Consider the following 57,671-nt stretch of genomic DNA (forward strand, 5'->3'; position numbering starts at 1 on the left):
ATCTTAGCAATATTATTTGGTGGAGCTGGTGCTTTAATAAAAGGCCCCGTAACTATTGTCATGAGCTTTCTTGCGATGAGCTGTTATCAACTATTTCTATACAAGAAAGATAAAAAGTTCATTATCAAAGAATGCTTTTTCTACTTCTTGGCCATAACGATTCTTAGTTGCTCTTGGTATTTTGCAAGTTACCTAAGCTACAAGGAAGAATTCTTTAACTACTTCTTTGTAAGGGAGAACCTTGGAAAATTCGGAAAAGTTCCAATGCCAATGTATAAGGTATTTCAAGGGCTATTTCTTTATACTCTACCATGGGTATTAATTCTTCCTCTGACTTGGAATAAATTAAAGGAAAGCTTTAAAGGCCTTAATAAAGAAACATATTATTTCTTCTTTCACTTTGTGTGCTTCTTTGTCGTATGGCTTATACCTTCACAGAGATCTCATCACTATGCAATTCCAGCAGTGCCATTTTTTATGACATTTCTGTTATTACAAGTTGATCTAGATACTCTTCGAGAAAAATCAAAGTATGTTCTAGCTCTTGTAACACCATTGAATCTTTTATTTTTAGTGATCAGCTGTATTCTTGTATACTTTTCAAATGGTGTAATGATTGCTGTTAATCTTATCTTTTTACTTCTAATCGTTACCTCAATGATTGCTATTGCAAAGAAGAATGTCTTAATTGGATTCAATACAATTGGACTTTATTTAATCTTTCTTTGGTCTATTGTTATTTCACAATTCTATATTCCAGCAGTACCTGAAGGAGCAAAAAGTCTCTTCAAAGACAAGAAGGTTGCCCTTGTTGATCGCAGGTCTTATTTCTACGAACAATCTCTTGAGATGAATGTTGAACCAATTAAAAAGCATCAAGTACAAGACTTCCTAAATAAAGAAAACGCTGTTGTAATTGCTGCCATCTCAAGAATCACACCTGAGATAAGAGACTCTCACAGAGTTATTGCAAAGTGGAATAAATGGGTAAGACGAGCTAGATGGCGTCATATAAAAGCGGCCCTGACACAACGTTCATACGAGCCTCTAAAGGAAGATGTCTACTTACTTATGAAGTAATGCTTTCTCATCATTTCAATGATCCAGTCTGGATCATCAATTGGTAAATCGTGTCCTGCTTGTTCATGTAATTCAAGTGGGGCACCAAGTTTACGAGAAATTTCCTGACTACATTTATAATGAGCAAGCTTGTCTTCTTTACCGGCCAAGACTAATGTTTTTGCTTTAATACTTTGAGGAAGTTTGTAGTGAGAAGCTGCAAACACTTGTCTTAAAAAATTAATTCTTCTTAAAGGCTTATCTTCAAAGAACTCAGCGTAAGCATCAAGTAAATCTTCTGGTAGCTCTTTCATTTTTACAGTTAGAGATAAGGCTTTCTTCTCACGATCTCTTGTGTCTTTATTAAAGATTAACTTTGAAAATGTTCCAATTGCCTCAAAAGATAAGCGATGGAAGATACTTGCAGTGTCTCTAGTTGATGTATTAAGAAGGACAAGATTTTTAAAATCATCTTCATAGCGATCACACCAATCCAATGCCATCATTGCACCCATTGAAATACCGATGACACCCCACTCTCCAGGGTGCTCTTCTTTCAGTTTGAGCCAATCACTTCTTAAATCTTCAACATACGTTGAGATTTTAAGCGGTGAATTCTCTTCATTCTTACTTCCTACTCCAAGGTAATCTAGAGCAAAAACATTTTGTGTTTCATCCATCTCGTGAAGATAGTCAGGAAACTTATACCAATGGCGACTCTCTCTAGCGAGTCCTCTAAGTAATAACCAGTTCACAGTGAATTCTCCTTAACCCATGCTTTTGAACTTCCGACAGCGCGAAATAAGAATTTAATTAACATGATATGTCTTCTCATAGTTCGATCATAACGATGAGATTTTATCGGATTAAAAAGTCCTTCTCTTCTAAAGATTTGCAAAGGATTCTTCTTAACCCAAATCCAACTTCCCATCTCCAATGTTAAGGGTATATAAACTCCATCAGGATTTTCTTGTATATACTCATCGTATAGGTAATCCCATACGTCACCTTCAATAGTGTAACTTTCTGATGTTGGCTCAATCTGATAGATATGGTGTGGATGTGTCTCATTTAGAAGTTGTTCTAAATTCTCCATTTCCGTTATATTTTTAAATGGCGCCAATGTCTTAGAGTAGGGATACCATAAACGATCTTTGAGTCCGAAGCCAGAGTGGAAATCAACAGAGATGGCCCTCTTTGCTTGGAAGATATTCTTACGACAATAATTAACGAGGGCCTGTAGCTCCTCTTCCATTGCAGCATTTTCTTGCCCTTGATACCAAGGAAGCCTCGGCGTCAGCCTTTGCCCTGAAAGGAGAAATTTCTTTTTCTCTAATGCTTTTACAGGAGCATTTCTCATAAGATCAACATCATTAGCATTGGATCTTCTATGATGATACATCCCCCATGGGTTAATGAGCGGGATTGAAATAATTCGATATTTTTCTAAACTTCTTCTTAACTCTTCATCCCAAGATAGTTGCTTAAACAAAGATGTTAAGTAAGTTACCACAACTTGAGTCCCAACTTTTTCAAGTCCATGAACTCCTCCAAATAAAGCTAATACCGGAGCGCTTGGATCATCGCTTCCAATCTCAAAACTATGGATTGGAAAGCTATCACCGTTGTGGTTAATTCTCGTGATTTCTTGGTATCTAACAAGTGGGTCTTCGATTTTTGTTAATTCACCTATGGCATGTAACTCATCGAAGTCTTTCACGATGCTACCTTTGAAAAGTCTTTATATTATATGGGGATAAGAAGATAACAAAGAACATTGCACAACTTACTAGCTCAATAACTTCACCTTTCTTACCATGATCAATCGTTAAAAAAAGAAGATACATCGCAAGAAAGAAGAATGTATGAATTAGCTTTGGTACGGGTACTGCAAAGTCATCAATGATATATTGTACAAAACCAATTGTGCGATAAAGGACTGGTAAAATTAGAACGTAAACACCAGATATAATTCCAGCAATTAAACCAAAGATAACTTTATTGATTTTGAAATCACCAAATTTTAGATTGTGTAATGTAATATCATTTTGCGTATTGTATTGCTGAAAGAACTCTGGAGAACCTAAATCGAATATTCTCTGCCCCCAAGCTATCTCTTCTCCAAAACCGAAGAAGAATAAAGCGGCAAAGGCCAAGAGTGAAAACTTAAATAACTTAGACTTACTATCCTTTAATTTAAAGAATCGCCATAGGCATAGAATTGAAACAAGTAATAAATAAATAGCTTGCTGCATCTCCAAGAAACCATCTTCTACTGTATAAACTCCAGCAAACCAATTCGGGTTTGAAGCAGCAAAATACATCCCAAAGAAAACCATATGGGCAATTGATGTCATGATTATAATTTCTAATTTTCCAACTTGATCTTTAAATACGCTCATTTGGCCATTATAGTCAGCTCCTAGACTTATGGCAATATAGAGAAGATAACGCACTCGGCAATTTTTTTTTGGGTTAAGAGCACTTTGGTAACTGGGCCCAACCTGTCACATAACGCCTCGATAATTTTTCTCTTCTCATCTTCCATGAATCATTATCAACCCCGCAGGCCATTGAACGAATCATACCGCTCCCCTCACGACGGTTAATTTCATCAACAATTTTCATAAGCTTTGCGCTACGTGGATCATCTAACTCTTCAAAGAGACTTTGTTGAATTACCTCATCATCTGAAAAGTCTCCAAGCTTAACTCCGGCCTTTTTAAAACAAACACCCATTTTAAAAAGATCATCGAGTGCAGACCAGGCATACTTGATAATCTTTCTTGTATCAGATGTTGGCCCAAGAAGCTTAACTTTATCCTTACCGTAATAAGGTACTTCATTTAATTTATGTGGATCACTATGACAATAAACTTCAATTGTTGCACACAAGCTACGCTGTGCTCGCATCTTCTCACTTGCATTAGTTACATAATTTGCAACTGATTCTCGCAGGCTTTTAAGATCAACAACACTGCCACTAAAGGTACGAGAGCAGAGGATCTCTTTCTTCTTTGGCCGACATTCCTCTAATTCGTAACAGGTTATTCCCCTTAACTCATCTTGAGTCATACGACCAAGTTTAGTTAAAGTTCGCTGTATAACTTTTATATTCTTAAAGGCCTTAAAATCATAAGCCGTTTTTATTCCCAAGGTCCTAAGCTTTACACTATTCTTTCTTCCTATCCCCCAAACATCTTCAATAGAAACTCTTTTAAGGGCCACATCTTGTAATCTTTCATCGAGAAGACAGACAACGCCATTGGCCTTTTCTGATTTCTTGCCGATATGATTTGCAATCTTTGCAAGTGTTTTAGAAGGTGCAATCCCAATACTGACAGGAATTCCAGTCCACTGTAAAACCGTCTCTCTAATGCGATGGCCATAGGCCACAAGGTCTTCATCCATCCCCGTTAGATCAAGAAAGGCCTCATCAACAGAGTATATTTCTAAAGAAGGTGCAAAACGGGCCAAGACATTCATCACCCGATCACTGATATTTGTATACAGAGAAAAATTAGAAGAAAAAACATGAACATTGTGTGATTCACAAAGCCTCCTTACCTTGAAATAAGGGTCTCCCATTTTTACACCAAGGGCCTTTAGCTCTGGTGTACGAGAGACAAAACATCCGTCATTATTTGATAAAACCCCTACTGGTTTATTTCTAATTTCTGGCCGAAATAACCTTTCACAAGAACAGAAGAATGAATTGCAATCCACAAGAGCATAAACCTTCTGCTTATTATGACTTCCCATTTAAAGTTCCTTCATATCGCGTGCCACTGCTACAATTGGCCCCCACACCAAGAAGTCCATCTCATCAGTGATGGTGATATCTCGATGCAAGGGATTGTGTGAGCGCAAGATGACTCTCCCATCTTGCTTAATGAGACGCTTACATAGAAACTCTCCATCTAAGTAGACAATAGCAACTCTTCCACTTTTAACTTCTAAGGAGCGATCGATGACCAAAACGTCACCAGGAATAATCAATGGCTCCATCGAGTCTCCTTGAGCTTCAAAGAAGAAAGTCGCTGAACGATTTTGGACAAAGCGCTCATCTAAAGACTGATAATTTTCAATGTGGTCCTCACTGATTCCAAAGAGGCCACAATTTGCTACTGGAAGTTTCTTGTGCGTGTTCATAAGATTCATTATAACTTACGCATAACTTACGCACAAGATAAAAGAAAACCTTTCCAAGTCTATTAAAATTCAACAACTTATGATGCATCTGGGAACTTAATGATCTCATCAAGGGGAATAAAGTACGTAAGTCCTCTTAAGTCATCATTGTAACTGGCGATCACCTTAAGTTTTAAGTCATCCAATCGATGAAGAAAGTCTGATGATGTTTCATCAAAGCGAAAGGGCTCAATCTTACCACGTGTTGAAATCCTTCCTGCACAAAGACAATCACTTAAGTTCTGAATAGGAAGAACACCGGCCATGGACCAATAGAGAATAAGAAGTGGTAACTCAAGCCAGCGATAAAGTTCTTCTTTAGAACTAAGAGAGCCAAGAACCGTATTATCATCAATACAAAGTACATAGCGTTTAGGAGCAATTTTCAAATTATACTTCTTTGATAGAAAGATAAATTTTTCTTTAATGGCCTTTCCCTTTGAACCAAGCCCCACTATTTCAAGGCCAGGAATCCCCTTAGATGAATAGCCATACATCTCTGTTAAATGGGCCTTACTTCCCAATGGCAGTAACCCAAGCATTTGTTTGTGCATACTCTCCTCCGATTAGGATGAATATATGCAAGGAATGAAATTTAACGGAAGTTATAAATTAGTAGAATTAGGAATCTTTGACTTTGATTGAAAGAAACATTTTAAACGAGGTGGGTAAATTTCTAGAATCATAGAAGTGGAAAGATCAAGAGAGTGAGCAAACTCAGACTTTAACTCATTACAAGATTCATTAGTATTCTTACAAAACTTCGAATACTTCCCCTTACATACAAGTTCAAGGATGACAGTATCAGAGAAGTGACATGCAATTTTACCATCAACGAGATCAAAGCGCGCCTTAGTATAATTTAAATTACCTGTGTATTTCTTTTCACAAAAATTAGAGATTTCAAATGACTTGCCCATGCAGTCAATTTTAGAAGAAGATTCCTTACTAGCGAGTAAGGCATCTTTTACGCCAAAGAATTCACATACTTGCGTGTATGAGAAGAGCTTGCGGTCTGCCCCCGTAACAAGTTCACTTGTCACATTGGCAAAAGCGAAGAATGGAATAAGCAGTAAGATATATCGCATAAAAAAGGGCACCTTATAAGTGCCCTCTATCTTACAAGAAAAATATTAACCTGGGAAGAGCCCTCTAAATCTCATTGCTCTCTCTAATCTTTTAAGAGCAGCAACGAAAGCGGCCTTTTTCATATCGATATCATATTTCTGATGAGCTTCGTAAACGTTCTCAAAAGCATCTTTTAGAATATCGTGAAGTTTTCTATTGATCTCTGATAGATCCCAGAAGAAATTCTGAAGTCCCTGAACCCATTCAAAGTAAGAAACGATAACACCACCAGCGTTACAAAGAATATCTGGAACTAAGAAACAACCATTCTTAGTTACGATATCAATTGCAGCTTTATTAAGTGGACCGTTAGCACCTTCAGCAATAATCTTTGCCTTAACTTTATGTGCATTCTTTTCAGTGATTACACCATCAATTGCAGCTGGGATTAAGATATCAACATCAAGAGCGAAAAGTTCTTCGTTAGAAATTTTCTCTACTCCATCCATGTCTGCTAGTAGGCCACCTTTCTTAGTCCATTCAAGTGCAGCATTAATGTTTAAACCATTTGGGTTATAGATTGCGCCAGAAACATCTGAAACCGCAACAATCTTTGCACCTTGTGCTTCAAGATCATGGGCCGCAGGAACGGCAACTTTACCAAAACCGTGAATAGCAACAGTTGTGCTTGTATCGATTTTCATTCCTAATTTCTTAGCAGCAAAGTTTACACAAAAGGCAACACCTTTACCTGTAGCTTCACTACGACCAAGAGATCCACCAACTGTAATTGGCTTTCCTGTTACAACACCTGGAACAGTATAACCTTTTAGTTGTGAATAAGTATCAAGCATCCACGCCATAGTTTGTCCGTCTGTTCCAATATCTGGAGCAGGGATATCTACTTGTGGACCAATGAATGTATTAATTTCTGTTGTGTATCTTCTTGTTAAACCTTGAAGTTCTTGACGAGAAAGTTTTGTTGGATCAACACAGATTCCACCTTTTGCTCCACCTAGAGGTAGACCAACAAGTGCACATTTGAAAGTCATTAGCATTGCAAGACCAGCAGTTTCGGCCAGGTCAACGCCTGGATGATAACGTACCCCACCTTTTCCAGGTCCAAGAGTCATATTGTGTTGAACTCTGAATCCTTGAAAAGTTTTAACAGTACCATCGTCAAGACGAATTGGAACTGCAACTTGAAGTGCTCTTTTTGGGTGTTTAAGTCTGTCGGCAACGTTTGGATCGAGTCCCATAATTGCGGCAGATTCTTCTAATTGCGCGATGGCATCCTGATATAGTGGATTATCTAGAAGATTGCTCATTTTTTTTAACTCCGTTATACGTAAAATAATTCCTAATTTACTCCAATTATAACGGATGAGCTAGTAAATGCATGGGGCAATTACTGACTTTTTTTGCCAAATTCGGTTAATTAGAAATTGAATGGAGTTGAGTAATTTAAACGTAACTCGTGCGACGCATTACTTCCTCCAACAATATCTTTTGCCGATGCTCTAGCAGAGAGTCGGTCTGTTAAACCTTGTTCTACATAAAGCTCAATATTTGTTCCAGCAGTATAGTAATCAACTGAGGCAATCGTGCGAGTTTCATTAAAATTCTTTCTTACTTGCATCATTAGACCATCAGATAGAGATAGAAATGTATTAGCATCGACAAATGGATTTTCGATTTTAATAATAGCAAGACCCTTAAGTACCTTTGCTCTAAATTTAACTTTAAAGTTATCTGAAATTTGTGCTTCAGACTCTGGTGTTAACGTTTCTTTCATCTGACCAACTTGGGCCATTGTTGAACCTTTCTTTGCCCTTTTAATTGAGCCAGAAATTCTCTTATCAATATACTTTAAAAAATTCTTATTAAAGTAGCGCTTTCTCTCATCAATAGTTGAGAGCTTATGAAATGTTGTGGAAGTTAGATCCCAATTTCTAACATATTCATCTCTTGCCTGCATTTGATGATAATGATTCGACATCCTCTTTAGAACACCTGCGTGATCATATACAAAAACATAGTCGAGAAATGTTTTATAATCTTCTGGTTTTGGAGCAAAGTCCACATCAGCGTAAAAACTTTGTGGGGTACGCTCTTGAAGTTTGACTTCAACTCGAGGGTTAAAAGACTTAAAAAGAGTTAAATCTTTTTTCACTTCGCCTTTAGCAAGTGTATTACATGTGAACAGAAGCAGTGATAACTGTATAAATCTTGAACACTGTGTAGAAATTTTACTCTTGTTTTTCGCTGTGTTTAGCATGTTAAGTCCCTCAAATTACATTAATAAACTATTCAGTTACTAATATAAGTTGCAAGGGTCATGCCAAGGATGAATAGCTTCACCCTTGGCCATGCTTATGTCTTACATATCGACGATATTTTGTGTTTCTTTGAGGAGCTCATTAAGTAAGGACTGAGTTTTCTTATCCAGCTTCTTACCTTTAGCTTGTGACTTTAATGTCTTAATAAATGCATTTGCCGTAAGTCCTTTTGGAACAGTTGGCTTTTTCTTCTTTCTACCTGGCTTAATAACACCACCATCTTTGATGGCCTTCTTAAGTTCAGCTCTTTTTGTTAACTCACCTTTATAAAGCATTTTAGTTAGCTTTGTTTTAAGTGGGCTTTTCTCAAGAGCATCAAGTTCTAGAAGTACATACTTTTCAATATTATGAGCTTTGGCCGCTTCTTTAATTTTCTTACCCATTTTGGCAATCATTAAAGACCTGTGAACTTCAGACTTTGAAATACCAAGAGCAGCTTGAATTTTTCTCTCACTCGCCTTCGTTGCTTTTTGGTAATTTAAAATACCATCGGCCTTATCAATATAGTGAAGTGCTTCACGTGATGAGTTCTCAGAGAACTGAATTGCCATAAGCTCTTGTTCATTCTTCTTATCAAGAATAAAACAAGGACACTTCTCTTTTTCAATAAGAGACATGGCACGGTAACGTCTCTCACCACAAACTAATGTTAGTCGACCAAGCTTATCCTTATGAAGAACAAGTGGTTGAATTAGACCATTTTGTTTGATGTTTTCAGCAAGCTCTTTTAGAGAACTATCATTAAATTTAGTTCTTACCTGCTCTTTTACAACAATCTCTTTTAAGTAAACTTCATCTAGCTTCGCTCCTTGTAGAAGACGATCACCAGAAAGTCTCTCCATTACGGAGCTATCGAGATTATCTGTTAATTTTAAAGTTTTTCTTTCTTTCTTAGAAACTCTTGGAGCAAATTTTTTTGCCATAAATTCCTCTTCCCTATGTTGAGACTATTTTCTTTTAAAGAGGGCCAGTCACACACACATGGCCCCTTTAAAAGCGAAACACATCCGTGTGTCTCAAAATATTATAGATTTAATGATTCCCAAAGCTTTTGGTAATCTTGATGTCCGCGCGACTTCTTCCCCATTTTACAAATAGGTCTCTTTAATGAAATCGACTCTTGCATCTGAACAAGATTACGAATTGGTGGTGTAATGTTAAAAGACTGAGCAAGTTCTTCTAGTCTTTGCTTTTCAATCTTTCTTCTCGCATTAACCATTGATGGAATGATTGAGAATTCTAATGAAGAGTTCTCAGTCTCTTTGATAATTTCAAAAGTATCCATTAACTCTTCTAGACCATCAATAGAGTAATCTTGAGCCTGTGTTGGAATTAGAATCTTATTACTTGCAACAAGTGCCATAATAAGTTCATCACCAAGCATTGGAGGTGTATCGATTACAACGTAATCAAACATTCCCTCTGGAATTTGCTCAAGTCTTAGCCTCATCAGTCTCTCCTTACGGCCAGCTTCTTTTCTAATCTCACCTTCTGAAAGAATCAGAAGCTTTGATAGATTGGCCATATGACGACTTGATGGAATAACAGTAATATTCTTATGAAATTTACCCTTACCTTCTGAAGGCACCATAACGTCTTCAATAGTAACGTCACCGATTAACCACTCAGGAATAAGAGTTCTGTGAATTTGTAAATTAAATGTTGAACTTAAATTGGCCTGTGAATCTAGGTCAATAACAAGTACCTTGTGACCTTTATTGGCCAAGTGAGTCGCTAATTGGTAGCACTGCATTGTTTTACCAACGCCACCCTTGTTATTTGCAACCGTTATAACTTCCATGTAAGCTCCCCTGGTCATCCATTTGACCAATATAAAAAACTATCTATATAAAATGTTAAGAAAAGTATCACGCAACGTCAAATACCTGATTAAACAATTTGAGCCCCATCAAATCTATTTTTAGACGCACATGGTAAATTACTCATAAGGTGACAGCTTGTGAGGAATGTTCTAAATTCCCAAACGTCGTATTAATAAAAGGAGTAACGCATGATTAACTTTATGGAAGTTGGTGAATTAAAGGATTTAATGGATAAGAATACAGACCTTATTCTTGTGGATTGCCGAGAGCAAGATGAGTGGGATGCAGGTCATATTGAAGAAGCTATTTTTATTCCACTATCAGACTTCGCTAATCAATATGCGAATCACTTAAAAGATAAGAGTAAAAAAATTGTTGTTCAATGCCGTAGTGGAAAGAGAAGTTTAAATGCTTGCCAATTTCTACTGGAAGAAGGTTTTGAAGACTTATACAACCTAGAAGGTGGAATCCTTGCTTGGGGAGAAAGTGGTTACCCAATTAAGGCTTAATCAATAAATTAAAGGAATAAATATGTTAGATCTTTTCGGAAAAGAGGAAGTTCACCGTCCAATAATTTCTCAAGAAGAATTATCAGACGAAGAAGTGCTAGTTGAACTCAGAAAGATTAAAGAGGAGCTTAAGGACGAAGTTGTTGTTCTAGGCCACCACTATCAGCAAGATGACGTTATTGAGTTTGCTGATTATAAAGGTGACTCGCTAAAGCTTGCTCAAGATGCGGCCCTACTCAAGGATAAGCCATATATAATTTTCTGTGGCGTTCACTTCATGGCAGAAACTGCAGACATGCTTACAGGAGATGACCAGCACGTCATCCTTCCAGATATGCAAGCAGGTTGTTCAATGGCCGACATGGCAAACCGAGAAGAGATTGATAAAGCATGGGACTTCATGCGCAAATCAACTAACGATAAAATTATTCCTATTACTTATATTAATTGTGCTGCAACTTTAAAGTCATTTGTTGGTGAAAACGATGGAACAATCTGTACTTCATCAAATGCACAAAACATTATCAAGTGGGCCTTTGATCAAGGTCAAAAACTATTATTCTTTCCAGATCAACACTTAGGAAGAAATACTTGTCATGACCTAGGAATCTCACTTGATGAAATGGTTGTCTACAACCCTAATATGCTTAATGGTGGGCTAACGAGCGAACAAATCGATAAGGCCAAAGTTATTCTTTGGTACGGATTCTGCTCAGTTCACCAAGGCTTTACAGCAACACAAGTAGAACAAATAAAAAAAGAAAAACCAGATACAACTGTTATCGTACATCCTGAGTGTAACTTTGAGGTTGTACAAGCGGCACACGATAACGGCTCAACTGCTTACATCATCAATAAGATCAAAGAAGCACCAGCAGGCTCAAAGTTTGCAGTAGGAACAGAGATTAACCTTGTTAATCGTTTAGCAAATGATTTTCCAGATAAAGAAATCACTTCACTGTCACCTTACCAGTGTTTATGTACAACAATGTATCGAGTAAGACCGCGTTGGCTACTTGCCAGCTTTAGAGCGATTAAGGAAAATAAACCTATTAATATAATTAAAGTAGATGACAAGACTAAGGAATACTCATTGAAAGCATTAAATAAAATGCTTGAGTTAAGTAAATAGGTTTTACACACAAGAGAGAGAGGGATTTAAACATGCAAGAGATTTACGCTGACTACAATGGCAGTGCTCCAATTTGCAATGAAGTAAAGGAGTACATTATTAACCGCCTAAACAAGGGGCCATTTGCTAACCCAAATGCCACACACCATGTTGGAACACGCGTGAAGGTGGCCATGGAAAATGCACGCTCTGTATGTGCAAAGCTTCTCGGTGCTCAAATGAGTCAACTTGTATTTAACTCTGGCTCGACAGAAGGTATCTCAACTGTATTTCAATCTGTACTTTTAAATAATCCAAAAAAGAAAATAATCATCTCGGGAATCGAGCACTCAGCTGTTACAAACAATGCTCTTTTCTACCAAGAAAATCACGGCCATGAAGTCTATACATTACAAACTAAGCCAAATGGAATTGTTGATGTAGAAGATCTCATTAATCATATCGATGAAGACACTGCACTTGTTGCGGTGATGGCAGCAAATAATGAAACTGGTGTTATTCAACCTTACTTAGACGTTGCAAAAATATGCCAAGAAAAAGGTGTTCCTTTCCTATGTGATACAACTCAATTTGTAGGAAAGACTGAATTTAACTTTGCTGAATCGGGAATTGACTACGCTGTAGTAGCCGGACATAAAATTGGTGGCATGACAGGCTCAGGCTTAGTTCTTGCTAAAGATCCAGCAACTTTAAAACCTCTCATTATTGGTGGAGGACAAGAAAAAGGTCTTCGTGGTGGAACTCAAAACTACCTCGGAAATGAAACTCTTGCCGTTGCCCTAACATATGCAATGAATAATCTACCAAAATATGAGGCCATTAATACTAAACGCCAACAATTTGAAGAAAATATTAAAGCTAAGTTTCCACAAATTGTTATCATTGGTGAAGATGCCCCAAGGCTTTCTTCAACATCATACCTTTCAATGCCAGGAATCCATGGCCAGGCCGTGCAAATGGAGCTTGAATCTGAAGGAATTTATGTAACAACATCATCAGCTTGTTCTGACAATAACCCTCAAACTTCTAAAGTTCTTAAGGCCATGGGAGTAACTGACGATATTGGTCGAGGTGTTGTGAGAATTTCTTTAGGGCTTTGTAATGATCCTGCCCTCTATGATAGAATCGAAAGTGCATTAATAAACGCTTACGAAAAACTATCAAAGATAAAAAGTTATTAAGACAAAAAACCTTTTCATCATATTTTTAATTTTGGGAACTCTCATTTCTTGTAGTGAGAGTTCTCAAAAATATAATTCCTTAAAGCTTACTAAGAAGTTCTCTAAGAACACTAAAGATTCAATTATTATCGCTTATACTGGTAATTTAAAGTCGCAACTCACACCTCACAAAGACGAGCTAATAAATGGTTCAAAAATAGAATTTGGTGGTGCACAGCTGCAGAGAAAATACCTCAGTGCCATAAGAAGTGAACTTGGAAATATTCTATTAATCGATGGTGGGCAGATTCTAGCAGGTCAATCAAAAGAAGATGGTGACGAAGTTCTTGAGCATATAAATGAATTAGAATACGATGCCGTTCTCTTATCAGATCATGACCTCATTAGCTTAAAGAATCAGAAGAATAAAGAGATCAATATCCCATTTGTTAATTCAAATCTCTTATCACTCGATACAAATGAATCCCTTTCAAGCTTTAATAATAAAGAAGTAATCATTAAGGAGATAAATGGTGTAAAGGTTGGAATCTTTGGACTAACTCCATATAAACCGATACTTAAAGATGAGGATGGTTTAGAGGGAATCCTCTTTGATGATGTCGTTGCAAGAATCCTTAATATAAAAAGAAAGATCAAAGGTCAGACTGATATAAATATTGCTATCTTACATGCTCATGATGAGTGTAGTGATAAAATCGATTACCGATTTAAAGACTGTAAAATTGATCGTAGCTTCATTAAAAAAATCTTAACGCGCCTACCTCCAGATACCATTGATATCGTTTTTAGTGGAAGTAGTATTGAGCCTGTAACAAAGATCCTAGAGTATCCTGTTATCTCTAACCTTGGGCATGGGGAATTCATTACTCTTTTAAGATACTTTCCAAAAACGAAAGAGATAGAAGCGCAACAAGTAAGGATTTGCTCTGACTTCTATGATGTAACTAATAGTTGTTATATTTCTCCTGATGACATTAATGCCATTAAAGAAGTGAGAAAAAGTCGTCTAAAACTTAGGCCAGCTCAGGTACTTAAGACAAAAATCCTACAAACAAACTAGAATTCCATCATCATTACAAAATGTTTCAAGGCCAGGCTCACAAAAGCCAGCAGGAGATCCATTAAAGCAGAGGCTTGGAAGCTTTGTATCTAAAACTTTATAACCACGAGGACAAGCTGGTTGATTTTTTGTACCACACTTATTAACTCCACAGTACTTACTTCCACCTTGTTTACAATTGAAATCTACGACTTCATAACTTCCACTAGGACACATATCACAAATATTTGCCACTACATCCTTACACTCTATATTAACTCCGTGACAGAGTTGGCCATCTTTTAAGACTTTATCCTTTAAGGATTCAAGGCCACCACTAATGAAGACATTATCAAAGTAGGACTTTTTTAACTGATTTTGAAAGGCACTAAACTTTCTTGGCATTCGGTAGTTGAATAAATGATAACTTCTTCTTTCACCGCCAAGAAATAGATCGAGGCTGACTTTATCAACAGCTGATAGTGTGAATTTAAGAGAGGAGATATTCTCTTCAAACTTTATTTTTTCATCAAATTGGCACTTATTTCCACTTTTAGAAACGTAGCGAAGTATCCCCTCTTTTTTATTAAAAGGAGTTTTATAAAATGCACAAAAGTTATCGAATTCAAAAATCTTAATCCAAGTATTCTTTGGTTGTTCGATATTACCTTTATTTAAATATTGATTATTAAATTCAATCTTCTTTGCAAGAGACAATCTTTCTTCAAGATCAAACTTTTGTGACCAACATGAAATAAAAAGCAAAATAAATACTATATATTTCACTATAGACTCCTCATGCAACGAAATGCAATTCGATAATCATTAGTTAATTTATCAGCTCTTAGGGGATCAAAGGCTATATTATTTAAACCATATCCTTCACCATCCCAATATCCGCGCATACCATTTTGGTGTGCTTTAGAATGCCAGCTAAAATAGAACGAAGAGAGTTTTAAGTTCTCACTTGGGTGGATGATATTTCTTAAGTATTCAAAGGGCCCACCAAAGATCTGATAAACACCGGCCCATGAAACATTTCGACTATCTTTTTGTATATAATTTTGATCTAAACACTCACTTGAATAACTTTTTTCACAAAGAGATAATCGTTCTTCTTCCTTGATTTCTTCAACATGAAACTCTTTCATTCGTTGAATCTTATTAAGTAGTGTTTTTGTATTCTTTCTTGTCCAAGGATAGAGCGGTGCCCTTAAGTACTTAGTTGTATTATCAGTTAAATCTTCTGGATGAATTGAAATTGCATCAAAAACTCTTGCAGTGAGTAAACTCTTTCCTTGAAAACGGCAATAGGCTTCCATCTCTTCAACTGACAATCCATAAGTATACGAGTAGAGATTCTTATCCTTAATTTTTTTATAAGCAGACTTTGAGAGCTTATCATTTGCTAAGTTCTTCCAATTCTTTACTTCCCAATTTTGTACATGAAATTTATCCACAAAGAGATTGCGATTAAAGTTATCCCAAGAAATTGTAACTTCTCTTTTATTGGCCATAAAAGGATAGTAACGTTGTGGCACATAGGTTTCTTGGCAACTATCCACAAAGCTAAGTTGTAATTCTTCATCATAATCTTGAGCTTTTACAACAAAATCATAGTAACGAAAGCTTGGCATTTGGTGATACGAATAACCTTGAACGAGAGATAATGTCTTAACTTTTTTATCAAGATAAACATTCACCAGCTTTTTTTCTAATAGGCACTGAAGATACTCAGGAAAACATTGATAATATTGGTCATCTACATAACTAAGAGTTTTACACTGACCTTCCTTATCAAGACGTGCATTTTCCCACTCAAACTTCAAAGTAGACGCTATTTCTTCGATTTGATCCGGGCTTAAAGTCTTTTTTGTTTGCAGCTTTGTAAAGCCCCAATACCCGACACCAACACTCAGAATTAATATAGTAGTTAAAATTATTTTTTTAAACATTTCTCACTTATGTGTAACACCCAATCAATGGTAAAATTATATATAGAATTTCCTTATGTTAAAAGGATTCAAAGGATTATTATGGATTGGATAGATAGCTTAAATAATTTAGAAGTTAACGGCAATGAGATCATGTCATTTTTTGAGTATTATGAACTCTTTAAGAAGTCTCCTGAAAAGGAATTGAGGCCAACTTCTGCTTACCTTCAAGACATGGTTAATTACTTTGGCCGTGATGATCACAAACATTTAAATGTTTTCTCACATGATGACCAAGATGCTCCAGCAGTATTTGGCCAGTATAAGATTGAGGAAAAGATCATTGAGCAACTAAGAAATTTTGCAGAAGAAGGTTTTAATAATAAATTCATTCTTCTTATTGGGCCAAATGGTTCTTCAAAGAGCTCACTTGTTAAACGCCTTATGAAAGGTGCTGAGGATTATTCAAAAACAGATGAAGGAGCTCTTTATACATTTAGTTGGATCTTTCCAATTAATACAGTCATAAAAGGTAATCTTGGATTAAACCAAGCGTCGACAACTTCTGATTTAAGCTCTTACGCACAATTAGAAGATAAAGATATCTCAGCTATTTTAACATCTGAATTAAAAGATCACCCACTACTACTTATCCCAAAAGAAGTTAGAAAGGATTTAATCCATTCTGCTTTTAATGAGAATCCAGAAAAGCAGGAAGAAATAGAAAAGTCTTACCTTGTACGCGGTGATCTCTCAAAAAGAAATCGTATGATTTACGATGCTCTACTTAAGAATTACAAAGGAAAGCATGAAGAAGTCTTAAAACATATTCGAGTTGAGCGCTACACTATCTCTCGTCGTTATTCGAGAAGTGCTGTAACAATTGAGCCTCAACTACATGTTGATGCAAAGATGCAACAAATCACAATGGATCAGAGACTTGCATCTCTTCCACCTTCACTTCAGTCATTAAATCTCTTTCAAATGTCTGGTGAAACAATTCATGCCAATCGCGGTATTCTAGAATATTCAGATCTACTTAAAAGGCCATTGGATACATTTAAGTATCTACTTATGACAATGGAATCCGGATCAATTAATCTCGGTGGTATTTTAACTGAGCTTGATATCTTCTTTATTGGTACATCAAATGAAGTACATTTAACGGCCTTTAAGCAACACCCTGACTTTAATTCATTTAAAGGACGCTTTACATTTATCCGCGTACCATATCTCTTAGACTACAAGAGTGAAATGAAGATCTATCAAAAACAAATCAATAGTATTAAAGATCGTACTCATTTTGAGCCAGGTGCTCTTGATGCCATTGCAAAGTTCGCTGTTATGACTAGGATTCGCTCTTGTATGACAAAGCACTACGAAGATACGAAGAAACTTTCAGCTATCGTAACAACTCTTAATCCACTTGAGAAGGCCGGACTCTACTCTGAAGATAGAATCATCCCTGGCCGATTAGACGTAGAACAAGCACAAATCTTAAAACATAATATTGAGCGTATCGAATCAGAGTTTGAATTCGATAATCTCTATGAAGGTAAATTTGGTATCTCACCAAGGGATATTAAAAATATTATTTATCGTCTGGCAGATATGAATAAGGCAATTACTTTTATTCAAGTTCTGGACTACTTTAAAAGAATTATCAATAAGAAGTCTGAATACGACTTTCTTAATATGTCTGCTCATGGAGATTATCATAATCCACCAAAGTTCATTGAGTTAATTAATGAAGCGGCCCTTGATGACTTTGATAAGAAGTTAAGAGAGTCATTAGGTCTTGTGGATGATCGCTCTTATGAAGATTACTTAAAGAGATATATCGAAAATATCAACGCCATGATTAAAGGTGAAAAGATTAAAAACGTTGTAACTTCTAAGTATGAAGATGCTGATGAGTACTTCATCAAAGAATTCGAAAATAATATCAATCTTAAAGAAGATGCAGCTAACTTCCGTTCTCACCTTATTTCTAAACTAGGTGCTTGGTATCTGGATAATAAAGGCGAAGAAGTCGATTATACTAAAATCTTCCCAGAAGTTGTAGATCGTCTAAAAGAATCATTTAGAAAAGAGCAAGAGAAGGTAATTCATAAGATTGCTAAGAATCTTGTTTTCTTTGAAGCAGAGATGTCTGGAAAAGAAGTAAAAGGCCATATCCCATTGAAAGAAGATATCAAAAAAGAAATTAAGGTTGTTATTGATAATCTTCAATCTTCATATGGTTATTCACAGAATGGTTCATTTGAGTTAATAAAGTATCTAATTAAAGAACGTTACTAGTACTAATTAACTTAGATAAACATGGCCATCTTAAATAAGAAATTCACGACTCAAGTCTATGAGGTGACGTATTACGTTGAAGAAACTCATCAAGGGATGAGGTTGGATCAATTTATGCAGATCTATCTTGAAACGTGGTCTCGCCAAGAAGTGAAAAAGAGAATCAAGGCCGGTGATGTTCAAATCATTGACCGTCCAGGAAAGCCTAGGCCATCAACGACTCTCCACTATAAAGAAAAAATCTTTTTTCGAATCACAAGAACAACTCAAGAAGACGAATATTGGCGTGGTGAACTTATTGAACTCGATGAAAAGCCTGAAATAATTTTTGAAGACAAGGAGCTTATTGTCATGAATAAGCCTCCATATATGGCCTGTCACCCAACTGGCCGCCATCTCTTTTACTGTGCCACAGTAATGTTTGAAGAAAAGTATGAGAAAACCATCCACTCAATTCACAGACTTGATCGTGAAACATCAGGTGTAATGATGCTTGGAAAAGATCCTCAGATAGCAAACCTAATGGGTGAAGAGTTCATCCATGATCGCGTTAAGAAGTGCTACTTCTTTATTGCAAAAGCAAATGAAGATTACAATGGAGCACAAGAATTCTTTTCTGATGAAAGACTTGGAGCTAGTGAAGAAGGGTTAAAGCGAGTTTATATCGACTCCTTTCCCGTGAACTCTCATGAAGGAAAGCATGCCTATACTGACTTTAAAATTCTTTTTAAAGAAGGTGATTATGTACTTGGACTGGCCTTTCCACAAACTGGACGCCAGCATCAAATCCGTGTTCACGCAATGCTTAGAGGCCTGCCACTATTAGGTGATAAGCTTTATCTTGGTTCATTTGAAATGTTTCAACGCTTTAAAGATAACTTGGCCACACCAGAAGAATTTGATCAGATGGAGCACAATCGTCACTGCCTCCATGCCATCGGCCTAAAGCTTCACTACAAGGGTGAAGATCGCATGTATATCTCATCACTTCCAAAGGACTTCATCCCGCTAATTAAAGAGCGTTTTTCAACACCAGTAGATGAGATTGAAAAAACTGTTAAAGATAAAGCTAGAGATTATTTTTCAGGTAATTAAGAACACCACTTGGCCCAGCGTTTTCTTTTCCCTTTAAAATAATGTGTGGTTTTACACTTAAGCGATCCATAACTGAATCAATATTAGAAACACCAATTGAAGTCTTAACCTTATCAAACATTGATTGATCATTTAGACTATCACCAAAGTAGATCGATTCTTCTTCCATATTTAGATGTGAAAAGAACTTATTAAAGAGAACCTTTGTTGCATTTGCCTTTGATAGGTTTCCACACCAAAAGTTTAAGTGAACATTAGATGTTGAGTAATTAATCCCCTCTTCATCCATAAGGTGACAAATTTCATTTTTAAATTTCTCATCTTCAAGATCACATAATTCAATCGCGCGATCAGATACTCGCCCCAAGGAATCACTTGTTAAATTTAAATTAGGATACTTCTCTTTAAGCTTTACACAAAAAGCTTCAAGCTTTGCCAGCTCACTTTCTGGAACTAAGAATTCATTTTGAATAAGTCCATTCTTATCACGCCAACTAAGAGCTCCTCCGCCTTCTGAGATAACGATAGGAAGTGTTGAAAAGTGAGTGATTAGAAAATGTGCCCAAGAGATACTTCGGCCTGTTACGATAACAAATGGGATCTTTTTACTCTCAGCAAGATTTAAAATATCAAAAAGCTCACTGCTCATTTCTGTATGATGAGTTAGTGTACCGTCAAAGTCTGAAAGTATAATCTTTGGAGTTGTCATCGAATGCCTCATGTAAAAAAGGCGGCCATTAAGCCGCCCTTTCTTATATAAAATTTTTGTAAGTAATTATAGAGGAAAAGAAACACCAGCTAAGAAAGCTGTAAATGAATCCTTTAGGCCAACTTGAACTTCCATTGTACCGTTTAGGTGCTTGAAGCCTTCAATTGGTAATTGTCCGTTAATCCCCGTGTTAAGACTCATTGTTGTTTCATATCTCTGAGTATCACCATTTAGTGATAGTCCAAGAGGAATTGAAGCATATGGATAAGCTTCTTTACCCCAAAAAGAGAATCCCTTCGTTACTGTTGGAGCAATTGAAAGCTTTGTAACACCTTCATCAAACTCAGTAGAACGCTCAATCATCCCTTTTACAGAAACACGAGGTTGTTGCATATAATCTGGATACAGTTCATAGTCCGCACCAACAAATAGTCTTTGTGAACGATCACCACCAGAAATTCCTAGACCACCATCTACGATTAATTTCTCGTCTAATTTATGAGTGTAGCGAACTTGCATCCCCATTCCACCCTTATCTGATGTAATTCCAGTAAGTTCTGTAGCAATTGTCTTTGATCCGCTTAGCATTGGCATTGTCGATTGTCCGATCCCGTAAGCGAAGATTGAAGCTTGTGACAGCATCATTAATGATAGAAACGCCTTTTTCATATATTCCTTCCTAGTTTTTAGTAAACTCTTTAATCATTTTAATGCCTTGTCCTAACTATATGCAAGGAATTCCTAAGACACTTCGCACAATCCTTACACACAAAAGAATTACAGGTTGACTCATAAGGCCTAATCAATTATAAATAATTCCACATTCTTATGGTGACCGTAGTTCAGTTGGTAGAGCGCCAGATTGTGATTCTGGTTGTCGTGGGTTCGAGCCCCATCGGTCACCCCATTAAAAAAAAGCCCCTTCGAAAGAAGGGGCTTTTTTTTATATGTGGAGAATGATTGGGTTTTGTAGCTACGGCAATGTCGTGGGTGGCCCTCACGATGAGGGTCCCCCGCGAGGCCACGATGGCCGCAAAGCGGGGTCACCAACTCTGCATCTTCACAATTATATTTTTTGAAATCTAATCTATGCCAGACAGCTATACAGCCTTAGAGAAAATAAAAAATACTGATACAATAAATCATATGAAGTTAAATAATAAAATAATTAAAGGATTATTTAAATCCTTGGCCCTATTAGGTGCTTTATTTCTGGTGGGCCCTCACATTGGAATAGATCCAAAAGAAGCTGCGATTTTCTATGGAAAAATCTTAGTACTCATTATTCCATTCAACCTTATTTTCTGGTTCCTCGATAAAAAGGGAATAATTGATTTAAAGAAAGAAGAACAAGAGAGACTTAAACTACAAAAGAAACTAAAGAGTAATAAAAAGAATGTCATATGGTTCTTCGGAGCCCTCGTTGGTTTACTTTTAATAATTATGATTCCTATTTATTTATTTTCTACTCCTTTAAAAGATAATCCAGGAATAAGAAGCATCGAAAATGAGCTTATTCAAGGTTACTATTGGGTTTTCTGTATAGTATTTTATAGCTTTAATACTTATGTGTTTCTATTTGGAAAAAAGCTCTTAGCAGGCAATAAGAGAAAAAGAATTGGACATTACTTAGCCAGTTTCTTTGCCTTTACTCTATTCACTACGTCTATAATTTTAGCAAATGACCAACCCAATTTAGTATTAGTAATGTCATGTCTTTGTACAGGAGTAACCTGGATACAATTCGCAGCTATCAATATTTATAAAATCATGAAGGAAGATGAAACCAGGTTGGAAGAAGCCCTTTAGTCTGACTTTTAGTAACAATTATTAAATTCTAAATTCAAATAAATAGAAATCTTCTTACAGAAGTTTTCCTTACGCACAGTCAACGGAAAAGCACCTGGAAGAATTTTTCGAAATGGAGAATTATATGCTTTAACTTGGGACGATGTAGACTTTGAAAACAGGAGAATCAGAGTATCTAAATCTTATAACAAGAGATCGAGAGAAACAAAAACAACTAAAGCTGGCTACTGGAGAAATATTCCAATTAATGACGATTTAATGAAACTGTTACGAGACTTACAATCTAAAAGAAAAAATAACTTTGTTCTTCCTAGATTAAGAGACTGGGCCCATGGATATCAAGCAAAGGTATTAAGAACCTATTGTACATATTTAAATATTACACCTATTCGATTTCATGATCTAAGAGCCTGCTTCGCAACACAACTACTTCAAAATTCTGTTCCACCAGCGACAGTTATGAAGATATGCGGCTGGAAAGATCTTGATACTATGGCGAGATATATTAGAGTAGCGGGAATTGATGAAGTTGGAGCTACAAATAAACTTAGTTTTGTCTTATAATCTATAAATATTAATTTTTTATAAAGGTAATTCAACGTGTCTGAGCTAACTGCTAGTGAACTTATTTCAAAGATAAAGGATTCATCTCCACTTGGTGAAATTAAAGATGAAATAATCAATGCTTCAAAAATAGATCTTAATTTTCTGGACTTAAACAACTGTGATCAGATTTCCTTCATAAATTGCACATTCAAAGGAACCCATGAAATTAAAATAACCAAAAACCTGAATAATTATAACTCCATTATATTTGATGAATGTACATTTGATAGCAAAGTTTTAATTCACGGTAAATTACACTCTCTCAGTTTTTCTAAAATAAATACAAATACAGAGATATCGTTAAATATACATACAGATTTTTTAGCTTTTACAGATACTGATTCCAATAAAAACAATCTTAATATTTCTACTAGATCCAAAGCTATTTTTTTACATAACTGTGTCTTCCACAAAATACTCTTTGATGATTCTCCTTATGATAAGAATTTCAAATCAACGCTTAGTATACATGACCTAGAAGCTGTCGTTTTTGAATCTATAAACTTAAATATTCTTGAGTACGAAATCTACAACATTAATTGTAAATATATTAATTTAAAATCGAGAGAGGCAAAATTAAGGTTAATAAACTGGGACCAAGAAAACAGTATTAACAACATTACACTTAACGATTTTAAGAAGATTGAGATGTCTAACCTAAGCATACAAGAAGGTATATCTATTGAAAATCATCTTCCCAATGAAGAGTACCTAATTTCAAATATTGTATTTAATCAAAAATCCGAATTGCTTTTTAACAATGTTAGGCTTAATAATTCAGAGCTAAGAAATATCAAGTTTAAGGCTGATTCTAAAATATGGGCAATTAACACAAACCTTGTGAATCTTAGGTGCTACTCTATTGACTGGCCTACATCATTCAACTATGCAATAGATAAAAAAAGGACAGCAGAAGATTTAAAGAGCTCCATTGAGAATTTTAGAGATATGAAGACTAACTTCATTACGAATAATGACACAGAACAGGCTAATATCTTTTACAAGCTTGAAATGAAAGGGTTATTAAACTTATATTCAAAAACAAAAATCACTGAAGTAAATAAATATATTCCATTATTTTTAAGCTCTATAGTGTCTGATTTTCAATCAAACTGGATAAAAGTTCTTTCAACCTGGTTTATACTATATGCTCTACTGATCTTATTATATAGACTTATTCTTTTAGATAGCTATAGCTGTTTAGCTATATTAGATTTTTTCAAGAACTTTAATTACCTTAGCTTTCCGTTAGAGGTTATAGATTACTTTGACCCCTTTAATAGTAAAGTATCTTCACAATCATTAAGTTTTATAATTAAAGTTACTAATGCATATTTTATTTATCAATTCCTTATGTCTTTTAGAAGATTTAAAAGATCATTCTAGAGTTGATATAACAAACAATAGAAAAAGAAATACATTATCTTGAAGAGTTATTTCACTAAATAAACTCTCTGATTTACCTTTATATGTGAATAATTATCACTTATTTCAATACCAACCTCTTGGCCTAAGCTCGCCTGATTTACATTTTCTCCATTAACCTGAATTGATTTCACATAAGCTTCTCTAACACAATTATTACACTCAATAGATATCTTCCCTCCTACTTCAAGCCCTTCTATCTCACACTTTAATCCAAAAGAATTACTTTTTTTCCAGTTCTTAACCACTTTACCAAGAAACTTATAATCTTGAGGTATCGCCGAGATGCGACCAGACTTATAAAAGCTTCCCTTAATGTATTCATGACTCCAGTCATTTATTTGAAAACTCTTATAGATTCTAAATAGATCCCAAGTTGTTAACAGACCGAGATTATGTGCTTCAGCATTAAGTAATATTTCTTTTCTAAATACATTCTCGTTTTCTCTATTTAGACATTCAATTTTTCTCTGATGATTTATAATTGCTAAAGAGTTTATATCTGTCCTCCCTAATGATCTCATTCTAACAGCTACATATTTGTTAGCTGCTAGTGCATCTTCATCACTTGGTAAACCAGTTATTCCTTTTACCTCGACAAGAAGTAGTGGAGAACTATCCTTTATTTGCAAATCTTCATGTCTTACTGAAGTTTCTCCTGTGCTCTCCAGCTCCTTATCAGTATCCACAACATCTTTAAAACCTAAATGTTCCAAAGTTTCATGAACAGCCGAAACTAGAGTATCTCCAGTTTCAGTAATTAAGTCTCTTAAAAATTTATATTCTTGTCTTTCCTGAGCAATGCTATCTTTGATTTTTGCGATATTTTCCAAATAGTTTGTTTCTAGTACAGTTAACTCATCTTTCAGTTTAACTATCGTGTGATTCTCATAATCGGATGAATACTTCCATGACTTCCCCTTGTTAGAGTCAAATACTTCCGGTGATATCTCTGGTAATATTTTGGATATAAATTCAAAGAGAAAACCACTCTTATTCTTCATTTCTGGAAATATGAAAATGTGCCCCTTCGTCGAACCTGGTTCATGATAAACTCCAGAAACACTTTTACCAAATTTATCGTTTGCAAAAGAACGATATTCATTTTCTTCAATCATGTAAGTAGGTTCAATAGTTATAGAATACGTAGAATCAACTAAATACTTTCTTAAAATACTATTTTCACTAAAATCATCTTCAGGAAAAATCTCAGTTCCGAAAGCATAATTTATATTAAAATTTTTTTTTGAAAACAAAGGCAAAAAGCCCCAATTATCATAATTAATTTTATTATTTATCTCTAGACTTCCATAGCTATTCTTTGCAAATATTAGATCCTGTAAATCACGAGGAGAACCAAAAACTATGAAAATCCCTCCATTTACATATATATCTTTAAAGGTACTGCTATGAATAGCCATCGCTCTTGACTTTGGATCGATATAACCATTTGAACATTTCGCCCACCAATCTAACTCATCATCAGGAAACTCTTTCTCAAGCCCATCACCACTACCAGAATGAAGTCCCCTCGTGTCAATAATAATTATCTCCTTCTCTCTTAAGTCTTTAGGAAGATTATCAGACCTTTTAACCGGTTCATACTGGCTACTTACACTAACGTTATATGGCTTCCCAAATGAACCATGCTCGACATTAAATCCAGCCTTCTCAAGCTCAGAAGTCTCCTCTTCACAATCAATGCTCAATACCTTAGGATGTGTATACTTAATCTTATTCACCAAAACTCCATTTATAACTCGATGATTTTATAAATATAAATGTAATAAACCACTTTTGCTACACTTAGCTTTACTGATGGTGATTTATTAATAATTTTAATAACTTAAGAAGATTACGACGAACACCCCATTTAAAAAAGCCTTCCTTTGCGAAGGCTTTTTTTATTCCTGAAATCCAAATTTATGCATAAAGAGACCGATGGGGCGAGAAGTGAACGAGCGCGCGTTAGCGAAGAGCTGGCCCGGACGGCCAGCGGAAGCGAGTGAACCGGCGACGATTGCTTGAGCGTGACGCGAAAGCATGAGGAGGAGCCCCTCGCACTTGTATCGATCTCATCTTAAGTAGTAGGCTTCTTCTTAGCAGGCCTACGTCGCGCACTTCGTTGCTGATTATTTCCATTACGGCTTTTATTTGCAGATGCTTTCTTACTTGGGCGCCTGTGATTTTGAGGTTGAGCAGGTGCTCCAGCAACTCCATGAAAAGGATGATCCTTATCTTGTGGAATTTGATACTTAATTGTCTTTTCAATATCTTTTAAAAGTTTCTTTTCTGTGTCATCGCAAAATGAAATAGCGATTCCATCACGTCCAGCTCGGGCCGTTCTTCCGATACGGTGAACATAACTTTTAGGATCATCTGGAAGGTTATAATTGATAACGTGAGTGATATGAGAAACATCAATTCCACGAGCAGCAATATCAGTTGCAACGAGAACTCTGATTGTTCCCTTTTTAAAACCACCAAGGGCCTTTTCACGTGCACCTTGAGACTTATTTCCATGAATAGCAGCAGATGTTATTCCAACCTGATCAAGATGCTTAACAACTCGATTGGCGCCGTGTTTTGTCTTTGTAAAAACAAGTACGTGCTCAATTGATTGGTCTTCTAGAATATTAATTAAGAGTTTTGGTTTATTTGTCTTGTGGACAAAATTGATTTTCTGATCAATCTTTTCGACAGTTGTTGATTCAGGTGTTACTTCAACTTTCTTAGGCTTTACTAGAAGCTTTTTAGAAAGGTTTACAATATCTTGTGGCATCGTCGCAGAAAAAAGTAACGTTTGCCTCTTTTTTGGTAGTCTCGCAATGATCTTATTCACATCGCGAATGAATCCCATATCAAGCATACGATCCGCTTCATCGAGGACAAAGGTTTCAAGTTGGCCAAATTGAATTTGGTCATTACTCATAAGATCTAAGAAACGACCAGGTGTAGCAACAATTACATCCATCCCTTTTTTAAGCTGTAGGATTTGTGGCCTTGGTTTAACTCCACCGAAAATAACCGTACTTTTTATGCCTAGGCCTTTTCCATACTCTTCAATATTTTCATTAATCTGAGATGCTAACTCTCTTGTAGGTGTAAGAATTAAAGTTCTCATATGTCTTGGCTTAGTTTTAATTTTATTTGAGCCTAGATTATTTAAAATTGGTAATGAGAACGCAGCAGTTTTACCAGTTCCAGTTTGTGCAATTCCAAGAATATCTCCACCTGTTAATAAGTGTGGGATTGATTGTGCCTGGATAGGAGTTGGTTTCTTATAGCCTTTTTTATTTAGGCTTGAGAGAATTTCTGGTAATAGTTTTAGGGAATCAAATGAATTGATTGATGACATAATAAATATCCTTGCTCAATAAGCGTTAATGCCAATGCTTAATCCAAATACTAGCACAGGCGAATATTTAAAATGTATCTAGATCAATCCCCTTCATCTCTTGTATTAGGATACAAGTCAACCTTTAATCGCGTTTATGTAAAGTATATTAGTGATATCCCTTCTTAGAGAGTATTTTGTTCAGTGAATTTGCAAAGTTTTGCTTATCTTTAGCATTAAATGAGTCAGGGCCTCCTGTAACGACTCCTCCATCACGAAGCTCCTTCATAAAGTCTCGCATTGATAATCGCTCTCCTATATTCTCTTCATCGTAGAGTTCACCGCGAGGATTAATAGCAAGAGTTCCTCTTCCAACAACTTCAGCGGCCAATGGAATGTCAGCTGTAATGACGAGATCATTTACTTCAACATGTTCAGCAATATACATATCAGCGACATCATCTCCACTATCAACTTTAACAAAAGAGATTAACTCGTGATGTGGGATATTCATATAGGAGTTAGCAACAAGTATAAGTGGGATTTGTAAACGAATGGATGTTTTAAAAAGTATCTCTTTTATAACCTTAGGGCATGCATCAGCATCGACCCAAATCTTCATCTCTTTCTTTTGCATTTAAGATTCCCTCATTTATCAGATAATTCATCTTAGATCGTTAAATACTATTTGAATACAGACTTTAATAACTTCATCAAAATAGCAGGTAAACTATTATGGTGCTTTCGTGGGATATCCGGTGTTGAATCAATTAATTCTTTAATACGTTCGTGACTTACTTTGACTTGTCCATAATGGGCGATAAGAAAGTCATTGATACCAAGATCGATATAGCGCTGAAGTGAGCTTCGATACTCTTGTGGTTTCCAGATTGGATAAGGCCTAAAGACATTAGTTTTGGTACTGACGAAATTATCAGCAATATATGCAAGCTTTTGTTCTTCATGAAAGATACTTAAGTCCATTATTGTGTGCCCTGGACACTCTAAGACTTTCCAGTTTTTAAAGAATGGAACTTCCATTAGATCAGTTAGAATATAGTCGAGCTTAACTTTGCGTGAAAAAAGAATATTTTTAAATCCTCTCTTCTTATTTAAGGCCACAAGATAAGTAAGAAGGATATCAACCCAATAAGTAACGATACCAAAAGGGCCAGAGTACATTAGATTAAGATCGCGAGGGCCGGCGATTGGTATTCCTTTCTTTTGAAAGAAGCTAACCGCTCCCATGTGATCGGGGTGTGCATGAGTTGTGATAACTAATTTAATATCGCTTAAATTTCTATTTAATTTGCTTTCAAGATATGATTCCACAACTTTAACATCAGGCCGACAACAACCATCCAGAAGAAGAAACGAGCCGTTTTCTTCTACGAGATAGATTGTTTGGATATAGCCTTTTAGTTGATGTATTTTAAAGTCCATAAAGCCCAGTTGTTATGGATTTACTGATAAATAGATTTGATATCAGTAATAGGAATGGCCATCACTTCATCAGCATCATCCACGTCTGTTATTTCAACGCGACTACCATCAAGAGAAAGAGAAATTGTACCATCTAAGTTTTCACCACTTTTTAATTCAACAGTAACAAACTCACCTTCAAGTAGTTTAACATCTTTTCTGATCTTCTTAGTTTCCTTTGCCACATCAATGACATCAAGGCCGTAAATTTTCTCATAAGCAAATGTCATGCGTCGCCCGTCTTCAATAGAGGTGAAGTTAAGTGTTTCATCACCAATTTCGAAATCACGGCCAGCAATTGAAGTATGATTGGTTCCATTATAGAAGTGAACATTAACATCTTTATTCTTTAGATTTTCCACTTCCCCTTCTAAGAGTTTTTTATAAATTTCAATTTCACCTAAAACTTCATCATTTATACTTTGTATATCACTATAGCTAATGAGGTATGCACCTTTAGAATTATTAATTTGAAGGCCACCACGTGCATAACTATGTATCTTTCCTTGGATATTATCACCTTTCATATTGATAATAGACACATCACCACCGACTCTTACTTCATAATTTTTTATGATTTTCTTAAGTGCACTAAAGCAATTGCCAACTTGGAAAAATGAAGCTGTTGAACGAGAAGACGTAGGATTATAATTTGTTGAATACCATACAGCTGTAAAGGAAATGGCAATAGCTGCAAAGCTTCGAATAACTTTTTGGCGTTCTGTTATCATAGCAATTTTATCGGCTAAACTATGGTTTTCCTTAACTATCTTCATGAGTTAAAATAATTAAATCAACTAGTTAGAGGATACCATTATGAATCTTAGTGCTATTGGAATTGCATGCGAAAGTCTCGAAGACTCTATAAAATTCTACGAAAACTTTGGATTAAATTTTACCCAAATTGGGGATGAACATTATGAGGCCACAACAAAGTCAGGTCTTCGCCTTATGCTCGATTCGTATGATCTAATGAAAAAAATCAATCCAAGTTGGGAGAGGCCAATCTTTCCAGGTATTACTCTTTGTTTTGAACAAGACAATCCACAAAGTGTTGATAACTTAGTTAATAAGCTAAAAGATAAAGATGTAATTATTGAAAAAGAGCCTTGGGATGCTTTTTGGGGCCAACGATATGCTTCAGTTAAAGATCCAGATGGAAATCAAATTGATATCTTTGCTCTACTGTAAACGAGAACCACTGGTGCAGAAGTCTTGAATATGTTTATTAGTTGAAGGAGTGCCACAACACAAAGAAGCACGAGTAAGATCAAATGAATTCTTATGAAGGAACTCTTTTGCACGCTCGAATAAAACTTCTTGATGAGTATTTAGATTAGATAAGTCTGAATAACATGTTTGAACGAGTTGTGCACGACGTGCAGATTTCTTTTTTTCAAAGCATATCTTTTGAGGAGTACCATCATCTCCAAAATCAATCGACTTTATGATACTTGATAGACTTCTTCCACGATGCCTACCCCTTGAAGAAAATTCAACTGAATCAATGACTCCCTCATCGGACTTATTAAGCTTTAAGCTCTTACCATCGATTCCACTGATATCAACTGATCGATCTTGAGAACATGAGATATTAGAATATCGATTTGTTTGTAGATCATCATAGATTGTTTCCACAACACGACACATATGTTCACCATTAGTTAGGGCCTGTTTTTGTCTTGGCCAATCTTCACCTAAGAAAGAAATGACTTTGGGGCTTAATGCCAAAAGAGGTTTACATTGTGGATCTTTGATCCAATCGTGGTAGCCAAGTGTTGCACAGGCCGTAGAGGGTGAGTACCCCATTAATTCGACTGCATTTGCTGCTTTTAAAAACTTTGTACTTGAAAGTATCTTCGACATAAGACCGAGGCCATCTCGTGTTTTATTCTTCACTTGACTTGCAATGGCACGAGAACTCAGCTTAGCTTTTGCTACGTTACTAGGTGTTATTTTATGGTAGTTTTCCTGTATAAGGAGTCGTTTGTGAAGACGAGCCTTATCAAAAGCAGAGAGCGGGCGATACTCATGGCCTTTTGTAAATTCATTATAATTTTGTTCTAAAAACTTAGCAGCTAATCGATCTTTCTTATTCTTTAAAAAGAATTTACTATCACTTGCTTTAACTACTTTGCGTCCAAATTCTTCTTTTGTGACCGGACTCATTCCACGATCAACAAAGTCTGCTATCTTTTCAATCTTTAGTATTAACTTTCGTTTTTTTAAAACATTCTGCTTTCTTTTGCCAGTAAGTCCTTCAAGAGAAAGTCCTGCTTTTTTAAATGCATCCTCTGTCCATTTTCCATCAACATCATTTAGAGAATCTACAATTTCTCTATTTAGTTTTCTTCCATAACCTTCTTCAAAAAGAACCTTATAAAATGGCCGTCCGTTATATTGACTTGAAGGTGTAACCTTAGCATTATCATGGGCCTCTAAAACGATTTTTAATGTCTCCTTATCAATTTCTTTAAAACGTTCTGGATATCGTTCAAGTAGCTTTACTCCCAAGTCCACAATTCTCTTCTTATGCTTGGACATATGCTCGTGAAAGTCGAGTGCATCATTTACATTAACACGTCCTGATAATCTTTGAGCGATGGCCTGTACATTTTGATATTGAGTTGAAAAGATCAGTGTATAAGGAATCTTTGCAGAAGTTTCACTTTGGGAGCAAACACCTATAGATAAGTCATTAGGTGATAAATCTTCATTCTCTTGAAAATTACTATCATCAAATAAGCTATGGCATTGAGCTAAATCATCTGAATTAGAACAAATAACTTGGGCCTTCAGATAATTAATCTTATCCCGAATTTCATTTGGACTATTAAGACAATGCTCTGATGCGTAAACTACTGAAAGTAATAAGCTCAGTAAAAGAATGTAGCTTTTTGTCTCCCTCACTTAAAACTTATCGGCAGTATATAAACAAAGTTAAGTTACTGACTTATATTAGGCAGCCTTTTTAATAAAGTCTTCACTATCTGGAATTTGAATACTTGAAACCTTCTTTTCCAATGATACGACTTTCGCTTTCGTATCATTTACACCTAGGATAAGGCTTTTAATATCACCGATAGACTTATTTAAAATCGAGACTTGCCCTTGAAGCTGAGTTGAGACCAATGATGAATCTTGAGCAATACCAGTATTTGACTTTGAAAGAACATCGACATGTGAAAGCGCAGTTTGTAGCTGGTTGATTCCACTTGATTGCTCCTGTGTCGCCGATGAGATCTCACCTACAGAAGAAGAAACTTCAATAATGAAAGCATAATTACAGGCACTTACTAAATAAACTCTTCCCTAATAAACAGAATATATTCGCGACTCATTTTCACAAACGACTTTTATAGACAACTTTGTAAGAGATTGAATTAATTATGTAACAACTATTATTTATTAACATTAGCTAATTTGGAAAAACATCCATTCTGCCAACTCAGTTTTGCACGATCACTAAAGTTCAAATGATTTCAAAGCTTTTTGCGATAGATGGGATTGGCCATACTTGTCTATGATAAATCCAATAAATTTATGCTTATTGAGATAAAGAAGAGCATCCTTAACACAAAGATTCATTAAAATAGTGGCGGTTGTATCAGATGAAATTGCATCATCAGCAATTACTGTAGTAGCAATAATTTCATCATTACTACATCCATTCTTAGGATTAATTATATGGTGGTCAGCTTGGTTCTTTTCATGTTCATTAAAATGAATATATCCACCTGAGGAAGCAACACTTCCTTTTGATAATTGAATTACGCCGATTGATTTTGAACTATCTTTAGACAAGGGATTACGAATTCCGATTCGCCATGGCCTTGGAGCACTATTATGTGAATGAACCCGAATATCACCAGAACCATTTACATAGAAATTAATAATTCCTTCTTTTTTAAGAAATTCATAAACACAGTCTACGGCATAGCCTTTCCCAATACCGCCAAGCCCAATACGCATTTGTTCATGTGGTAGATAGATAGTCTTTGTTAGATGGTTTAATTTAATTTTTCGATAATCGATGTGTGCTTGAGCCTGTGTTCTCTCTAAAAAAGATAGAGTCCTTCCATCATTTTTTGCTTTTCTCCATATATGTCCCACACTTGCAAAAGAGATATCGAAAACACCTTTCGAAGCTTTTGATATTTGAAGGGATCTTTTTACTAGATTAAATATTTCATTATCAACCTTTACTGGTTTTATTCCAGCAAAATCATTAACCCTATTGAATGGACTGTCACAAAAGTCAGTTAACTTAGCTTGGATGCGATGTACTTCCTCTTCAGCTTTTTTGAAGATGCTTATAACATCATGCTTAGATAAATGAGTTTGAGGAAAACAGAGTAATTGAAACTCGCCTCCCATTGCTCTAAATTTATGCTCACAGCGAATGGTACTTTCCCCTTCAATTTTTAGTGACACTATAAATCCTTGGGTGGCTTATCTGAGCTATAAAGTATAATCATATTATTATCAATCACAATAGAACGTGGAAGCTCTGTTACATTTAACATCTTTGAAGTAGTGCGATCGCGATCTTCAAGAATCAAAAAAGAGAATTGATATTTTTTCATAAATTTCTTTATTTTCTTTTTCTTCTCTCCTGCATTAACTGCAACAAAGAGGATACCTTTAGACTCGTATTTTTTCTTTAAGGCCTCGAGTTCATCTAATTCTTGGATACACGCCGTACACCATGAAGCCCAAAAGTTTAGATAAATCTTTTTATATTTCTTAGTTGCAGACTTTAGTTGAAAACTTTCTTTCTTGTCATATATAGGAAGAGTAAAATCCTTAATGGTTTGCGCATTGATATTTAATGAAAGTAAAAAAGTAATTAAAAGTAGTATCTTTTTCATAAAAAACCTAGAATTGAAATCCGATTGATGACTGAATATATGCATAGATCAGTCCATTTGAGCGTTTAGCAGCAGTTATACCATTATTCCAAACCATTTCTTCAAAGTCGATTCCATAGATTGTCTGGGTATCATAATGACTTGTTAACATAGTAGACAATTCGTATGACGAAAAGTCCTCAAGGTCCGAATCACTTGTCATAAATTCCTTAGCAGTATCAAATGAGTCAGCATAATACTCAACACTTGATTGATTGTGAAAGCGAAGAGCAACTTCAAAAAAGTCTTCATCATCATTTATTTCTTTTAGAAATGCTAAACGAATAGTATGGGCATCCAGATCCCATTGATCAAAGTAATAACGATAGGAAAGATTCATGGCCATTGTATCGTCAAAGCCGTGTACCCATTTTGAAGATAGTGCATAACGATTCCTTGTTTCAGGAAGAACTTCAGCTTGTCGAACACCTCCAACAAGAACGGAACTAGCAGTAGATTCAAGATTTTTATTTGCATTCACATATGTAAGGCCAGCTTGAACAATATCTTTACGTGTAATGATTTGTGAAGCTGTTAAACTTGCAGCAAAAATATCACGTGGTAAAAATTCAGATATCTTAGCTGTTGGAGGATTACTTAAGTCTTCAAACAACATGACCTCATCCTTGTAATATTGAAGACTAAGGCCAATCGTGAAGTTATCCTTTGCCATTGATCGTTGGATTCCTATCGAGCCATTAAAAGAGCGATAGTCATATTCTGAAGAAAACCCGACTCCACCACTTAATTCCCAATCACCCATTTCCTTTCTAACGCCTAAATTTCCAGAGATTCGTGACTGCTCCTTTCTACCTGGGCCACTGGCACCTGTGGCACCATCAAGCTTAGTATCAGATGCTGCTGTCCAAAAATCGAAAACAAAATGTGCATTTATCGCTGTATCTTCAGTTATTTGATGTTCAACAAATAACATAGGCTCGACAACATTTGCCTCTTCTTTTCCTGAATTATCAAAGACCTGATTACCATCATCACTATTTTGATGATAGACATTAAAAAGAAGTTTAAACTTTGTTTTTCCTTCTTCTAACATTTCCGCAAAAGAGCTGCGTATAGAAACGAGCAACAGGAGTAGAGTGAAGAGTGTTTTTTTAAATTTAGTTACAACCACAACCACCTCCAACAGCAGAACTTCCACCAACAGCACCTTCTCTAAATGCACGTACTTCATTCTGGAAAACACTTTCTTCAGGGTGAGGATCTAATTGCATAATTTTCTTTGATAAGAGGCCTCGATCAATTTGATCGACATTTGCACATGATGCTAGAAAGAGCATCATGAAGACATAATATAATTTCATAACTAATCCTTGTTAAAATTATATTTTAAATCTCTAACTAGATTGACGGCAACAAATACTATTGTTTGCCATTAGCAACATATGTTTACATATTCATATATTACTTTGGTGTTAATGGACAAAGGGCATCCACAATAAGTGTCGGCGTTTTAGTAAACTCATCAAACCAAATACACTCTTTAAAGTCCTGATAATGATTCGTATAGAAAGTTTGTCCTATTAACCTTTTATGACATGTTGCAATTGATCCGTCAGAGCTAGACTCTAGATTTTTTAATTTCTCCTTGAGTTGATTTAGAGTTTCTTCTGATAGTAATTGATGTATCTGACTTAGTGGTACTCCTGGACCTTTTGGATTCAAGTGATTTACGAAGAGTTGCTTCTCATTTTGTCGATTAAGAGGATAGTCTCTTAGCATCTGTTTTCGACAAACCTCAAAGCGATCGACGTAATCAGCTTCAGTAGCAAAGGCATCCCCCATTAATCGTGCAAGTTCAATATTTTGATAAAAATTAAACCACTGTCTTCTTCCTGGTTCAGTAGGAAGTTTGGTATTTCGCTTTAAGAAATCATAGAAGTAATTCTGGAACTCATAATTATATCCCCAAGGTGTATACTCTAGGGCCATATATAATCCAGAATCAGAAGAGAGCATCGCCGACTTAATTTGAGTAATTAACTTTCTAAATTGTTCAATATCTCTTAAATTTTGAATTGGTATTGTTAACGGGTTCATGCCTCGAAACTCAGCGTAGAGAGTTACAGCACGATTGGCCAGTTCACGATTAAGTTGTGCGCGGATTTTTGGCTCTATCGTTGAATCAAATAGACGAATATAAGTTTCAACAAGAGAGATAAAGCCTGCATCATTACCATCAGCATCTCGATTAAACACAAGTGTAAACCACGCACCTGCATACTTATCAAACGAGCTCACATAACCACTGGCACATAATTCTCCAAATGTGAAAAAGTCACCTGCCAGAAGCAATGCTCCATAGCGATCTTGTATTTTCACATAGTCAGTATCACGCTCTCTTGCAAAAGTTGTTTTGTGAACTGCTATTTGAAATGCACTTTGGGTTTGTTGGTTTTGTTTATTTAAAATATCGTCGACATGGCTATTATAAACATTATTATAATACTTACTAAAAAAAGGGTTAAAGATATTTGTACCCACAACTTTTTGTTTAAACTCTAATTGAATATTAGATTGTTGAGTACCGACAAACTTATCTAACTCAAAGCAGGTATTTGATCTTTTAAACAACTTTCTTGAAAACCCATCAAGAAGCTTCATGTGCCCTTCAATTTGAGTAACTCTTGGATCATCAATATAAAGGGATGAATGAAAATTCTCTTCATTGATTTTATTATCATGTAGTGGCAGGGCCCATGAATAGGCCCCACCAAAAATTAGAATAAATATTAAGATTTTATTTTTCATAATTATGCATCATCTGGAATAACAACTCTTGAAAGCTCTGGCATACAGTAACTATCAAGAAGTGGTGAAACTGGTACACTCGTCGTACGGGCATCTAAACATACTGGAATATTTCTATAATGTACTTTATCAATGCCTTGCTCATGAATTTGTTTAATACATGCCAATGCTCCTGTTTCAGGATCTGGTGTTGGTTCTGCTTGGCCATAATTAAATTGATAATTGGCCGCAAGATACTCTTCAACTTTTTCTTGAGAGAGAACTGAATCAAATGCAGCAAGAGAGATCTCAGAGTTTTGATTATTTGGTTTTGTTAAATCAGAAAAATAAGTATTTTCCGGCTCATAACCACCATTAAAATCATCATCAACATTTAAATATTCATCTTCTAAAATACGACGACAATTACTGGCCTTAAAGTATTGATCAATTTGAGCGCGATCAATACGATCTAATTCACTGATAATTTCAGCATTAGCTTCTAAATTCTTCTTCTTTTCAAATAGAAGTTTACCTTCATCATCTTCAAGCTCTAACAGGTCTTGAAATTGTGTGTTCTCAATCCAAGGTGCAACTTCCATAGTTGTCACTCGACCTGCATTTGGATCCTGCATCGTTTTAACAACAGCTTGAACTGACTTTTTGAAACTATCAATATCTGTAGGAATAATATCAGCGATCTCACCTTTACCTAAACCATAGGCCCAAATATTGATTTCTAATCTTTTTGATTGAGTCTCTTCTCTAAATTCACTTGAAATTGTCGTATCAGATGAGCCACCAGAGAAGAATCCACGCATCTTAGCTTTAAGTTGTAATTCAAAATTTACATCTCGCTCACTAGAAGTTGTGCGATAACGAAGTAAACCTAAGAAACTCGAATGACGACCAATCGATCGAACATAATAAGGGCCGCAAGAGTCAAAGAAACCGACAACATCACCTTTTGCCAATAAGCTTTTTGCACTTTCACTTAGCTGACTTTCTCCTTCTGAAAGAGAATGGTAATAGCTATCAACATCAATATCAGCAAAGATATAATGATAATGATAAGTATTTTCTCCAGAAACTTCCGTAAAGAGATTAACGTTTGTTTTTAAGAATAAGAATTTAAAGGTATTCTTTGTTTCAAAAGATTTTGTATACTGACTTTCCCAGTCCTGTTCAATTTCTAAGTAACGATATTTTAAGTCATATGATGGTTGAGTAGTTTTGACTTGCCCCATACAAGTACTTTGATACGTATTTGTTGCAATGGAATATCCCCTTCCCAAAACAGGGGAAATACCCAAGTCATTTAATCGATTATCTCGAATAACTCGCGATGAAGCAAAAACACTACTCGATAATATCGACAGTGTAACTGCCGCCCTCATTAAATTTTTCACATATCCTCCTATGATAATGTTTCAAACCCTCTAAATAAAATATGATTAATAAAAAGATATGTAGGTAACTAAGTCAATTTAAGCTCTAGTAAATTCAAGCAAATAAAAACTAAAGGATGATCAAAATTACCGCTAACATTAACGACGCTTAGAATATGAGATAATTTTAGAATGAAAAATATCTTACGTTTTGCTTCATTTATCTTAATTATCTCCTCTTCAACTAGTGCATTGGCCTATGGGAATATCTCAAAAGGAAATCTCACAATTGAGCCAATAGTCGGATACGAAAGAGTCCAGTCGATTCTTCCAACGCCTCATACATCAAATCGATTGTTTTACGGTGCTCGTGCTAATTGGGGGCCACAGTATTTGTCCCTAGAAGCAGAAGTTACTCAATCAAAAGAAGATGAGACTTATAATTCTGGTACCGTCGAAATGGCCGAGACATCAACAAATTACAAACTTGGTTTAAGAAGTGCATACAATATTGGCTCTTCACTACGCTGGTATTTGCGTGCAGGTGCTAGTGCTCGTGAAAGTAAGTACGAAAGAACAGAGGCAGGAGTTACCACAACCCAAGAGCCTGCGACATACGTTTCACCTTATGCAGGAAGTGGCCTAAGTATAAATATGCTTGGAGTATTCTCTCTTAATGCAGGTATTACAGCTGTTTTCACAAATCATCGTGAAATAGAAGAGCCGGAATATCAATCATCTCTTGGTTTCTCAATTAGAATATAGAATAAAAAAGGCCCTTACCGAAGTGTAAGGGCCTCTTTTCATGCTCGCAGCAAGAGCTACAAGCTGAGCAGAGCAACCGAGTGAAGCTCTACCATCTTTAATATACCATCAAAACATGTTCACCAGAGTTAAGATTTCCTAAATTTGCTCTATTGTTTAGACCACCAATTTTCTATAAAATATAAAGGCCAATCAATAGGAGGATTTGATGATCAAGTTACTAGTGCTAGTAAGTGCACTTTTTATGACTTCATGTGCGACAAAAGTTCATGGTTTAAGAAAAACAGCTGATTTCACATATAGTAATGTTGTGAACGGACGCCTTACTATTGGAGGCATCACACACACAACAGAAAAATGGGATTATAAGAAGAAGATTAACCTGGCCAATCAATTTCGTACAGATGTTCAAGAACAAAGAAAAGACATCATCATCGATAGCACAAGCTATCTCGTTAAGCGTATGGGACGAGGCCTCTATAGAGAGATGCTTAGAGAAATCGAAGAGGATTCAACATTATCTGAACAATCTCTAACTCTATTAAACCAAAACCTAACAGATCGCCGCTATATTGCCTTTGCTCGTATTGAAAATGACATCACAAGAAACTCACGTGAAACTGAAGATGTAACAGATACAGAAGGAAAAGCAACAGGAGACAAGAAACTTACGACAACTACAAATCGAGATATGGATATTAACTTCTTTGTCTATGATATAAGAAATAAATATCTCGCTTGGAATGGATTGATAAAAAAGAGTGGATCTAATTCCCTAGACTATCACATTGAAAAGAAAAATGGATTAGTTCAGTTTTTTGATTTAATTACAGGCTCAAAACAAGGCAGTCTTGATAAGAAATACCCTTACCCTAAAAAACCGAGTGAAAGGTATATCTTAAGTCGAGCTTTCTCAGGTTTTGCACAAAACTTACCTGAAAAGGACTAGAGGAAAGAATGATGGAGATCAATATCAATAGCATCACAGAATTTCTAGGATGGTGTACACTAATTAATTTTGGTCTCCTCACCCTTTCGACTATCTCAATCGTATTATTTCGAAAATTTATTATAAGAACACACTCAACACTTTTTGGAATAAAAGAAAAGAAATTACCTAAAATATACTTCAAGTATCTTGCTAACTTTAAACTTGTTGTCATCCTATTAAATTTAACACCCTATATTGCCTTGAAGCTTATGCAATAAAGATTTTGCAAAGTTATTTCTCTCTGAATTTCTTAAGACAAGAAATAATGAGCAAGACAGCGCCAGCCTCATCTAGGTTTCCGATATAAGGGAGGTTATCAGGGATAATCTCTATCACACCGGCCGTTGGATTTAGGATATAGATCACTCCTATAACGATTCCAATTAATGGGAGTATTTTCTTAGTAATTAACTTGTTCATGAAACCACGCTAGTTAGAATTAAATTATTTTTATTATACATAAGTGTCAAAAATACTCTAAGTAAGATTCGTTGAATCGCTTATCTCAGATAATTAAAGTTCCGAATAAAAGCCAAGAATCGAATAAAGCAACAATCTTAGGAGAATTATGAAAGCATTTTTAAAAAGTCTTAGCTTAAATGCAAAAATTTTACTCATGGCACTTATTCCATTTTTTATCTTCACGTCTATCTTTATCGCATACTCTTATGTTTCAACAAAGGATGCGCTACTTAAAGAAAAACGTCACCAAATTGAAGATGTAACCACAACGACAATGAAGTTTCTCGAGTCAATGAATGAGAAAGTTCAAAAAGGTGAATATTCAATTGATGAGGCCAAGAGTATTAGTAAACACTATATTTCCAGTATTCGCTACGGTCGTGATCACGATGATTATCTCTGGGTAAATGACCTGCATCCTAATATGATTATTCACCCTAGTAAGTCACTCCAAGGTAAGAGTGTCGCTGACTTTAAAGACAAAGCAGGAAAGCCATTATTTAACGATGTTGTTGCCCTTGTTAAGAAGCAAGATAAAGGTTTTATTAACTATATTTGGAATAGTAAGACTGATAAGAATAAATTTGTTGAAAAATATTCTTATGTTGAATTATTCAAGCCATGGGGATGGGTTTTAGGAACAGGTATTTATGTTGAAGACGTTAATAACTATATTTTTAGTGTCTTTCTAAAACAGGCCTCGTTTGGGATTATTGGTTTATTAATCATTGCCGCAATCTTTACCTTTGTTTTAAAAACGGGAGTATCAACACCTCTTCTTTTAATGGCCAACAAACTAAAAGAAACTTCTCAATTTGTTGCCCGCGGCTCAACAACAACATTAAATACTTCGACGCAACTTTCAGCTGCTACTAATGAACAAGCAGCATCTCTTCAGGAGACAGTTGCTTCTGTTGATGAAATCTCATCTATGATTCGTAGAAATACAGAGTTTGCAGAAGAGTCAAAAAAATCAGGAGAACTATCAGAAAGAGAAGTTCAAAATGGTAAGCAAACAATCGATGAAATGCTTATGGCCATCGAAAATATCTCTGAAAATAATACTGATGCAATGAAGAAGATGGAAAATAGTAACCATCAGATTCAAGAGATCCTAAACATTATTAAAGAGATTGAAACTAAAACTCAAATCATTAACGATATTGTCTTTCAAACAAAGCTACTTTCATTCAATGCATCTGTAGAGGCGGCACGATCAGGTGAAAGTGGTAAAGGCTTTGCTGTTGTTGCAGAAGAAATTGGATCACTAGCTTCAATGTCTGGTAAAGCATCAGATGAAATTAAAGTTCTTATTGATGAGTCTATTAAAAACGTCGAAACAATCGTATCTCAAACAACCAATATGGTTCAAGATGTAATCAATAATAGTGGTAAAACAGTTGAGGCAGGACGTAAAAAAGCAAGTGAATGTAAAGACGTACTCGATAAAATCGTCTTCAACGTACAAAATGTGAATGGCAAGATTACAGAAATTGCTCACGCTTGTAGCGAACAAACTCAAGGTGTAAACGAAATCACAAATGCTATTCGCCTCATTGATGAAACGACACTACAAAATAACAACTCGGCACAAGAGGCATCAAAAGAAGCTTCAAATCTAAAAAACCAGGCCAATAACCTTGATCTTGTAGTTAAGTCAGTTATCGAACTTGTAAGCGGAAACAGAGCAGCATAATTTTTATATTCTAGAGGTGGGCCCAGTACCCACCTCTCTTCACACCAATAATTAAAGGGTTGTAAACATACGAAAACAACTGTTTTGATATTCAAACTTTTATTTGACACCGTCTACATTTATGCTAAGATAATTTCAGATTCAGATATTTATATTGGCTGGATGGAGTGTCCATTACTTAAAATTCATTTCTTCTTTCTTTTTATAGCAATTCTTTCTTATATACATTCTTTGAACAACCCTACACTCCTTCGGCCATATAAATCTGAATTCATATCTTTTTTGCGCTTATGAAGAAATCCACGTAAAATATTTTTATGGATAAGAAATTTGAAACTCTCTATTATTTTATGAATGAAAATGTCTCTGTCATTGAAACGAAGAGAACAGACCTTGGTGATGATGCAAAAAAAGAAGAACTCTATCAGTGGTACTTTGTTTTTAATGAGGAACTTTCTTTAGAAAAACTTGAGTTTGAGTCTGCATTCGTCGACCAGGTCAATGGTAATGAGATCAATGTTCGTAAATTTAAAAATGCGGAGTTTCGATTTGATGATAGTTTTGGAAAGTTTCAAAACAAAGAAGGCGGACATATTATTATGAAAGTTCCAAATGCCGTTCTACCTCAACCTCTTGAAGATTTAATTTCAAAGAACCTATAGAAGTTTTTTCTCTCTTAAATAAAATCAAATAAGAACTAAAATAATTTTAGTTAATTATTTAAGGGAGAGATATGAAAGTTTTTTTACCATTATTTATTTTAGTTTTTCTAACATCTTGTGCAGCAAAATATGGAATTGTTGCTGGAGCACAGATGCCTAAGTATGAAGAAGATGTCACAATCATTGATTTATTTGGTGGCAGTGATACAGACCTTGAACCTTATACAACTGATGGTACAGGCTTTCACATTGGAATCTCAGAAGAGACAGATTGGCTTTTAACAAAAATATCTTATTATCAAAATACCTATAGTAATGAATCTTATAAATTAGAATCTAGTACAATTAAAACTGATCTAAAAGAAAGTGGTGTCATGGGAACGACTGGATTTAAGCTTTGGTGGTTTCAACCACTTTTTGGATTTAAGTATGTATCAAGGGAATATAGCAACCCTCAAGCTCCTTCAGACACAAACTATATTCTCTGGACACTTGGAATGGATATAGAAGTACCAATGAGTAAGCGTTTTTACGTCTATGGTGGATATCACTATAGTTCGGGATCAGATTTAGATATTACTCACGATACTGAATTTACTGTGAAAACGATGGTCTTAGGTCTTCGTTATAACTTTTCTGAATAAACTTTTCGCCAAATCTCTAAGAGCTTAATTGGAATTGGCTCTTTTAAAGGTGAAATATCAAATTTTTCAAAAAGATACTTATCAGCGAGATCTTCACTTTCTTCAAATTGAAGGTTTCGCTTTTCTTGAATATCTAAATCACTTTGACAATTTCCACCTTCGCTTTGTCCCGGCTCACATGGATTGAAAGCAATACAACCATAAGGCTTATGATCGACACCCAGGCCACATCCAAAACTTGGATAAAAATAAAAAGGACATGTATAAGACTTTCTAAAAAACTCTCCAGCTCCTATTTGGATATATTTATCCAGCCTGAATTCAGATATGCAGTCCTCTAATCGTCTTCTTGTTTCTTGATTAAGTAGACCTTTTTCTTCTAGAGCTGCCATGGCCTCAAGTGCTTCAATCGATGTCATTTGCATTGAGTTCGCTTCGTATGTACAACAGCGTCCAGTACAGTTCATGCAATCAAGGCCTTTTTTCTCATTATCATACATTTGCTCAGATAAAAGAGCACGTCTTGTCTTAGCTTCTGCTAGGCCAACATCTGAATAGACATTTTTTAATAGTTCTTTAAAGTTCAAAGAATTCATCTTCTAATATCTGCTTCTTATTTTTTACGGACTGTACTTTTGTTTTCTCAAATGAAAGATTTGAATCTCGGTAATCATCTAACTCTTCAGGCGTGATTACTTTTACGACTTTCAATTTATTCAAGATTGAATTTACAATTTTATTAGCAAACTCTGTTAACTCTTTATCGCGAAAAGACTGAGAGTATACTTTGGGATTTGGAAGTAACATTGCTAGAAATGCAGCCTCTTTTGGATTTAGATCATCTGGTCGTTTTTTAAAGTAAAACCAGCTTGCCTCAGTGATACCGTAAAGTCCTTCTCCAAATTCAATGATATTTAAATAAGTTTCTAGGATCTTATCTTTTGTTAAACGATTCTCTAAATACATAGTCGAAAAGAGTTCAAATACTTTTCTTTGCAGGCTTCTTTCACTCTTTGTATAGAGATTCTTTATCAGCTGTTGTGAGATCGTACTTGCCCCTCTTAACTTCTCTCCATTTAAATGATCCTTGATGGCCATGTAAATTTGCCTTAGATCAACTCCTTGATGGTTATAGAAGGACCAATCCTCACTAACAATAAAAGCATAGTAAACATGCTTTGGTAAGGCCTTAAGACTTGCCCACTTGCGAGGTCTCTTGTGAACGATACGGTAATGAATTGACTCATTCCTATATTCATTTTTGACGTAGCTATTTGCCAGTTTATTAATATTTAAAACTGGTACTTGCGTGAAGAGGTAACCACTGAGAAGACCTCCTACAAGGATGAATAGTAGAATCATTTTCTTAAGCATTAGACGCAATATAGCATGTTTTTACTTTACTTGAATAGTCCAGTATAGACATCTTCCCTACTGATCTCGTTCATATTATTAATAACTTAGCCTGCTAAATCGGCATTATTTACCGACATCGATAAAATCACCTTAATTAATTACGCATGCACTCCACAACACCCGATTCGTTTATTGCTACACATACAAACGGAGTTGACATGTTTACAAAATCATTAAAAATGATGACGGCATCTTGCTGCCTCATATTCGCCACCACACAAACATTTGCCCAAGAGGAAGCCTCTTTCCCTATTGGTAGAATAACTCAATTAAACGCTCTATATACTTCACCTCAAGGTGACGGAAGCGCAAAAGAAGTTTCAATTGAAGGCTTTGGTGATTTTATAAATCCAAAACTTGAAGTTGAAAACTATAATGGAATCCTAATGTTTCGAGTAGAAAATGAAGCCTTTGAGCTCGATTTATCTTCTCTTCCAATTAGAGATGCCAATAAGATTGATCTTGATAATATTAATTATACAAATGGAAATGCTGACCTTTCACTGGGCCTAACAAATATTAATGCCACAGGTGAAGGGTTTAGAACGACACTTACAAACTCAAGAGTTCAATGTCAAAAAAGAGAACGCGAAGGAAGTGTATATGAACAACTTCTTCAAAACTGCTTCAACTATCTAACACTAAATGTGGATAAGGCCTATTTTAAAAGTGATGAAAGAAGTTTCTATAATGTAACAAATGAGTATGAAACACTTGGTGATGCTGTTGAGATCGATGGGATCAGTCTTAATATTCGAAATGGTAAATTTAATGGACACCTTAAAGGAAATATTTCTAAGGGTGTAAAAGTTAAGTTTGAGGGCCGCTCTTCATACGATTTAGATAATAAAATTATCAATATAAAAATTGAAAAGGCAAAGGCCGGATTCTTTAACGTACGTCGTACAATCTTTAAAGAACTAGAGCGCTTCGAAAGTAATACTATCGAAGTTGATGAACCAAATATTTATATTATTCTACAAGACTAAAATATTCTGAGAGGATCTTAATTGATCCTCTCCATTAATTCTTCATTTGAATTCACAACAGTAATTAATTCATAGTGCTCTTTTGAAACAAACCCTTCTGCTACAGAAAGTTCAATATGCTTAATTAAGTGATCAAAATAACCATTAACATTAACCAAGTAAATTGGCTTTTTGTGATATTGAAGCTGGGCCCAAGTTGTGATCTCAAATAGCTCATCAAGAGTTCCAAAGCCTCCTGGGTAAGTCACAAAGCAATCCGATAATTCATACATCTTCTCTTTACGTGTATGCATTGTTTCTACTTCAATAAACTCAGTTAAACCTTGATGTCCGACTTCCCAATCAATAAGAGACTTAGGCATTACACCTATAACGTGTCCATCTTTTGCAAGCATAGTATCAGCGATTTTTCCCATCACACCAATTGAGGCTCCACCGTAAACAAGGTAGTGGCCATTTCCGACAAGTTTTTCCCCCAGATCAGTTGCCTGCTCTAAGTATACTTCACTCTTTCCACTTGATGATCCACAAAATACACATACTCTCATTCTATTCTCCAACTTCTTTAATTAACTCTTCTAATGTGAGACTTTCGCTAGAGCTTTTATCTAAGTATAAGAAATACTCCTGATTTCCACTCTTTCGTCCTTTAATCACACAAGGCTTAATACCTTTAATCTTAAGACCTATTGCCTCACATTGTATTTTCATTTCTTCTAGTGCACGAATGACGTATTCGCGTCCTTTAACAAGTCCCTTCTTACCAATACCTTCTCGTCCCACTTCAAATTGTGGTTTAAAAAGAAGAATCATTTCAGCATTATCCTTACTGATAGCAACAAGGTTATTCCAAATTAAATTCAGTGAAATAAATGACAGGTCAGCGACACATAGATCAACCTTCTCTTCTAGCCCATTTAATTCACGAATATTTGTTCCCTCTAAATTAACAACTCTTTCATCACTAATAAGAGATGGATCAAGTTGTCCATGCCCAACGTCTATAGCAAAGACTTTCCTTGCTCCAAGGCCAAGGCAAAATTGAGTAAATCCGCCAGTACTTGCTCCCACATCCGCTACGACTTTATCTTTTACATCAACATTAAAATGCTCAAAAGCCCCTGCTAATTTATGAAAGCCACGCCCGACTTCTTTGACATCATCAATTATTTCGATTTCTTCATCAGCGACTTTATAAGATGCTTTGGTAATAATCTTTCCTGCAACACGAACCCTTCCGTTTGCAATAATTTGCTGTGCTTTTGATCTTGTGGAAACAAGTCCTAAGTCTGCTAATTTCTTATCGAGTCTTTCTAAATTTGAATCGGACATTAGTGAACAACTGGTTTTATCTTTATTTTCGTTTTTTGACCAAGTTCTGGCTCATTGAAGATAACACTACCTTCGTGGCCTAGCTTAAGATCAAGTTTAAAACTTTTTGAAAGTGTTTTAGAGAGTACTCTTCCCTCGATTTCAACAAGTGAGCCTGGGCCATAAGTTGTTTCATCATCAATGAATGTACCTGAAAGTAAGAGATCAATTTTACTCTTCATAACAAATCGACTCATTTTATCTGGTTGTATATTTTCAACAAAATGAAGCTCACTCATAAGAATGGTTTGTCCCTCGAAGTCTTTTTCATGAGTCATTACCACTTCTACAAAGATTGTGGCATATGCACTTAAACTTAACAGAAGGCATAAAATGAGTTTTTTAATCATGGAATTCACCTGTGTAAATTAGCTTTGTTTGACCGCCAAGATAGATCATCTCCGCTGCTCTTTTGACAAATAGTATACCACCATTTGTTTGAAATTCTATTTCATCACTATGTTCATGGCCTTTATCCCAGAGCATACAAGCGGCCGCGACATTACCTGTACCGCAAGCAAAGGTCTCACCCTCAACACCTCTTTCATAAGTACGAATTCGGTACTCTCCATTATCTATTTTGTGAATGAAGTTTGAGTTCACTCCCTCTGGAAAGTCTTTATCATAGCGAATACGCTTTCCTATTGTTTCGACGTCAACTTCTTGAGCGTCGTAGACCATAAATACGCAATGCTCGACACCAGTATTTACATACATTGAGTCAATGGCCTCTTCATACTTACCAGAAATATCATAAAGGTCTTCATCTTTGATTGTGGCCATATGAACCCAAATTACATCTCCATCAAGTCCTGATGAATAAACACCGCTCTTAGTTGTAAATGTGAAATCAGAATTATGGGCATCAGTAACTCGACGGTAAAAATCCGTAATAGCTCGTGTGGCGTTTCCGCACATACTAACTTCCCCACCATCAGCATTAAGATAACGCATATGAAAGTCGTATTCATCAGAGTTCTCTAAGAAGACAACTCCGTCTGCACCGATTCCAAAGTTGCGCTGACAAAGCCTTTGCCACTTTTCTATATTGTGAACATCCTGCTTTCCATCACGGTTATCGATGACGATAAAGTCATTTCCATTAGAGCTGTATTTACTGAAATTTGTCATGGGAATATCATTTCATTATTTAATAAATTTGACTACTATCGCCAATTACACATCGCACCACCGCCATGTATCAAAATTTTGTAGCCAGATTACCAATTCTTAGTTAAATTTATATTTCAAATTACCAACTTATGGGACATTAGCTCAGTTGGTTAGAGCCCCCGGCTCATAACCGGGTGGTCACAAGTTCAAGTCTTGTATGTCCCACCATAAAAAAAGCCTCGGCATCTGCCGGGGCTTTTTTTATTTGTGCGATATTCAAGATTTTCAAATTTTGATCATGGAACAAGTTGTTGAGGCGGCAAATGCCACGATGGCATTTGAAGCCGAGCATCACTGACGAGCGAACACGAAGTGAGCGAGAGAGTGCCCCTCGCATAGCATGATATATTCTTGAACACAGGGACCCCCCGAAGGGTTGTTACACTGGAGCGAAAAAATATGCCCAAAGGCATATTTTTATATCGTATATACTAAGTAAAAAAAGATTTTGGTCTAAGTGAGTTCGCGACAGCAAGTCTTGTATGCCGGAAAGCCGCACTTCGCTAGCTCTTCTTCAATCACATCCATCTATGCATCAAAAAAGTGAATCTAAAGCTATTTCAACTCTATTAAATAATGCTCAGATCCCCACCACTTTCCATCGACAAAAGTAAGATTCTCTCTTCTTCCAATAAGTTTAAACCCCATTTTTATAAGGTTTGCTCTTATGGCCTCGTTGAAATCAAAGATACCAGCCTCAACATGAGTGCACCCTTCACGAATTGCTAGTTTTCTGATTTCGGAAAATATATGCTTCGATAACCCCTTTCCACGATGAGATGATTTCCCAATGGCTAAACTTGGCCAACAAACACGTCCCTCTTTATGCATTCCAACAGGATGATTTATGAAAAATGATCCGTATCCAAAATAGTCATAGTCATCTTTAATTATAAAAGCGATTTTATCCTCTTTAGAAAATGCTTTCTTAAAGTCATCTACAGAAAAGGAAACGGTGAAGTCTTCATCATCATTTTGAAGGAACCAATTATTTACGACTAATTCATCTGCAAGCCATGAGCAATAAGCTTCTGCCTGTAGTTCATTATTTGGATCAATTTTTTCAATCGTAATATTCATAATTTCTTTCTCTACTCTATTTAGACTAATCAATTAAGGCACATAGATACGACTAAGAATATCTTCCATTTGCATACAAAAAAGCCCCTGTTAAACAGAGGCTGATTTCTATTGCTAATAGAGCCCTTACTCGGGGAAGGGATAGAAGAATTATAACACGAATAAAGTTTCAATAAAAAGTCCTTTCTCCTGCTCAATGACGAGCATCCATAGGGAGAAATCATGGAGGATTTTTTATTGCTACTAGAGTTAGTAATTTGCTTACTTAATCTATTGATTATACTGAGCAAGTTCTAATTCGGGGAAGGGCGAGTGATCGCCCTTCTTTTTATGAACACTAACAATTCGGATCAATATCCGCATCACAAATTCCACACATCTCTTTCTTTGCTTCGTAATTTGTGTCTTTACAATAGCCAGTGTAGTCACCGTGGGCCAGATGATCTTCAACAGCGTCTTTACCAATAAAGATCTCTTTAGCATTTGAAGGATTTCCTGGAGGCACATGACAAACAAGGGCCTTATTATCTTTTTTAGGACATCTTAGTAGAGGTCTACCTTTTGAAAAAACTGATGATGAAACCAAAGTTAAGGCCAAGGCTAAAATTGTATATTTCATAATTTCCCCCAAATCTTTTCATCTATTATAACATAGGCTCGGCCAATTCTTACGTCCACGAGATATATTTAAGTGAATTAAGTTATTTAATTACAATAGCTTACGAGGTCACAAAATTAGTTAAGACTTTAATTACTAGAAAATGACGTGTTAGAATAAGTGGATATTAACAATGAAATTTAGGTAGTTATGATCAAGGATTCTTACGATTATATTATTGTAGGCTCAGGTTTTGGTGGCTCTGTCTCTGCACTTAGGCTTGCAGAAAAAGGCTATAGCGTTCTCGTTATTGAAAAGGGAAAGGACTATGGTGATACTTCAAAATTTCCTAAGACAAATTGGAATCTACCTAAATGGATGTGGCTACCTCAGTTGAAGTTTTTTGGAATTCAGCAACTTACTTTCTTTAGACATGTATCGGTCTTAAGTGGTGTTGGTGTTGGAGGTGGATCTCTTGTTTATGCAAATACACTTCCTAAACCGAAGTCCCAATTCTTTGAGCATGGACCTTGGAAGAATTTAAATAATTGGGAAGAAGAGTTGTCCCCTTATTATGATCTTGCATGGAAGATGCTTGGAGCAGAGAAAACAAAACATCATGGTGATGCTGACTTTACATTAAAACAACTAGCAAAAGAAATTGGAAGAGAAGATCACTTTGATGCAACAAAAGTATCTGTCTATTTTGGCGAGAAAGGAAAGGAAGGTATTGAAGTTGCTGATCCTTACTTTGATGGTAAAGGACCAACTCGCTCCGGATGTATAGCCTGTGGTGCTTGTATGACTGGTTGTCGCTACAATGCCAAGAATACTTTAGATAAGAATTATCTCTATCTTGCACGTAATCTTGGGGTAGATATTCTTGCTGAGAATAAAGTAATTGATGTCACACCTTTAGATGGTGAATCAGGCCGTACTGGTTATTCTATAACGGTTAAGGAATCAACAAAGTACTTTGGTAAAACAAGAACCTTTAAAAGTAAGGGAGTTATATTCAGTGCTGGTGTTCTTGGGACAATTAACTTACTACTTGATTTGAAAAAGAAGTCTCTTCCTAAATTATCTCCTGCACTTGGAGATACCATTAGAACAAATAATGAGGCACTTATCTTAAATACAACTTATAAGCGAAATATCGATATGACTAAAGGAGTTGCTATTGGTTCGATAATAGATATCGACGAGCACTCTCACCTTGAACCGACACGCTATGGAAAAGGTTCTGGCTTCTGGCGTGTCTTAATGGTTCCAATGATCTCTGAACCAAACTTCTTTTTAAGAATGTTAAAGCTCATTATCGAGCCTCTAAAGAATCCTATTAAGTGGCTTCGCATCTTAACAGTAAAAGACTTTGCAAAGCAGACTAATATTCACCTTTTTATGCAGCACTTAGATAGTACCTTAAAATTTCGAAAAGGATTTTTCGGATTAAAAACACTTCTTTCAGAAGGAGAAGCTCCTACCGCCTTTATTAAGACAGCACATGAAATGGCCAAGAAGTATTGTAAGATCATTGATGGAAAACCAATGGTGATGTTTACTGAAACATTAACAGGTATTCCTTCAACCGCTCATATTTTAGGTGGAGCCTGTATGGGAGAAAGTGAGAAAGAAGGAGTCATTGATAAAGACAATAAGGTTTTCAATTATGAGAATATGTATGTCTTTGATGGCTCAATGATTTCTGCAAACCCAGGAGTGAATCCATCATTATCAATCACGGCCATAACTGAATATGGCATGAGTAAAATTGCAGAAAAAGATAAATAATAATTGATGAAAAAAGATAGGCCAAGTATTTAAAAATACAGATAAAATCTAAAAACTGAATATAAGGCACTGAATTAATTAAGTTTATAAACAAATACTCCGAAAAAGTAAGCATGAAGAAACTCCACGTATTTCTCATTGCTTCTTGGGTAATTGCAGTATCGGCTGTGATCACAATACTGCATTCGTGGCATTATGCAGACCTTGGCCCTGAAAAAAATAAGCAAGTTGAATTCAAGAATCTCTTACCAAAAATTAAAGAGGGTCATGGTGTAGCACACTTTATTACGCCGGCCTGTAGTTGCTCTCAGCAAGTTTATAAACACTTATTAAGTAGAAAGCCGTTAGAAAATGAATTGGCAATTATTATCGATGATAATGAGCTCGAGTTTGAAAAGAACTTAAAGGCCAAGGGATATAAGGTTCAATTAATTGAAACTAAGAAACTTGATGCTGAAAAAGCAGATATGATTAAGGGAGTTCCCCTTCTCGTTATATACGATAATAACTTGGAAACACAATATGTTGGTGGTTACTCAGATAAATCCATTACACCATTTACAAAAATTAATATTCAAAGCTTTTTAAATAATATTGATAAAAAACGAAAAATAGCATCGATGCCAGTTATAGGATGTGCAGTTAGCAAGAAGTATCAAAAGCTACTGGATCCACTGGGATTGAAGTATCAGGAGTAGAAAGTGAGTGTTTACGAATCAAATTTAAGTAAAGTTTTAAAGTATACAAATATCGCTATCTTTGCACATATTCCAATTTTTATGGTTATGGCCTGGTTCTTTGATACACAATACAGTATTGCAATACTTGGCCCAATTCTATTAGGTGTTGGACAATTAGCTATACAATTCTTATTAAAGAACACAAAAGTTGCTGCGATCTTAATGGGCTTCACTTATATTGCACTATCTGGTGTTATGATCCATCTTGGAAAAGGTATGATTGAATGGCACTTTCATATATTTGTTGCCATTGGAATTTTAAGTGTTTTAGCAACTCCATTAACAATCGTTGCTGCAGCACTAACAGCAGCTGTACACCATGTTGCTTTTTACTTTCTTCTACCTAGTAGTATTTTTAACTATGAAGCAAGTTTAGGGATTGTGGCAATTCATGCGGCATTTGTAGTTGTTGAAGCAATTGCATGTACATTTCTAGCATATCGATTCAATAAAGTGCTTGAGCTTCAAGAACAAATTAATAATGAGATTAGACCTCTAGTAAGTAGTATTGATAGCGCTTCAAAAGTTTCAAGTCAGTCTTGTCATCAATTACTTGGTAACTCGCAAAATAACTCTTCGGCCATTACTCAAATTTCAGCAACAGCAACACAAATTTCACAAATGGTTGAGAGTACCAAAAATCAGATTGAACGAGTCATCTCGATAATGAATGAATCAAAAACATCAATGGGTGAAAGTTCACAAGCAATTGGTGAAGGTGAACGATTTATTAATTCATTAACATCTCTAGTGGAAAATATGAAAGATCTGCAAGAGACCTCTTCAACACAACTTAATTCAGTTGTTGAATCCGTAAATACAATTAGTGAGAAAACGACATTAATTAATGATATCGTTTTCCAAACAAAGCTCTTATCATTTAACGCTTCAGTAGAGGCGGCCAGAGCAGGAGAGCACGGGAAAGGATTTTCTGTCGTAGCTGAAGAAATTGGAAAACTCGCTTCAACTTCAGGAGCAGCAGCTGTTGAAATCAATGATATTGTAAACACAAGTAAAGAGCAGTTAAATAACTCCGTGGAGTCAGTTGCACAAAAGCTTACAAGCTTTCAACAAGAAATTACTGATTCATTTGAATTTTGGCAGGATATAAATAAGAAGCTTACTTCATCATTTTATGAAGTTGAAAAGAACTCAACAGAGCAAGAAGTATCTTTGAAAGAAATCTCATCTGCTGCTGACCAGCAAGATATTGGTATTAAGGAGCTTTCAGAAGCACTACATAATATCAACGAATCAAGTAGTGAGTCACTGGTTCAAATTAAAACCGTAGCTGACATTACAGACAAGCTTGAAGGTGAATCAAAGAAGTTGAATCATATTCAAAGTAAAATCATGAAGGTTGCATAATCTATAACATTAAAAATCTAATATATCGCCATGGTAAATGATTAAATCATTTACCATGCCATGTAACTGAATAGAGATCGTGTCTTCGATCTTTTAAATTCTTAACAGCACCATTTTGACGGGCCTCAAGTAATGTATCAATACGTAAGTCTGCGATAGCAACCATTTCTACGTTTGGTGTTGTATCAGCAGCGATCCCATCACGAGCGAAAGGAAAATCACAAGGTGTTAGAATACAACTTTGGGCATATTGAATATCAACGTTGTTAACACGTGGAAGGTTTCCAACATTTCCGGCCATTGCAACATAAATTTGATTTTCAATAGCACGTGCCTGACAACAGAATTTCACTCGACAATAGGCTTGGCGATTATCTGTTAAGAATGGAACAAAGAGAATATTAATCCCTTGGTTAGCAAGATGCCTTGTTAGCTCTGGGAATTCACTGTCATAACAAATTAGAACTCCGATTGGGCCACAATCAGTGTCAATTACTTTTACTTCATCTCCCCCTTCAATATTCCACCAATATTGCTCATCAGGAGTTGGATGTATTTTTGCTTGCTCATGAATTTGTCCATCGCGAAGGCAGATATAACTTATATTATGAACTCTATCCCCTACTTTAGTTGGGTGAGATCCTGCAATAATATTCACATTATACTTAACGGCTAGACGTTGGAATAAAGATTTTACGTCTTCAGTGTATGCAGTCATATGCTCAATAGCAACGTCTGCAGTTACTTCTTCGTTCTTAATTGAAAGAAGCTGCATTGTGAAAAGCTCTGGAAATAAAACAAAATCTGCTCGATAGTCAGCAGTAACATCGACATAATATTCAACAAGGTCTTCAAATTCTTTAAAGCTTTTAATACCACGTTGCTGATATTGGACACTAACAATTCTTACAGAGTTTTGTTTAATCGGACGATCTGCCTTACTGTCTCTTGCTTCATACTCTGAATTTCTCCAAATTAAATGTACTCCATAACCCATGGACTCTTTATCATCTGGCAGATACTTCTCTAATACACCAAGAACCTCAAATCCGTTACGTAATTGAAAGCCAAGAGTCGTATCTCGTATCTTCTTATCTTTAACTTGATTGATGTAGTCTTCAACGCTTTCGACTTGTTTAATTTTCTTTTTAAGATTTGGGATACGTCCGGCAAATACAATTCCTTTTAATCGCTCGTACTTAACCAGTCTCTTTCTTGCATTATATAAGCGCTGTCCTATTCGTTGACCTCTAATATCTGGATCAACACAAGTTTCATATCCGTAAAGAATATCTCCGTCTTCATCGTGAGTTGATCCATAGCCTCGGCCAGTTATACTTGCCCAAGTGTGCTTTGCAGTGGCCTTCTTTTCTGAAATGAGAATACTTGCACTATAGCCCACAATCTTTCCATTGAGGGTAGCGACAAAATTACCTTCAGGATAATTAGTAATCTGTCCTCTAATCATCCCTTTTGTATATGAATCTTGAAATCCAGTATAAGATCGCTCAACTAGATCAAAAATTCCGTCAATATCACTAAGTTGAGATAGTCTTACCTCAAGCTTTACTTGTTTTGCCTTTTTGGCCATAAAATCATCCTTGATTCATTCTTTATGCTTACTATTTTAGCAGTAAATTCACTGTGGACAAGACGAAGTTAACTGACCGAAATCTTAAGAAGAAATAAAGCTTTTTTACGATTTTGTACCGTGTTACAATAATTCTATGGCCGAAGCTCGTGATGAATTCACTATAATTACTACCTTTAACTGCAACTGGGATTGCTCGTATTGCATCATAGACACTCATGAGCGCAATAAGAAGAATCCAATCAGCAAGGAGATGCTCCTTGAGAAGATTTATAATGTAACAGAAGGTGCTACAGTTAGCCTCAGTGGAGGTGAGCCAGGTTTAATTGATCCAAAAACGATGGAAAAAGTCTTTGAGCATCTTGTGAAGCTTAATTGCACAATTGATGTTTTCACAAATGGGCTCTTCATTAAAAGATATGGTGATAAATACTTACAATATATTGATGAAGTTCTTTATCATTGTGTGGAAACCCTAGACCAAGAAATAGAATTTCCCGATATGGACGAAGAACAAGTAACTTATGTCATCATCGTTACAAATGATAATCACCATATGGTTGATGACTTCTTAGATAAATACCCTCATATTTCATTCAAATTGGCCTGTAATATGAAACACGGTCAAACTCTTAATCGTGGGGATGCTTTTAAGCTCTTCATGAGAAATAAGAAGCGAATTAGTGAAGACAGCTTTGAAACACTCTTTCGTTATCACTGCGATTGCAATCTCGTTTAAACATTAAAGCTAAATAAAAAAAGGGAGTCCATGACTCCCTTTTATATTATCTATTTGTCTTAACTTTATTCTAAAGGCGCTAAAGGTAGTGCGCATACATCTTCATATTTATATGCATCTTCACCTTCACACAGGGCCTTCATAAGAAGGTTAACTCTAAACTTAAGCTCTTGGTTCTCTGCTCTAAGCTCTTTAATTGCAGCAGTATTTATAGCAGGCATTTTTGTGTATTGAACATTAAGTAAACCAGTCGCCTCATCTCGCTCAACAACTTCTGGAAAGACCTTCTCAAGATCTTGAGCGATATAACCTATATCTTTACGACCAGTATCTTTCCATACAAATGAAACACCTCTAATTTCATCTAATTTATCTAAGACTCCATCAAGTACGGCCACTTCATCTTTAACACTCTCATCAGATAAAAAGTTAATATAAGAGCCATCATACATAGTAATTTGTCTTGTAGTGACTGGAGATCCCGGATCACCTACTTGAATATTTCCATAAACTCGAAAATGAGAAGTTTGACCGGACTGCCCCACCATTACATATGACCCATAAGGGTTAAGCATCAAACTAGTTGCCACACCAGCATTAGAAGCCTGTATTTCATTCGAGTCGAATGCTAGGTAACTAGACCCAGATCCCATAATTTTTAAAGCTGCAGAAGCTGGATTACCATTTGCGATATCTGTATAACCAACACCTGAAATCTCCACACGTCCATATGGATTTACTCTTAATAAAGAAGTCGCTGAACCGTCATCACTTTGAATTGTTCTCTCATCAAATCTTAAGCCAGTAACACCATTATCTCGAGTAACAATTAGAGGAACACGTGGCGTATTATTCGCTCCAACAGGTACAGCTGTACTACTACCAATTATAGCTGAATAGGTTGGTGATGCAGGCGTTGTTCCAGCAGCCTCAGTAATTAACCTTACCTCAGCACAGTCACCATTAATATCAAGATGCCCACCTAAAGCAACACAGGCTGCATCAATATATTCATCCTGCGCGCCATGACAACTTTGAAGATCACCAGCAGCATTTGTAATAACCGTGACCTTAAATCTAGCAGGAATTGTTGCACCACCGTAAGAAGAACGTTTAACTACATCTGCATCGGCTCCTGCCCTACCTTTTAAAAAGATAACCGCCATTGTCGCCTCAAATTTATAATGAGTAACACCACCAGAAGCTGGAAAGTCGTCTGGAGTTGAATCTGCGTCCTTCATAATTTGCATACTATCAACTGTAATTATATCTGCTTGAGAACCAAGCTCGTCTCCAACAGAGATAACAGCATTACCATCTTTGTCACGAATTTCTGTCAAAGTATCTGTAGTCGTAAAATTTGGCTGTGGTCCAAAATTAACTCCATTAAGAGTTTGCTGACAAGAGTCTTTATCTGAAAGAAAACGACTAATCCTTTGTTTTTCTTGTTGAACATTAAAAACTTGAGAGGCCCTCTTTGAAGTTTTATTTATATTTCCCATAATGTTAA

General features: G+C 35.7%; 61 protein-coding genes and 2 tRNA genes (2 of these 63 running past the window's edge). 24 read left to right on the forward strand and 39 right to left on the reverse strand.

Annotation, left to right across the window (positions count from 1 at the left end; genetic code table 11):
* On the forward strand, positions 1-1,080 hold the 3' portion of the coding sequence (locus DAY19_RS03000; RefSeq protein WP_114705701.1) for an ArnT family glycosyltransferase. It extends 492 nt beyond the left edge of the window; the window shows 1,080 of its 1,572 coding nt (coding positions 493-1,572); its start codon lies beyond the left edge, outside the window; it ends in the stop codon at positions 1,078-1,080.
* Here the strand turns inward: DAY19_RS03000 and DAY19_RS03005 are convergent.
* The 11 genes from DAY19_RS03005 to DAY19_RS03055 form a co-directional block, all read right to left on the reverse strand.
* Positions 1,062-1,814: an alpha/beta fold hydrolase gene (locus DAY19_RS03005; RefSeq protein ID WP_114705702.1), complete on the reverse strand. Its 753-nt coding sequence runs from the start codon at positions 1,812-1,814 to the stop codon at positions 1,062-1,064. The genes DAY19_RS03000 and DAY19_RS03005 overlap by 19 nt on opposite strands.
* The gene (locus DAY19_RS03010) at positions 1,811-2,779 is read right to left on the reverse strand and encodes a DUF2817 domain-containing protein (protein ID WP_158536758.1); all 969 of its coding nucleotides are present in this window, start codon (positions 2,777-2,779) and stop codon (positions 1,811-1,813) included. Before DAY19_RS03010 ends, DAY19_RS03005 begins: the two co-directional genes overlap by 4 nt.
* 4 nt (positions 2,780-2,783) lie before the next feature.
* Entirely contained in the window at positions 2,784-3,461 is a 678-nt protein-coding gene (locus DAY19_RS03015) for a hypothetical protein (protein WP_114705704.1), read from the reverse strand.
* A gap of 73 nt (positions 3,462-3,534) precedes the next feature.
* Positions 3,535-4,821: a Y-family DNA polymerase gene (locus DAY19_RS03020; protein WP_114705705.1), complete on the reverse strand. Its 1,287-nt coding sequence runs from the start codon at positions 4,819-4,821 to the stop codon at positions 3,535-3,537.
* On the reverse strand, positions 4,822-5,211 hold the full coding sequence (locus DAY19_RS03025; protein ID WP_158536759.1) for a LexA family protein: 390 nt from the start codon (positions 5,209-5,211) through the stop codon (positions 4,822-4,824). It lies immediately after the preceding gene.
* Positions 5,212-5,288: 77 nt separating this feature from the next.
* Positions 5,289-5,804 (reverse strand): hypothetical protein, encoded by a 516-nt coding sequence (locus tag DAY19_RS03030; protein ID WP_120405459.1) that lies wholly within the window; start codon positions 5,802-5,804, stop codon positions 5,289-5,291.
* Positions 5,805-5,855: 51 nt separating this feature from the next.
* The gene (locus DAY19_RS03035; RefSeq protein WP_114705708.1) at positions 5,856-6,338 is read right to left on the reverse strand and encodes a hypothetical protein; all 483 of its coding nucleotides are present in this window, start codon (positions 6,336-6,338) and stop codon (positions 5,856-5,858) included.
* A 45-nt stretch (positions 6,339-6,383) separates the two neighbouring features.
* Complete coding sequence (locus tag DAY19_RS03040) at positions 6,384-7,646, reverse strand: Glu/Leu/Phe/Val family dehydrogenase (protein ID WP_114705709.1); 1,263 nt, start codon at positions 7,644-7,646, stop codon at positions 6,384-6,386.
* A 110-nt stretch (positions 7,647-7,756) separates the two neighbouring features.
* On the reverse strand, positions 7,757-8,491 hold the full coding sequence (locus tag DAY19_RS03045; RefSeq protein ID WP_120405461.1) for a hypothetical protein: 735 nt from the start codon (positions 8,489-8,491) through the stop codon (positions 7,757-7,759).
* 207 nt (positions 8,492-8,698) lie between these two features.
* Positions 8,699-9,580 (reverse strand): ParB/RepB/Spo0J family partition protein, encoded by an 882-nt coding sequence (locus DAY19_RS03050; RefSeq protein ID WP_114705711.1) that lies wholly within the window; start codon positions 9,578-9,580, stop codon positions 8,699-8,701.
* A 101-nt stretch (positions 9,581-9,681) separates the two neighbouring features.
* Positions 9,682-10,458, reverse strand: a complete 777-nt coding sequence (locus DAY19_RS03055) for a ParA family protein (RefSeq protein WP_158536760.1) — start codon at positions 10,456-10,458, stop codon at positions 9,682-9,684.
* A gap of 210 nt (positions 10,459-10,668) precedes the next feature.
* Here DAY19_RS03055 and DAY19_RS03060 point away from each other — a divergent pair, with 210 nt between their 5' ends.
* Genes DAY19_RS03060 through DAY19_RS03075 form a run of 4 tightly spaced genes read left to right on the forward strand, consistent with a single transcriptional unit; the run spans position 10,669 to position 14,362 of the window.
* Positions 10,669-10,989 (forward strand): rhodanese-like domain-containing protein, encoded by a 321-nt coding sequence (locus tag DAY19_RS03060; RefSeq protein ID WP_114705713.1) that lies wholly within the window; start codon positions 10,669-10,671, stop codon positions 10,987-10,989.
* Positions 10,990-11,011: 22 nt separating this feature from the next.
* The gene (gene nadA / locus DAY19_RS03065) at positions 11,012-12,121 is read left to right on the forward strand and encodes a quinolinate synthase NadA (RefSeq protein WP_114705714.1); all 1,110 of its coding nucleotides are present in this window, start codon (positions 11,012-11,014) and stop codon (positions 12,119-12,121) included.
* A gap of 32 nt (positions 12,122-12,153) precedes the next feature.
* The gene (locus DAY19_RS03070; protein ID WP_114705715.1) at positions 12,154-13,302 is read left to right on the forward strand and encodes a cysteine desulfurase family protein; all 1,149 of its coding nucleotides are present in this window, start codon (positions 12,154-12,156) and stop codon (positions 13,300-13,302) included.
* A 31-nt stretch (positions 13,303-13,333) separates the two neighbouring features.
* Positions 13,334-14,362, forward strand: coding sequence for a bifunctional UDP-sugar hydrolase/5'-nucleotidase (locus DAY19_RS03075; protein WP_114705716.1), 1,029 nt, complete (start codon positions 13,334-13,336; stop codon positions 14,360-14,362).
* On the opposite strand, the gene DAY19_RS03080 is transcribed toward DAY19_RS03075, so the two are convergent.
* Together DAY19_RS03080 and DAY19_RS03085 are read right to left on the reverse strand one after the other, a co-directional pair.
* Positions 14,348-15,127 (reverse strand): hypothetical protein, encoded by a 780-nt coding sequence (locus DAY19_RS03080; RefSeq protein ID WP_114705717.1) that lies wholly within the window; start codon positions 15,125-15,127, stop codon positions 14,348-14,350. The genes DAY19_RS03075 and DAY19_RS03080 overlap by 15 nt on opposite strands.
* A complete protein-coding gene (locus DAY19_RS03085; protein WP_114705718.1) occupies positions 15,127-16,296 on the reverse strand; it encodes a hypothetical protein in 1,170 nt (389 codons plus the stop codon). The genes DAY19_RS03080 and DAY19_RS03085 overlap by 1 nt, the downstream gene beginning before the upstream one ends.
* A gap of 81 nt (positions 16,297-16,377) precedes the next feature.
* On the opposite strand from DAY19_RS03085, the gene DAY19_RS03090 reads away from it, so the two are divergent.
* Together DAY19_RS03090 and DAY19_RS03095 are read left to right on the forward strand one after the other, a co-directional pair.
* The gene (locus DAY19_RS03090) at positions 16,378-18,576 is read left to right on the forward strand and encodes a hypothetical protein (protein WP_158536761.1); all 2,199 of its coding nucleotides are present in this window, start codon (positions 16,378-16,380) and stop codon (positions 18,574-18,576) included.
* Between the two features lie 21 nt (positions 18,577-18,597).
* Positions 18,598-19,671, forward strand: coding sequence for an RluA family pseudouridine synthase (locus tag DAY19_RS03095; protein WP_114705720.1), 1,074 nt, complete (start codon positions 18,598-18,600; stop codon positions 19,669-19,671).
* Here the strand turns inward: DAY19_RS03095 and DAY19_RS03100 are convergent.
* Positions 19,646-20,380, reverse strand: coding sequence for an HAD family hydrolase (locus tag DAY19_RS03100; protein WP_158536762.1), 735 nt, complete (start codon positions 20,378-20,380; stop codon positions 19,646-19,648). The two genes, DAY19_RS03095 and DAY19_RS03100, sit on opposite strands and share 26 nt — an antisense overlap.
* A 66-nt stretch (positions 20,381-20,446) precedes the next feature.
* Positions 20,447-21,049, reverse strand: a complete 603-nt coding sequence (locus tag DAY19_RS03105; RefSeq protein ID WP_114705722.1) for a hypothetical protein — start codon at positions 21,047-21,049, stop codon at positions 20,447-20,449.
* A gap of 162 nt (positions 21,050-21,211) precedes the next feature.
* On the opposite strand from DAY19_RS03105, the gene DAY19_RS03110 reads away from it, so the two are divergent.
* From DAY19_RS03110 to DAY19_RS03125, 4 genes are all read left to right on the forward strand, one after another.
* Positions 21,212-21,287 (forward strand) — tRNA-His (locus DAY19_RS03110).
* Positions 21,288-21,469: 182 nt separating this feature from the next.
* On the forward strand, positions 21,470-22,189 hold the full coding sequence (locus DAY19_RS03115; RefSeq protein ID WP_114705723.1) for a hypothetical protein: 720 nt from the start codon (positions 21,470-21,472) through the stop codon (positions 22,187-22,189).
* 102 nt (positions 22,190-22,291) lie between these two features.
* A complete protein-coding gene (locus tag DAY19_RS03120) occupies positions 22,292-22,753 on the forward strand; it encodes a site-specific integrase (RefSeq protein ID WP_233500241.1) in 462 nt (153 codons plus the stop codon).
* 36 nt (positions 22,754-22,789) lie between these two features.
* The gene (locus DAY19_RS03125; protein ID WP_114705725.1) at positions 22,790-24,181 is read left to right on the forward strand and encodes a hypothetical protein; all 1,392 of its coding nucleotides are present in this window, start codon (positions 22,790-22,792) and stop codon (positions 24,179-24,181) included.
* A 47-nt stretch (positions 24,182-24,228) separates the two neighbouring features.
* On the opposite strand, the gene DAY19_RS03130 is transcribed toward DAY19_RS03125, so the two are convergent.
* The 5 genes from DAY19_RS03130 to DAY19_RS03150 all read right to left on the reverse strand — a co-directional run bounded on the left by DAY19_RS03130 (position 24,229) and on the right by DAY19_RS03150 (position 29,770).
* Positions 24,229-25,962, reverse strand: a complete 1,734-nt coding sequence (locus DAY19_RS03130) for a hypothetical protein (RefSeq protein ID WP_114705726.1) — start codon at positions 25,960-25,962, stop codon at positions 24,229-24,231.
* A 338-nt stretch (positions 25,963-26,300) separates the two neighbouring features.
* Entirely contained in the window at positions 26,301-27,578 is a 1,278-nt protein-coding gene (locus DAY19_RS03135) for a DEAD/DEAH box helicase (protein WP_162929703.1), read from the reverse strand.
* A gap of 148 nt (positions 27,579-27,726) precedes the next feature.
* Positions 27,727-28,179, reverse strand: a complete 453-nt coding sequence (locus tag DAY19_RS03140) for a YaiI/YqxD family protein (protein ID WP_114706241.1) — start codon at positions 28,177-28,179, stop codon at positions 27,727-27,729.
* A gap of 62 nt (positions 28,180-28,241) precedes the next feature.
* The gene (locus DAY19_RS03145) at positions 28,242-29,000 is read right to left on the reverse strand and encodes an MBL fold metallo-hydrolase (protein ID WP_114705727.1); all 759 of its coding nucleotides are present in this window, start codon (positions 28,998-29,000) and stop codon (positions 28,242-28,244) included.
* 20 nt (positions 29,001-29,020) lie between these two features.
* Positions 29,021-29,770 (reverse strand): hypothetical protein, encoded by a 750-nt coding sequence (locus tag DAY19_RS03150; RefSeq protein ID WP_114705728.1) that lies wholly within the window; start codon positions 29,768-29,770, stop codon positions 29,021-29,023.
* A gap of 85 nt (positions 29,771-29,855) precedes the next feature.
* On the opposite strand from DAY19_RS03150, the gene DAY19_RS03155 reads away from it, so the two are divergent.
* A complete protein-coding gene (locus DAY19_RS03155; RefSeq protein ID WP_114705729.1) occupies positions 29,856-30,230 on the forward strand; it encodes a VOC family protein in 375 nt (124 codons plus the stop codon).
* On the opposite strand, the gene DAY19_RS03160 is transcribed toward DAY19_RS03155, so the two are convergent.
* The 8 genes from DAY19_RS03160 to DAY19_RS03190 form a co-directional block, all read right to left on the reverse strand.
* The gene (locus DAY19_RS03160; RefSeq protein ID WP_114705730.1) at positions 30,222-31,949 is read right to left on the reverse strand and encodes a hypothetical protein; all 1,728 of its coding nucleotides are present in this window, start codon (positions 31,947-31,949) and stop codon (positions 30,222-30,224) included. The genes DAY19_RS03155 and DAY19_RS03160 overlap by 9 nt on opposite strands.
* A 48-nt stretch (positions 31,950-31,997) precedes the next feature.
* The gene (locus tag DAY19_RS15200) at positions 31,998-32,171 is read right to left on the reverse strand and encodes a hypothetical protein (protein ID WP_158536763.1); all 174 of its coding nucleotides are present in this window, start codon (positions 32,169-32,171) and stop codon (positions 31,998-32,000) included.
* Positions 32,172-32,504: 333 nt separating this feature from the next.
* Positions 32,505-33,473 (reverse strand): FAD:protein FMN transferase, encoded by a 969-nt coding sequence (locus DAY19_RS03165; RefSeq protein ID WP_114705731.1) that lies wholly within the window; start codon positions 33,471-33,473, stop codon positions 32,505-32,507.
* Entirely contained in the window at positions 33,473-33,910 is a 438-nt protein-coding gene (locus DAY19_RS03170) for a TlpA disulfide reductase family protein (RefSeq protein ID WP_158536764.1), read from the reverse strand. Before DAY19_RS03170 ends, DAY19_RS03165 begins: the two co-directional genes overlap by 1 nt.
* Positions 33,911-33,917: 7 nt before the next feature.
* A complete protein-coding gene (locus tag DAY19_RS03175) occupies positions 33,918-35,003 on the reverse strand; it encodes a DUF3570 domain-containing protein (RefSeq protein WP_158536765.1) in 1,086 nt (361 codons plus the stop codon).
* 64 nt (positions 35,004-35,067) lie between these two features.
* On the reverse strand, positions 35,068-35,271 hold the full coding sequence (locus DAY19_RS03180; protein WP_114705734.1) for a DUF4266 domain-containing protein: 204 nt from the start codon (positions 35,269-35,271) through the stop codon (positions 35,068-35,070).
* A gap of 100 nt (positions 35,272-35,371) precedes the next feature.
* Entirely contained in the window at positions 35,372-36,718 is a 1,347-nt protein-coding gene (locus tag DAY19_RS03185) for a hypothetical protein (protein ID WP_114705735.1), read from the reverse strand.
* A gap of 2 nt (positions 36,719-36,720) precedes the next feature.
* Positions 36,721-38,106, reverse strand: a complete 1,386-nt coding sequence (locus DAY19_RS03190; protein WP_133296871.1) for a hypothetical protein — start codon at positions 38,104-38,106, stop codon at positions 36,721-36,723.
* Between the two features lie 171 nt (positions 38,107-38,277).
* Here DAY19_RS03190 and DAY19_RS03195 point away from each other — a divergent pair, with 171 nt between their 5' ends.
* The 3 genes from DAY19_RS03195 to DAY19_RS15510 all read left to right on the forward strand — a co-directional run bounded on the left by DAY19_RS03195 (position 38,278) and on the right by DAY19_RS15510 (position 40,059).
* Positions 38,278-38,850, forward strand: a complete 573-nt coding sequence (locus tag DAY19_RS03195; RefSeq protein WP_114705737.1) for an outer membrane beta-barrel protein — start codon at positions 38,278-38,280, stop codon at positions 38,848-38,850.
* A 208-nt stretch (positions 38,851-39,058) separates the two neighbouring features.
* On the forward strand, positions 39,059-39,799 hold the full coding sequence (locus tag DAY19_RS03200) for a hypothetical protein (RefSeq protein ID WP_114705738.1): 741 nt from the start codon (positions 39,059-39,061) through the stop codon (positions 39,797-39,799).
* Between the two features lie 11 nt (positions 39,800-39,810).
* Entirely contained in the window at positions 39,811-40,059 is a 249-nt protein-coding gene (locus DAY19_RS15510; protein ID WP_114705739.1) for a DUF6868 family protein, read from the forward strand.
* Between the two features lie 13 nt (positions 40,060-40,072).
* On the opposite strand, the gene DAY19_RS03210 is transcribed toward DAY19_RS15510, so the two are convergent.
* Positions 40,073-40,261, reverse strand: a complete 189-nt coding sequence (locus DAY19_RS03210; protein WP_114705740.1) for a DUF1232 domain-containing protein — start codon at positions 40,259-40,261, stop codon at positions 40,073-40,075.
* Positions 40,262-40,409: 148 nt separating this feature from the next.
* Between DAY19_RS03210 and DAY19_RS03215 the strand changes: the two genes are divergently transcribed.
* The 3 genes from DAY19_RS03215 to DAY19_RS03225 all read left to right on the forward strand — a co-directional run bounded on the left by DAY19_RS03215 (position 40,410) and on the right by DAY19_RS03225 (position 43,305).
* On the forward strand, positions 40,410-41,999 hold the full coding sequence (locus DAY19_RS03215) for a methyl-accepting chemotaxis protein (protein WP_114705741.1): 1,590 nt from the start codon (positions 40,410-40,412) through the stop codon (positions 41,997-41,999).
* A 317-nt stretch (positions 42,000-42,316) separates the two neighbouring features.
* Positions 42,317-42,661, forward strand: coding sequence for a hypothetical protein (locus DAY19_RS03220; protein ID WP_114705742.1), 345 nt, complete (start codon positions 42,317-42,319; stop codon positions 42,659-42,661).
* Between the two features lie 71 nt (positions 42,662-42,732).
* Positions 42,733-43,305: a hypothetical protein gene (locus DAY19_RS03225; protein WP_114705743.1), complete on the forward strand. Its 573-nt coding sequence runs from the start codon at positions 42,733-42,735 to the stop codon at positions 43,303-43,305.
* Here DAY19_RS03225 and DAY19_RS03230 read toward each other — a convergent pair.
* Positions 43,287-43,892, reverse strand: a complete 606-nt coding sequence (locus DAY19_RS03230; RefSeq protein ID WP_133296872.1) for a hypothetical protein — start codon at positions 43,890-43,892, stop codon at positions 43,287-43,289. The two genes, DAY19_RS03225 and DAY19_RS03230, sit on opposite strands and share 19 nt — an antisense overlap.
* Positions 43,882-44,679 carry a biosynthetic peptidoglycan transglycosylase gene (locus DAY19_RS03235; RefSeq protein WP_114705745.1) on the reverse strand — a complete coding sequence of 266 codons (798 nt, stop codon included), beginning with the start codon at positions 44,677-44,679 and terminating at the stop codon, positions 43,882-43,884. The genes DAY19_RS03230 and DAY19_RS03235 overlap by 11 nt, the downstream gene beginning before the upstream one ends.
* Positions 44,680-44,879: 200 nt before the next feature.
* Between DAY19_RS03235 and DAY19_RS03240 the strand changes: the two genes are divergently transcribed.
* On the forward strand, positions 44,880-45,710 hold the full coding sequence (locus DAY19_RS03240) for a hypothetical protein (protein WP_114705746.1): 831 nt from the start codon (positions 44,880-44,882) through the stop codon (positions 45,708-45,710).
* 17 nt (positions 45,711-45,727) lie between these two features.
* On the opposite strand, the gene DAY19_RS03245 is transcribed toward DAY19_RS03240, so the two are convergent.
* From DAY19_RS03245 to dapF, 4 genes are read right to left on the reverse strand one after another with little or no spacing between them, the layout of a single operon-like run.
* The gene (locus tag DAY19_RS03245; RefSeq protein ID WP_114705747.1) at positions 45,728-46,258 is read right to left on the reverse strand and encodes an LOG family protein; all 531 of its coding nucleotides are present in this window, start codon (positions 46,256-46,258) and stop codon (positions 45,728-45,730) included.
* A 1-nt stretch (position 46,259) separates the two neighbouring features.
* Positions 46,260-47,042 carry a TlyA family RNA methyltransferase gene (locus DAY19_RS03250; protein ID WP_114705748.1) on the reverse strand — a complete coding sequence of 261 codons (783 nt, stop codon included), beginning with the start codon at positions 47,040-47,042 and terminating at the stop codon, positions 46,260-46,262.
* On the reverse strand, positions 47,042-47,431 hold the full coding sequence (locus DAY19_RS03255; protein WP_114705749.1) for a hypothetical protein: 390 nt from the start codon (positions 47,429-47,431) through the stop codon (positions 47,042-47,044). The genes DAY19_RS03250 and DAY19_RS03255 overlap by 1 nt, the downstream gene beginning before the upstream one ends.
* Positions 47,424-48,212, reverse strand: a complete 789-nt coding sequence (gene dapF / locus DAY19_RS03260) for a diaminopimelate epimerase (RefSeq protein ID WP_114705750.1) — start codon at positions 48,210-48,212, stop codon at positions 47,424-47,426. The genes DAY19_RS03255 and dapF overlap by 8 nt, the downstream gene beginning before the upstream one ends.
* 133 nt (positions 48,213-48,345) lie before the next feature.
* Here dapF and DAY19_RS03265 point away from each other — a divergent pair.
* A tRNA-Ile gene (locus DAY19_RS03265) sits at positions 48,346-48,422 on the forward strand.
* Between the two features lie 387 nt (positions 48,423-48,809).
* On the opposite strand, the gene DAY19_RS03270 is transcribed toward DAY19_RS03265, so the two are convergent.
* Together DAY19_RS03270 and DAY19_RS03275 are read right to left on the reverse strand one after the other, a co-directional pair.
* Complete coding sequence (locus DAY19_RS03270) at positions 48,810-49,334, reverse strand: GNAT family N-acetyltransferase (protein WP_133296873.1); 525 nt, start codon at positions 49,332-49,334, stop codon at positions 48,810-48,812.
* Between the two features lie 337 nt (positions 49,335-49,671).
* Positions 49,672-49,953, reverse strand: coding sequence for a hypothetical protein (locus DAY19_RS03275; RefSeq protein WP_114705752.1), 282 nt, complete (start codon positions 49,951-49,953; stop codon positions 49,672-49,674).
* Positions 49,954-50,142: 189 nt separating this feature from the next.
* On the opposite strand from DAY19_RS03275, the gene DAY19_RS03280 reads away from it, so the two are divergent.
* From DAY19_RS03280 to DAY19_RS03290, 3 genes are all read left to right on the forward strand, one after another.
* Complete coding sequence (locus DAY19_RS03280) at positions 50,143-51,723, forward strand: GMC oxidoreductase (protein WP_114705753.1); 1,581 nt, start codon at positions 50,143-50,145, stop codon at positions 51,721-51,723.
* Positions 51,724-51,836: 113 nt separating this feature from the next.
* A complete protein-coding gene (locus tag DAY19_RS03285; RefSeq protein WP_114705754.1) occupies positions 51,837-52,421 on the forward strand; it encodes a DUF6436 domain-containing protein in 585 nt (194 codons plus the stop codon).
* 3 nt (positions 52,422-52,424) lie between these two features.
* Positions 52,425-53,831 (forward strand): methyl-accepting chemotaxis protein, encoded by a 1,407-nt coding sequence (locus DAY19_RS03290; RefSeq protein ID WP_114705755.1) that lies wholly within the window; start codon positions 52,425-52,427, stop codon positions 53,829-53,831.
* A gap of 46 nt (positions 53,832-53,877) precedes the next feature.
* On the opposite strand, the gene DAY19_RS03295 is transcribed toward DAY19_RS03290, so the two are convergent.
* Complete coding sequence (locus DAY19_RS03295) at positions 53,878-55,422, reverse strand: carbon-nitrogen hydrolase family protein (protein WP_114705756.1); 1,545 nt, start codon at positions 55,420-55,422, stop codon at positions 53,878-53,880.
* 136 nt (positions 55,423-55,558) lie between these two features.
* On the opposite strand from DAY19_RS03295, the gene DAY19_RS03300 reads away from it, so the two are divergent.
* On the forward strand, positions 55,559-56,161 hold the full coding sequence (locus DAY19_RS03300; protein WP_114705757.1) for a radical SAM protein: 603 nt from the start codon (positions 55,559-55,561) through the stop codon (positions 56,159-56,161).
* A 65-nt stretch (positions 56,162-56,226) separates the two neighbouring features.
* On the opposite strand, the gene DAY19_RS03305 is transcribed toward DAY19_RS03300, so the two are convergent.
* A protein-coding gene (locus DAY19_RS03305) for a tail fiber domain-containing protein (RefSeq protein WP_114705758.1) crosses the window boundary here: on the reverse strand, positions 56,227-57,671 show its 3' portion. 94 nt of this gene lie beyond the right edge of the window; 1,445 of the gene's 1,539 nt are visible here — the last part of the coding sequence; its start codon lies off the right edge, out of view; its stop codon occupies positions 56,227-56,229.

It is taken from the genome of Halobacteriovorax vibrionivorans (assembly GCF_003346865.1).
In the GTDB taxonomy this organism is placed as follows: Bacteria; Bdellovibrionota; Bacteriovoracia; order Bacteriovoracales; family Bacteriovoracaceae; genus Halobacteriovorax_A; species Halobacteriovorax_A vibrionivorans.

What these genes read in the sequence shown, in the direction of transcription:
- DAY19_RS03235 (WP_114705745.1), bottom strand. Translation starts at nt 44,679, where the DNA reads ATGCTTAAGAAAATGATTCTACTATTCATCCTTGTAGGAGGTCTTCTC.
- DAY19_RS03150 (WP_114705728.1), bottom strand. Translation starts at nt 29,770, where the DNA reads ATGATAACAGAACGCCAAAAAGTTATTCGAAGCTTTGCAGCTATTGCC.
- DAY19_RS03035 (WP_114705708.1), bottom strand. Translation starts at nt 6,338, where the DNA reads ATGCGATATATCTTACTGCTTATTCCATTCTTCGCTTTTGCCAATGTG.
- DAY19_RS03210 (WP_114705740.1), bottom strand. Translation starts at nt 40,261, where the DNA reads ATGAACAAGTTAATTACTAAGAAAATACTCCCATTAATTGGAATCGTT.
- DAY19_RS03030 (WP_120405459.1), bottom strand. Translation starts at nt 5,804, where the DNA reads ATGCACAAACAAATGCTTGGGTTACTGCCATTGGGAAGTAAGGCCCAT.
- DAY19_RS03195 (WP_114705737.1), top strand. Translation starts at nt 38,278, where the DNA reads ATGAAAAATATCTTACGTTTTGCTTCATTTATCTTAATTATCTCCTCT.
- DAY19_RS03175 (WP_158536765.1), bottom strand. Translation starts at nt 35,003, where the DNA reads ATGTTAGAAGAAGGAAAAACAAAGTTTAAACTTCTTTTTAATGTCTAT.
- DAY19_RS03070 (WP_114705715.1), top strand. Translation starts at nt 12,154, where the DNA reads ATGCAAGAGATTTACGCTGACTACAATGGCAGTGCTCCAATTTGCAAT.
- DAY19_RS03220 (WP_114705742.1), top strand. Translation starts at nt 42,317, where the DNA reads ATGGATAAGAAATTTGAAACTCTCTATTATTTTATGAATGAAAATGTC.
- DAY19_RS03275 (WP_114705752.1), bottom strand. Translation starts at nt 49,953, where the DNA reads ATGAAATATACAATTTTAGCCTTGGCCTTAACTTTGGTTTCATCATCA.
- DAY19_RS03200 (WP_114705738.1), top strand. Translation starts at nt 39,059, where the DNA reads ATGATCAAGTTACTAGTGCTAGTAAGTGCACTTTTTATGACTTCATGT.
- DAY19_RS03050 (WP_114705711.1), bottom strand. Translation starts at nt 9,580, where the DNA reads ATGGCAAAAAAATTTGCTCCAAGAGTTTCTAAGAAAGAAAGAAAAACT.
- DAY19_RS03015 (WP_114705704.1), bottom strand. Translation starts at nt 3,461, where the DNA reads ATGAGCGTATTTAAAGATCAAGTTGGAAAATTAGAAATTATAATCATG.
- DAY19_RS03250 (WP_114705748.1), bottom strand. Translation starts at nt 47,042, where the DNA reads ATGTCCGATTCAAATTTAGAAAGACTCGATAAGAAATTAGCAGACTTA.
- DAY19_RS03225 (WP_114705743.1), top strand. Translation starts at nt 42,733, where the DNA reads ATGAAAGTTTTTTTACCATTATTTATTTTAGTTTTTCTAACATCTTGT.
- DAY19_RS03085 (WP_114705718.1), bottom strand. Translation starts at nt 16,296, where the DNA reads ATGTTTAAAAAAATAATTTTAACTACTATATTAATTCTGAGTGTTGGT.
- DAY19_RS03100 (WP_158536762.1), bottom strand. Translation starts at nt 20,380, where the DNA reads ATGACAACTCCAAAGATTATACTTTCAGACTTTGACGGTACACTAACT.
- DAY19_RS03170 (WP_158536764.1), bottom strand. Translation starts at nt 33,910, where the DNA reads ATGAAAAAGATACTACTTTTAATTACTTTTTTACTTTCATTAAATATC.
- DAY19_RS03090 (WP_158536761.1), top strand. Translation starts at nt 16,378, where the DNA reads ATGGATTGGATAGATAGCTTAAATAATTTAGAAGTTAACGGCAATGAG.
- DAY19_RS03115 (WP_114705723.1), top strand. Translation starts at nt 21,470, where the DNA reads ATGCCAGACAGCTATACAGCCTTAGAGAAAATAAAAAATACTGATACA.
- DAY19_RS03245 (WP_114705747.1), bottom strand. Translation starts at nt 46,258, where the DNA reads ATGAGAGTATGTGTATTTTGTGGATCATCAAGTGGAAAGAGTGAAGTA.
- DAY19_RS03145 (WP_114705727.1), bottom strand. Translation starts at nt 29,000, where the DNA reads ATGGACTTTAAAATACATCAACTAAAAGGCTATATCCAAACAATCTAT.
- DAY19_RS03295 (WP_114705756.1), bottom strand. Translation starts at nt 55,422, where the DNA reads ATGGCCAAAAAGGCAAAACAAGTAAAGCTTGAGGTAAGACTATCTCAA.
- DAY19_RS03300 (WP_114705757.1), top strand. Translation starts at nt 55,559, where the DNA reads ATGGCCGAAGCTCGTGATGAATTCACTATAATTACTACCTTTAACTGC.
- DAY19_RS03280 (WP_114705753.1), top strand. Translation starts at nt 50,143, where the DNA reads ATGATCAAGGATTCTTACGATTATATTATTGTAGGCTCAGGTTTTGGT.
- DAY19_RS03155 (WP_114705729.1), top strand. Translation starts at nt 29,856, where the DNA reads ATGAATCTTAGTGCTATTGGAATTGCATGCGAAAGTCTCGAAGACTCT.
- DAY19_RS03105 (WP_114705722.1), bottom strand. Translation starts at nt 21,049, where the DNA reads ATGAAAAAGGCGTTTCTATCATTAATGATGCTGTCACAAGCTTCAATC.
- DAY19_RS03255 (WP_114705749.1), bottom strand. Translation starts at nt 47,431, where the DNA reads ATGATTAAAAAACTCATTTTATGCCTTCTGTTAAGTTTAAGTGCATAT.
- DAY19_RS03040 (WP_114705709.1), bottom strand. Translation starts at nt 7,646, where the DNA reads ATGAGCAATCTTCTAGATAATCCACTATATCAGGATGCCATCGCGCAA.
- DAY19_RS03285 (WP_114705754.1), top strand. Translation starts at nt 51,837, where the DNA reads ATGAAGAAACTCCACGTATTTCTCATTGCTTCTTGGGTAATTGCAGTA.
- DAY19_RS03180 (WP_114705734.1), bottom strand. Translation starts at nt 35,271, where the DNA reads ATGAAATTATATTATGTCTTCATGATGCTCTTTCTAGCATCATGTGCA.
- DAY19_RS03140 (WP_114706241.1), bottom strand. Translation starts at nt 28,179, where the DNA reads ATGAAGATTTGGGTCGATGCTGATGCATGCCCTAAGGTTATAAAAGAG.
- DAY19_RS03025 (WP_158536759.1), bottom strand. Translation starts at nt 5,211, where the DNA reads ATGAACACGCACAAGAAACTTCCAGTAGCAAATTGTGGCCTCTTTGGA.
- DAY19_RS03215 (WP_114705741.1), top strand. Translation starts at nt 40,410, where the DNA reads ATGAAAGCATTTTTAAAAAGTCTTAGCTTAAATGCAAAAATTTTACTC.
- DAY19_RS03185 (WP_114705735.1), bottom strand. Translation starts at nt 36,718, where the DNA reads ATGAAAAATAAAATCTTAATATTTATTCTAATTTTTGGTGGGGCCTAT.
- DAY19_RS03135 (WP_162929703.1), bottom strand. Translation starts at nt 27,578, where the DNA reads ATGTCATCAATCAATTCATTTGATTCCCTAAAACTATTACCAGAAATT.
- DAY19_RS03055 (WP_158536760.1), bottom strand. Translation starts at nt 10,458, where the DNA reads ATGGAAGTTATAACGGTTGCAAATAACAAGGGTGGCGTTGGTAAAACA.
- DAY19_RS03060 (WP_114705713.1), top strand. Translation starts at nt 10,669, where the DNA reads ATGATTAACTTTATGGAAGTTGGTGAATTAAAGGATTTAATGGATAAG.
- DAY19_RS03095 (WP_114705720.1), top strand. Translation starts at nt 18,598, where the DNA reads ATGGCCATCTTAAATAAGAAATTCACGACTCAAGTCTATGAGGTGACG.
- DAY19_RS03020 (WP_114705705.1), bottom strand. Translation starts at nt 4,821, where the DNA reads ATGGGAAGTCATAATAAGCAGAAGGTTTATGCTCTTGTGGATTGCAAT.
- DAY19_RS15510 (WP_114705739.1), top strand. Translation starts at nt 39,811, where the DNA reads ATGGAGATCAATATCAATAGCATCACAGAATTTCTAGGATGGTGTACA.
- DAY19_RS03240 (WP_114705746.1), top strand. Translation starts at nt 44,880, where the DNA reads ATGTTTACAAAATCATTAAAAATGATGACGGCATCTTGCTGCCTCATA.
- nadA (WP_114705714.1), top strand. Translation starts at nt 11,012, where the DNA reads ATGTTAGATCTTTTCGGAAAAGAGGAAGTTCACCGTCCAATAATTTCT.
- DAY19_RS03270 (WP_133296873.1), bottom strand. Translation starts at nt 49,334, where the DNA reads ATGAATATTACGATTGAAAAAATTGATCCAAATAATGAACTACAGGCA.
- dapF (WP_114705750.1), bottom strand. Translation starts at nt 48,212, where the DNA reads ATGACAAATTTCAGTAAATACAGCTCTAATGGAAATGACTTTATCGTC.